Raw genomic sequence first — 57,671 nt, 5'->3', positions numbered from 1 at the left:
GATGAACAAAAAGTAAAACTGTCTTTCCATGAACTAACAAAATTATTCTCTACACCTCAGGATATCATCATGCTGATGAAAGAAGCGATTGCTTTCAATCTCGACGGTATTCTCGACATCATTAAGAACATGGGAAAGGAAAAAACTGACAAGCCACAGCTAAGCTAAGGGATTTTGCTTTCTATGTATAGGAAAACATATCGAATCAGGAAATGGAATTAAGGATGTTCCCATATGAGTTGTACCCGATCACTGTGTGTTTTCTTATTTGCAAATAAATTTGGGACTGATATCTATGAATGGAACAATTGATTTTTTCTCGCCATCAGGCGAAAAGCTTACAAGCGCGGCAGGCATGACAGGGGTAGCCCCTGCTCAAAGTGGAGCGATCCGCTTACCTGTTTCAGCAAGGGATGTCACGGGAGTACAGAAGGAAAATAATACTCTTACTATCCTGTTGAAAGATAATCAGAAAATTGTCATCAAAGACTTTTTCGGCGACAAGAAAAAGAAGCTGGTTTTCGACGATGGCAAGGAGATTTTTGAAGGCGATTATCTCGTAAAAGAACAATTCAACGGTCTGCAATTTAAACCATTACAGAGCATTGATGAAATATTTGAAGGAGCTGAAACGGCCGCAAACGCCAGTGAAGAGTATTTTTGGGTCGTACCTTTAATTGCGGTAGCCGCGGCAAGCGGTCTCGCGATTGCTGTAGTCAATAACAATAACGATAGCAGCAGTCATCATAAGAGTCAGGATACAACCAACGATAACCTTGCTGGCGTCAAAGGCGACGCCAGCAAGGCGATCGACGATATGTCTCACCTGAGCGATGCGCAGAAGGATAACGCCCACAAGGCCGTTGACAATGCGACCGACGTTGCGGCCGTGGAACAGGCCGTTGCCGATGCTGCCAAAGATAACCTTGCGGGCGCCAAAAGTGATGCCAGCAAGGCAATCGACGATATGTCTCACCTGAGCGACGAGCAGAAGGATAACGCCCATAACACTGTTGACAATGCAACTGATGTCGCGGTCGTGGAACAGGCCGTTGCTGATGCTGCCGCGCAGAATCTGGAGAGCGCCAAATCGGAAGCGACTCAGACCGTGAATGACATGGCATACCTGAGCGATGATCAGAAAACTCAGGCGAAGGAAGCCATCCAGGCTGCGACTACCGTTCAGGACGTAGAAAAAACCGTTGCCAATGCTGCCGCGCAGAATATCGAGAGCGCCAAATCGGAAGCAGCTCAGGCCGTGGATGACATGGCCTACCTGAGCGGCGAGCAGAAAACTCAGGCGAAGGAAACCATCCAGGCTGCGACTACCGTTCCGGACGTGGAAAAAACCGTTGCCAATGCTGCCGCGCAGAATCTGGAGAGCACCAAATCGGAAGCGACTCAGGCCGTGGATGACATGGCCTACCTGAGCGATGAGCAAAAGGATAATGTCCAGAAGGCTGTTAACGACGCGACCGATGTGGCGACTGTGGAACAGGCCGTTGCCGGTGCTGCCAACGATAACCTTCAGGCCGCCAAAAACGATGCCGACAAGGCGATCGACGAGATGTCACACCTGAGTGATGAGCAGAAGGACAACGCCCACCAGGCCGTTAATGATGCGACCGACGTGGCGACCGTAGAACAAACTGTTGCCGATGCCGCCGGAGATAGCCTTCAGACTGCCAAAGTCGACGCCGACAAAGCGATCGACGAAATGTCACACCTGAGCGATGAGCAGAAGGATAGCGCCCACCAGGCCGTTAACGATGCGACCGACGCTGGAGGTGTGGAAGAGGCCGTTATCAATGCTGCCGCACAGGATCTGGAAAGCGCCAAATCGGAAGCGCTTCAGGCCGTGGACGACATGGCATACCTGAGCGATGAGCAGAAGACTCAGGCGAAGGAAACCATCCAGACGGCGACTACCGTTCCGGACGTGGAAAAAACCGTTACTGATGCTGTTGCACAGAATCTGGAGAACGCCAAATCGGAAACGAATCAGGCCGTGGATGACATGGCATATCTGAGCAACGAGCAGAAGGATACCGCCCACCAGGCCGTTAACGACGCAACTGACGTGGCGGCCGTGGAACAGGCCGTTGCTAACGCTGTCGGCGATAACCTTCAGGCTGCCAAAGACGGCGCTGGCAAGGCGATCGATGAGATGGCGTATCTGAGCGACGAGCAGAAAGATATCGCCCACCAGACCGTTAACGACGCGACCGACGTGGCGGCCGTGGAACAGGCCGTTGCTAACGCTGTCGGCGATAACCTTCAGGCTGCCAAAGACGGCGCTGGCAAGGCGATCGATGAGATGGCGTATCTGAGCAACGAGCAGAAGGATAGCGCCCACCAGGCCGTTAACAATGCGACCGACGTGGCGGTCGTGGAACAGGTCGTTGCCGGAGCTTCTGGCAATAACCTTCTGGCTGCCAAAGACGGCGCTGGCAAGGCCATCGACGAGATGGCATATCTGAGCGACGAGCAGAAGGATATCGCCCACCAGGCCGTTAACAATGCGACCGACGTGGCGGCCGTAGAGCAGGCCGTTGCTAACGCTGTCGGCGATAACCTTCTGGCTGCCAAAGATGGCGCTGGCAAGGCCATCGATGAGATGGCGTATCTGAGCGACGAACAGAAGGATATCGCCCACCAGGCCGTTAACAATGCGACCGACGTGGCGGCCGTCGAACAGGTCGTTGCCGGAGCTTCTGGCGATAACCTTCTGGCTGCCAAAGATGGCGCTGGTAAGGCCATCGACGAGATGGCGTATCTGAGCGACGAGCAGAAGGATAGCGCTCACCAGGCCGTTAACAATGCGACCGACGTGGCGGCCGTGGAACAGGTCGTTGCTAATGCCGCCAGCGATAACCTTCAGGCTGCCAAAGAGGAAGCTGGCAAGGCGATCGACGAGATGCCTAACCTTAGCGACGAGCAGAAGGATAATGCCCATCAGGCCGTTAACGATGCAACCGACGTAGCGGCCGTGGAAAAAGTACTTGGCGATGCAATCAGCCTCAATGATGAAAACAATCCTACATTCCTGGATTCGTTGTTCAATATGGTTGGGAATATCGTCGGTGGCATATGGGATGTCATTACTGCAATTCCTAAAGGTCTGTTAGAGGCGCTCAAGTCGGTCGTTTCGTCGTTAGGTGATTACCACTTTACGCTCGAGTCAGCACCCGCAGCCCTGACCGGTGCCGCACTGGTCATTTGGGAAGCCGCGGTTGAAATTATCCACGCCCCATTAAGCTTCCTGTCTAATTTGGTTCAGTGGATTACAGGCTTCACCACAGGTGTTCTCGGAGGGATTTGGGGACCGTTAGGTTTAATTCCTCACTTCCTGAATGGCGTGTTAATTATCATAGATGGTGTGTTTAACGCCGCTAAAGCCATCATCGAAAGCATTGGCGTTGGCGTTATTTCCATCCCGGCGATCATTACAGGGTCAATTGCCTGGGCGATTAACCTTGGTAAAGGGCTTTGCGCTGTGTTGAGCGGTGACTCCTCCGCGATGGAAGAGTTCATCAATAACATCTCACAATCGCTTTCCCAAAACCCACTTATTCCATTATTACTGGGTGATTTATTCGTCGCCATAATGCTTATCCCTAAACTGGCCGTAGAGGGCATAGGCGTCGCAGCAGAATGGATACTGGGGATCATTACAGGGATTCTACAGGTTATCCCGGGAATAATTCCTGTCGCGGGTATAGTCTCTGATTTACCACTTGCCATTGATGGTGTTGTTATTGCCATTCATTATGGCGTAAGCAATGTTGTCAACCTGATCACGAAGCTGGGCATGGCGTTGATCATGGGGATCCCAATTGGTATCAGCACGGGGACCTCGCTGGTCACTATTGTTGAATCCTTTATAAAAGGTATGCTGGGGCTTAGCTCAGATGAGGACGTAGCCAGTAATCCGATCAATGATTTTATTGATGATATTATCAACTTTATTGATTCGCCAATCAGCGGAATCGGAGAAATTATATCCTCAATCGTGAGTGGCATTGGGCAATTCATCAGCAACCCGCTCGGCACTATCGGTGATATGATTCAGGGGGTTATTGATCTGATCCTCAGCCCATTCAAGGGTATTATTGATGCCGTTGGATCCTTCGTTGATTTTATCACCAGTCCGTTTGAGGCTGCGGGTGGTTTTATTGGCGATATAATAGAAGGCATCGGCAACATCATTAGTAATCCATTCGGCGCTATCGGCGAGATGGTCCAGAATGTTATTGATCTGATTATCAGCCCGTTCAAGGGTATTATTGATGCAGTGGGTTCCATCATTAACGTTGTTACCCATCCGGTTGATGCAATATTTAACCTGATCGGCGATTCAGTAGGCCTGGCATTCAAATTTATCACTGACCCACTCGGAACAATTACCGAATTGTTCAATAATGTCATTGATACTATCCTGAGCCCGTTTAAGGGAATCATTGATTTTGTAGGATCGATTATTTATGGCATTACTCATCCGCTGGAAACGCTCGCTAATATTTTTAACGATATTGTAGCGAAGATCTTTGGCGGCTCATCCACCGAAACGACTGAAGTTGTTGCCGAATCGTTCAATGCCATTATTGATACTGTTGAAACGGCAGTCGAGGTCGCGACGCCAGCGGCCAAAGCCGTTGATGATCTGCTCGTTCATGCAGAGGCTACTGTTGAGAAAATCCTGAGCGCCCCGGTTGAACTCGTCTTTGGTGAGAACAACGAAAACAGCGTATCTGTCAACGAGCTGGCAGAAATCACGAGTACGCTCAATGAATTAGCGGGATACGCAGATACCAACGTTGTTTCGCTCACCGATATGGCTGAAGCGAAGCCTTCACAGGTAGCGGTTACCCCAGCTGTAAGCGAAGAGCTTACCGCTACCGCTGACGTACAGCCTTCGCAGGAAGCGATTACGCCAGCTGTAAGCGAAGAGCTTACCGCTGTACAGCTCACTTCTCTCCTTGAAGAAAATAGCCCCAGCGAAGTGGATTTGGATTCTCTCATTGGTACAGAAAGCACTCTTACCGTAGCGGAAACTCATATTCCTGAGCAGCAACACAGCGTCGAAGAGACTGGAGGATATAGCGTACTGAATAAAATTATCACTCAGCTACAGTTAAATGAAGATAGTTATCATTTTGCTGCGGCATAATATTAATTAACCCACTTTCCCAACCGCTTTATACCTTAGCGGTTGGGATTGTTCAGCCACTTGTTTTCCAACAATGTGGCTTTTTATCAGCGCTATGAAGTATCTCTTCATTACGGAGACCAAAACTATCAGCATGGAATGTTAACGCGTTATATTATAATTCAGGGAGATATACAGTGAGATTTATTCATAAAACATTATTCTATTTATCCGTTGCCATGGGAAATCTGTTAACGATCGCGGATGCCTTCTGTGAACCAGAAACGTTTTCCGTCTCATTTGTTAATGAGGAAAAATCATCAGTAACGCCAGCTAGTTCAGAATCCCCAAAAGACCGACCTGGTGAGGATCCTGTCGTATACTTCAAGCCCGCTTTGGCAAAGAAACAACCTGTCGTGGAATCCAAATCCACGACAGCGTCTCAACAAAGTCTCCCCTCTTCAAAAGGAAAATATAGCCTGTACAACGCAATGTGGATGGCAGTTAGCTGGCACCCTGAAATTAAACGGGCAAAAGCTGAAATTGAAAGATTAAAGTCTATGGTAGATGAGGTCAGAGCTGGCTATTATCCTAATATAGAGATGGGTATTAATTCCGGACTGGAAAAAGATGATTACACTGACGACAATAATAAAACCAATCAGCTAAACGTCTCAATTGAACAGATGATTTATGATTTTGGCGGCACTGGCGACCGGGTTGAGCTCTCTGAACTCAACGTCGCCAATGCGGGTTATGAAGTTGAAAAACAAATTAACGATATCCTCTATCAAACCATTGGGGCCTATTTGCAGATAGTTCGTTATCATCAACTCAGTGAAGCCGCAAAAGATCGCATTGACGGTTTTTCGAGGATCAGAGACATAACAAAAAAACGCGTCGTTCTGGGGGCCAGCGCAGAATCTGACTACTCTCAGGCCAACCTGAGAGTATCCGAGTCACTCTCGAACTATAATGATTATATCTCTCAGTATGAAAAATGGTCGGCAACGCTGGACTACCTGGTAAATAAAAAAATTTCCGCCGGGATTGTCATGGAAATCCCGGACGAAGTGGAAGAACTCTATAATAATTTATTACGCGATAACCCAACAAATATTGACTCCCCAGCTATCAGGATTGCCCGGGCCAAAATCGATATTGCGAAAAAAGAAATTGATGTACAAAAAAACGGACATTATCCGAAAATAGTATTTGCACCTTACTATGAACATGATTTAACAGCCCAGTCATCCAGTAATGACACTACCAGAAATCGCGATCGTTATGGCGCATTTATAAATGTAAAAGTCCCGCTTTATCAGGGTGGTTCTGTGTCATCTAAGGTACAGCAAGCACAAGAAGCGCTCTCTACCGCACAATTTAACTTCGATGCTGAACAGAATAATGCCAAACAGAAAATAACGGAATTCTCAAGCCAGATGAGAAACACTAAAATTAGTCTGGAAAACAAAATAGAGAAACAAAAAAGCGCCATACGAACCCGCGATCTGTATATGGCACAGTATCTGGAATTAGGCACCCGCTCATTCTCCGATTTGACCAGCGCTGAGGCTGAGATCCACCAGACCAGGACAGACATTATTAACAGTAATTATACGGTATCGAACCTTTCTCTGGAAAGCCTCTACTATGCCGGGAAACTCATAAATTTATTAAAAACCAAAGGATGATATAGTGCAAGATATGGATTTCTTTTCCTTTATGGAAAATGACAATGACGCCAAACAGTACTATCTGGAACAATGGAAAAGTGCGTTAGTAAATATCGCCCACCATTATCGACTCAATGTTTCAGAGCAGAACATTCTGATAACATCTTTATGGCATGACAATGAGTCAACCAGCAAAGTCATAGAAATCATGACGCGTCGAGCCGGGCTTTCTTTTAAAGAAGAATCGGTTGATAGCTCCCGGCTTAACGCCTGGCTATTTCCTCAGGTGCTGGAAATGAAAGATGGCCGTCTGGCTATTATCAAAAGCATTGATGAGGATAAAAACTTTGTTGTCTCGTTTATTGACGATGGCGATCTCATCTCGTTAGTTCAGGAGGAGCAGCTACGTCAAGAAGGACGCCGAATCATCACCCTGAGGCCGGCCAAAAACGTCCCCGATGCCCGCATTGACGATTATATCAAGCCGACGGAAAAGTACTGGGTCTGGCGAATTATTTTTGCGGACATGAAGCCATACTATCTGGTCATACTGGGCTCCCTGTTTGTCAATATTCTCGGCCTGGCCGGCATTACATACTCGATGCAGACTTACGATCGGGTCATTCCTGCACAGTCCTATCCCACAATGTGGGTGCTTTTTATCGGCGTGATTCTGGCGCTGATTTTTGATTTCACCCTACGCTTAATCCGTTATAGCGTAACCGATATTCTCGGAAAACGCGCGGATTTGATTATTTCAGACAGGGTATTTGGCCGGGCCCTGAGGATTAAAAACCCCTACCGTCCGAAATCAACCGGTTCATTTATTTCTCAGCTAAAAGAGCTGGAGCAGGTGCGTGAAATGATGACCTCTTCGACGGTCGTCGCCATTACGGATTTGCCGTTCTTCTTTATGTTCCTGGTGATTATCTATTTTTTGGGTGGGATTGTCTTCCTTGTCCCTCTCGCTGGGGCAATTCTCATGGTGCTCCCTGGCTTAATGAGCCAAAAGAAACTTTTTCGCCTGGCTAATACCGCTATGCGAGAATCCAGCCTGCGTAATGCCATGCTGGTTGAAACAGTTCAGGGGCTGGATGACATCAAATTTTTACAGGCTGAGCATCGCTTTCAACAGCAATGGCTGCATTACATTAAGACGACCGCTGAAAATAGCCTGGAACTAAAGCATCTGACCCATACATTAACCACCTGGTCTTACTTCGTGCAAAGTTCGGTGTTCGTTTGCCTGATCCTGGTGGGGACTCCCTTTGTTATGTCCGGCGATCTCTCTACCGGTGCATTAGTCGCCTCCTCAATTCTCAGTTCAAGAATGATGGCGCCTGTCGCGCAGATCGCCAATATCCTCACCCGCTGGCAACAAACCAAAGTGGCGATGACAGGTCTGGACTCGATTATGCAGTTACCCGTTGACCAGCCGGAACATCAGAGATTGATCCATAAGAAATTTATCGAAGGCAGATATTCGATTAAAAATGCCGCCTTTACGCATCACGCCGATAGTCAAAAAATAGCGGTGAGCATTGATTCGCTGGAGATCAAAGCAGGTGAGCGCATCGCCATTCTTGGGCGCAACGGTTCGGGGAAATCATCGCTGTTAAACGCGCTTGCCGGAATGATGTGCCAGAGGTCCGGTGATGTGATTCTGGATGGTATTAACATCAACGATATCGATCCCGCCGATCTGCGCCGTGATATTGGATATCTGAGCCAGAACTCCCGCCTTTTTTTCGGTTCCATTCGGGAAAATATTACGCTGGGCTCCCCGATGGCGCAGGATAACGATATTATTAATGCCATCAGGCTCACCGGGGCGATTAACTTTATTAACCAGCTGCCATCGGGTTTAGATTATATTATTCAGGAAGGTGGTCACGGTCTTTCAGGCGGGCAGCAGCAAACAATCTTACTGGCAAGACTGGTGCTGCGTAATCCTAATATTGTGATTATGGATGAACCCACCTCCTCTCTTGATGATGTTACGGAAAATGAGTTCGTCAAAAATATGGGCAACTGGATTGCTGGCAAAACAGTTATTATTGCCACTCATCGCAAGAAAATACTGGATCTTGTTAATCGGACCATCGTTTTATCTGGCGGTAAAGTTGTATTAGATAAAAGCAAGAGTGACATTATTGATGATATGTAACCGATACGTTATCAATAACCGCATCCTTATCATTCAGCCCAGTTAATTCAGGTGATAGTCTTTAATGAAAAATTTTTCAAGGAATTTAAAAAAGAAGTTCATACTGGCAAAAGACTTTTGCAAGAATGTATTTCTGACCACGGATAAAGACGCCATCCATCGGGTACGAGAGACTGATGAGTTTACGCTTGCGGATACCCGCGGCGGCGTAAAAACCAGCAGGGCGCTTTATATCCTGCTCAGCGTTATCTTTTTCCTCAGCATATTTTTACTGTGGGCCTCCCTGTTCAGTATTGATGAAGTCTCAAAAGGCGATGGCCGGGTCATCCCCAGTTCGAAAGAGAAAATCATTCAGTCTCTCGATGGCGGCATCCTCGATAAAATCCATGTTACAGAGGGACAGATCGTTCAGGCGGGAGATATTATTGCCAACCTGGATACGATTAGAACCCAGGCGGCGGTGATGGAATCCGAATCAAAATATCGGGCATTGCTGGCCAGCAAGGTTCGATTGCTGGCGGAGATAAGCGATAGCCCTCTGGTCTTCCCCGCCGAGCTGAATGATTTTCCGGAAATCACCGACAGAGAGAGGATTCTCTATCATTCCCGGAAGAATAATTATATCTCGTCGATAAAAGATATCGAAGCCTCAAAGGTGTTATTGAACAAAGAATTAGCGATCAATACGCGACTGATGGAACAGGGAGCATCAAGTAAAGTTGACGTTATCAGGAGCAGAAAACAACTGGTCGATCTGAACATGAAAGAATCTGAACTGCATTACAACTATAAGGTAAAATCTGGAGAGGAGCTATCCCGAATATCCGCGGAAGTTGATTCACTGTATCAAAAGATCGTCGGCCAGCGCGATCTGCTGAAAAAGTCGACCATTACTTCACCGGTCAGAGGAATTGTCAAAAACATCGAGATTAACACCATTGGTGGCGTTATTCCCCCCAATGGAACCATCATGAATATCGTTCCCCTTGACGATCGACTGCTGATTGAAGCAAAGATCTTACCTCGCGATATCGCTTTTATTCATCCCGGGCAGCGGGCAATTGTTAAAATCACCGCCTATGACTACTCCATTTATGGCGGTCTGGATGGCGAAGTAGTAACGATATCTCCGGATACCATTTCCGACCCGCAAAAACCTGACGTTGTTTTTTATCGTGTCTATATCAGAACAACGAAAGACCATTTACAGACCGCGAATAATAAAAAGCACTTTATTTCTCCAGGGATGGTAGCCAGTGTTGATATCAAGACCGGTAAAAAGACCATTCTTCAGTATCTGATTAAACCATTCAATAAGGTTGGTGAAGCATTAAGAGAAAGATAGCAGAAGGCGCCTTCGTTGATTAAGCACGCTATATGACCAACAGGGGTAAAAAGTCTTTTGTAGCCGGGGTGGGTCGCTTTACGTCAGAGGCGAACCGCCCGGCTATCCGGACACCCATTTCTCCAGGGTCGTGACATTCTTCCCCGCAACGTTTTCTACTGTAAAAATATCAACATACAGCAAAATCAGTTTCAGACCTCTGCCGCTTTCAGCCAAAGGATCGGCGTCGAAGAACGTATTATCACGCGCCGCCGCAAGGCGTTCAGCGGGAAAGGTATCGCCAGCGTCCGTTTCTCGCTGTGAGTTTAACTGATGGATGCAACACATTGATTGAACTGCTCTGCAGGTGATTCATAGTCTAGCGTTTTTCTGGGCCTTTCGTTGAGCTGTCTGGCAACACTGTTAAGTCTTTGCTGGCTGTGAACCGATAAGTCAGTTCCTTTTGGAAAATATTGTCTGAGCAATCTGTTCGTATTTTCATTTGAGCCACGTTGCCAGGGAGATTGAGGATCACAAAAATAAATCTGAATATCTGTCGCTACAGTAAATCTTGTGTGCTTGGTCATTTCAGCCCCCATATTACTGTTTTATAAAGCTCAACAGGTAATTCCCGGGCTTGTCTGATGAGGACAGATATAACCGTTATGGTCTTGTTGTCTCTGATTTTGGCCAACATAACAAAGCGGGAATGGCGTTCCGCGAGAGTGACGATATAGGAGTTTTTCGAGCCTTGGATCAGGTTACCTTCCCAGTGACCCGGTATGGCTCTGTCTGCAACTTCAGATGGCCTTTCGCTTATTGGTATCGCATGCTCCTAACCCTTTCCCTTTAAGCGATGACGTTGTGAATCTACGAACCGCTCTTCCGCTTCTGAGGCATTGCTGCAGCTCTTTTTTTTAATACCCCGCGGGTTTGTATAAAAAGCGTTTTATAAATCGTTTCGTGTGACACCTGCATTTCCTGATTATCCGGATAATAGCGTTTCAGCCAACCGGCGATCTGTTCCGGCGACCAGTCCTGAGGCATCTTCTCTGCAATGATTTTACACAATGCGGGACTTTCAATTAGCTTGCAAGGTTTTGGTCTCAGCGCATTTCCCCACGCATCGGCTTTTGCTGCACGGTATTGTTTTGCACCACCATGCCTCTTGATCTCGCGGCTAATCGTTGAGGGTGCTCTTGATAATTTGGCAGCGATGTCCCTGATACTGAGCTTTGCTACCAGTCCTCTGGATATCTCCTCTCTTTCATCAAGCGAAAGCGCTAATCGGTGCCGCTTTCGCACGGGAAGTGGACTGACCCCGCCCCGGTAGACGATCCTGCCCTATAGTTGGACTGACCCCACGCCTGTAGACAAATTCTGTCCTCACGACGAGGCCTGTTCAAAGGCCTCCGGACTGACGCCGCCGAGGTGGCTGTGGCGCCGGGCCCGGTTGTAGAACACTTCAATGTAATCGAAGATATCCGCCCGGGCCAGAGCCCGGGTTTTGTATATTCTCTTCCTGATGCGTTCTTTTTTCAGTGAACTGAAGAACGATTCGGCCACCGCATTATCCCAGCAGTTGCCACGCCGGCTCATGCTCGGTGCCAGGTGATTGGCCCGGCAGAAGCGCTGCCAGTCGTCACTGCCGTACTGACTACCTTGATCGCTATGTACGATGACCTCGCCGTCCGGTTTTCGGCGCCAGACCGCCATCATCAGCGCGTCGAGCGCCAGTTCGCGCGAGAGAGTGGGTTTCATCGACCAGCCGACCACATTACGGGCAAAGAGATCGATAACCACCGCCAGATACAGCCAGCCCTGCCAGGTGCGGATATAAGTAATATCGGTGACCCAGACCTGGTTGGCCCGGACAACGGTGAACTGCCGCTGCACGCGATTAGGAGCAACGATTGAAGGCCTGCCAGCGATACGACGTGGCGCTTTATAGCCGCGCACGGCTTTAATCCGGTTCAGTTGCATGATCCGACCCACCCGGTTTTTACCGCAGGTTTCCCCGATTTCGTTCAGATCGCCATGAACCCGCCGGTAACCGTATACGCCTCCGCTCAGGGAATATGAGTCGCGGATAAGTATCAGCAGGCGCTGGTTATCTTTATCACGCGCCGAGACAGGGTTATGCAGCCACGCATAGAACCCGGCCCGGGCGACATTCAGTACCCGACACATCGTCATCATACCCCATACAGTGCGGTGCTCATTGATAAAGCGGTACTTCAGTCGGGCTCCCTTGCAAAGTACCGCGCGGCCTTTTTCAGGATATCCCGTTCTTCTTCGGTGCGTTTTAGCTGCGCCCGGAGTTTCAGGATCTCGCTTTTCGCTTCCAGTAAATCCCGGGCATGCTGCTCGCTGTTATCAGGTTTGATAGCCCGTAGCCACTTGTAGAGGCTGTGTGCAGAGACGCCCAGACGGTCAGATACTTCGGCGACGGAATAACCGCGTTCCGTTATCTGACGGACGGCTTCTTCCTTAAATTCAGGTGTAAATCGTGGTGTGCCCATACGCTCCTCCTATGCTCAAACTATAGGGCAGGATCGTCTACCGGGGCGGGGTCAGTCCAACTATAGGGCAGGATCGTCTACCGGGGCGGGGTCAGTCCACAGTAAACAGCAAAAGCAAAATCTGCAGTTTTCTTCTGAATGTGAGATCGGGATGTCCACCGAGATTGCATGTTTCAAACGCCAGTTAGCAAAACGGGATAAAGAGCTGACCATCCTCCGAAGCTAAACATTAACAATATATTTTATCATCCCCCCACCGAATATCATTATTAATGTAAATAGTCACCATTTTTTCGCAGAAAAAAACATTAATAACTCATCAATATCAATCAATAACATCATATCAAATAAATCCCAAAAAAAATTAGTTTGTCTGTATTTAAAACCCCAACGACAAATACCTTACACATTATTGACACTATATCATGCTATATGATACTCGTTATCAAGATATTCGTAATTGATGAAACAGAGAGAGCTTTCATGTTAAACGGACTTAATAATAATTCCGCATCTTTAGTTTTAGATGCTACAATTAAAATTAACTCTGATTATAAAAAGCCGTGGAATGAGATGACATGTGCAGAAAAATTGCTAAAAATTCTCACTTTGGGGTTATGGAATCCAAAGTATTCTCAGGATGAAAGACAACAATTTCAAGGGTTGTTAACCGTTTTAGAACCTGTATCTCCCGCTCACAATGAATTAGGCAGAGTATATGCGAAATTTTCAGATGGCTCATCCTTAAGAATTTCCGTCACTAACAGCGAACTCATTGAAGCAGAGATTCACACGCCGAATAATGAAAAGTTTCTTGTACTCCTGGAGGCAAACGAACAAAATCGGCTATTACAATCTTTACCCATCAATCGCCACATGCCATACATTCAGGTTCATCATACCTTACCTCAGGAGGAACTGACTGATCTTCTGTCAATGCACAAACTACTTAGTTTTACTTCCAAATTATCAGCAACTTTGATTCCTCATAATAATCAAACAGATCCGCTTTCTGGACTTACGCCATTCAGCACTGTGTTTATGGATACGTCTCGGGGACTCGGCAATTCAAAGCTTTCACTCAATGGTGTTGATATACCTGCAGATGCACAAAAATTGCTTCGCAATACGCTAGGGCTTAAAGACACAAATTCATCCCCTGATCTAAATGTTATTAGGAATGGTATTCCTCGTCATTATGCAGAACAAATCGTAAAGGAAAGCAGCAGTACCAATGAGCAGAAAGCTGCAGTTGTGGATTTTTTATGTCAGCCCGAAGCGCCAACTGCCATATGCTCGGCTTTCTATCAGTCCTTCAATGTTCCAGCCTTAATGTTGACACATGTAAGGATCTCTCAAGCTAGTGCATATAATGCACAAAGATCGTTAGATATGCCTAATGCTTGTATTAACATAAGCATCACTCAATCATCAGAGGGAAGCATTCACGTTACCAGCCATACTGGAGTTTTAATCATGGCGCCAGAGGACCGTCCCAACCAATTAGGGATGTTGACGAACAGAACCTCTTATGAGGTGCCGCCAGGTGTGAAATGTGAACCTAATGAGATGGCAAGGATGTTAAAAGCAAAATATGCCTCATCTGAAACATATCTGAACAATGCTTAAAATATGAAAATAATAGAGCACCAATCATTTTATTAATAAAAATAGTGGCGCTTGCGCCACTATTTCCAATACAAATTTACCTTTAGCTCCTTTATAAGAAAAAATATCTATCCTACAAACTATTTGAAGCAAATGGAGATAGCATGAAAAGAAATTCATTGATCGTTTTTTTTATTGCAATACTAATTACATCAACCACATTATTCCTCTTTGAATTTAATTTTAGTTACAAAAAATCACCACAAGAATATTCGCTTTCATTTATCAAAAGATTACCAAATACGGTGAATCTGTCATCGCTTACTTATAGTAAGGAGGATAATTTCCTGTATGCGACCCAGAACAGCCCTGCGCAGCTACTCAAAATAACCAAGAGCGGCGATATCATTGACAGGGTCCCGCTGCCTTTTATCTCTGATGCCGAAACAATTGAATACATAAAAGGAAATATTTTTGCAGCAGTAGACGAAAAAACTTCTGAACTATTCTTTTTCACAATTACGAAACATATGAATGTCTCCTTTCGAAACAAAATTCAGTTAGAAAAATTTAATAAGAAAAATAGAGGTTTTGAAGGGCTGGCATGGAAAGCAGACGACCTGATGCTGTTTGCCGCAAAAGAGCGACGCCCTAATGGCATATTTGCATACCAGCTTTCGTCCGATCTGCTGAGTGCAAAGCAAGTAACTATTCCAGAGGCACTAAATGATATACGTGTTAACGATATATCCGGCCTAGACTTTAATAATGAAAGCCTGATGATTCTGTCCGATGAGTCGCGTAAGTTACTTAAGTTTAACCTGATAGAAATGTCTTTTGTTGAAATTATGGACTTAACGAAAGGAAATCATGCTTTAACTAGTGATTTGCCTCAGCCTGAAGGTATTGTAACTATGTCTGATGGAAGTATTTATATTGTCAGTGAACCTGATATCCTCGCTAAATTTATCCCACTCAGGTAAGCCAGTCACAGTCCTTAGTATTGAGCGATCAAATTTGGCAATCTCATAGTATGCAAGAAACACGAATATAGTTCCCCTAGAACAAACAGCATGTAAGATGAAAAGTACATCAGTAAAAGCTTGCTCAGCCTAGTATAATTTTCATGAACGCATATTTAAACAAGCTAACAGAACTACCTGAGCTTGTATTAACATTAGCACTCACTTAAAGCGTACATCCAGACCGGAAATAATGTAAAACCACGACTCCGTCAGATTAAAATAAAAATCCTCTCGACCGCAAATCATTTCCGGAGGAAATAGTTCATGGCTGAGAGGATAAGGAATATTGTGTTAACCGATATTATGAATTGCATTGGCTACTGCATAATTTAACCTTCTTTTTTATTTCCTCTGATAATCTAAAGCATCAGCAGGGATTAATAGATTTCAAATCTTATTTTATCCATTTTTAAATTGCTGATAGGCTGCCAAATGATCTTTTAATGCCTGTGCAATGGGAGGTAAAGACTGGGCTCGTCCGGTGGACTGTCCACTTGTCGGTGGTTGTGGTGCCGGACGAGCTGGCTTAAGGCTTGAGGCCTCTAAACTTTTAGACGCTTCAAAGGCTGCCAAATGGTCTTTTAATGCCTGTGCAATAGGGGGTAAAGACTGAGATCGCCCGGTGGACTGTCCACTTGTCGGTGGTTGTGGTGCCGGACGAGCTGGCTTAAGGCTTGAGGCCTCTAAACTTTTAGACGCTTCAAAAGCTGCCAAATGGTCTTTTAATGCCTGTGCAATGGGGGGTAAAGACTGGGCTCGCCCGGTGGACTGTCCATTTGTCGGTGGTTGTGGTGCCGGACGAGCTGGCTTAAGGTTTGAGGCCTCTAAACTTTTAGACGCTTCAAAAGCTGCCAAATGGTCTTTTAATGCCTGTGCAATGGGGGGTAAAGACTGGGATCGCCCGGTGGACTGTCCATTTGTCGGTGATTGTGGTGCCGGACGAGCTGGCTTAAGGCTTGAGGCCTCTAAACTTTTAGACGCTTCAAAGGCTGCCAAATGGTCTTTTAATGCCTGTGCAATAGGGGGTAAAGACTGGGATCGCCCGGTGGACTGTCCACTTGTCGGCGGTGATGGTGCAGGGCGAGAGGGAGTTAATGACGTTGTAACTCCACTCACATTAAAATTCGTTCTTGCATTGATATGCGACACAGCCGGAGAAAAAGGAGATTGAATTCTAATCGTGGTCAGACGCACTGCCTGAGGGGAAACTGAAAAGCTCGCACCTCCCACAGAGCCCACCCGACTTGCCACATTTGCAAGCTGCCGTCCTAGTGTAGAAACGGCCTGACCAATTCCATTAAGCATAATTAATACCTTTTATATCAAATTAACAGGGGTGATATTAATTTACATTAAGAAAATAACTCACTACTATCCCCTCACATAATAATACAGAAACTTCCATACTTCTGTATTTACTATTCAGATATTATAGCCGCATGAAACATTCTTATAATACATAAAAGTGAAATTGCATTTTGAGTCAATATAAAATTAATCTATCAGAGTCCTCTCTCTCTTGTCTCTTGTTTTCACAGACCAGGCTATACAACAACTGGCTTGTCTGATCATCCATATAGCCCTCAAGAGCCTTTACTGCATCATTTTTTTTATTTAACCCATATAAAATAATGAATTCTAAATGTGCAATATCTTTTTTATCTGATAAGATTTGCGGCAATACATTCAGAATAGATTCTGCATATTTTGGAAGCTTATGATTTGCCGCTGCTACAGCCGCCCATACCATTATCTTATTGGCAGAAATATCATTACCCATAAAAAATTAAAACGTACGGTTGGAAATAGTTGAAATAAGGTCTTTTACCGTTTTTATCATCCCACTTTCCAAGTTAATATAAGAAGAAAATTGATTAATCGAGAACGACAGTTGTAACATCTTCTGGGGGTCATTAACCAGATCTGGGTTACTAAGTAACTTTGGCACAGGCTCAGCCAGCGTATCAGCGATATTCCCCATATCTTCAGTAATTTGAGTCAGATTCATTATATTTTCCTCTAAGATTAATAAAATAAAATATTTCTAATTATTTACTTTCATTACATACCAAATTTCGTTTTCTGTTTCCTGCTGAACGGCCCCCTTTCTAATGAAGTAATTAAATAACTCTTCGCGCTTTTGACGATCTGAAACTGAACCAATCTTAGATTTCATGGCACTGATTTTCTTAATAGCCGAAAAATGGTGGTACAACTCTTCGAGCAAGCGAGTCAGTGATAAAACAGGGCCGTTTAGCCCTGTTTGGTTACGTGCTTCAAAAGAGCACAAAATCAGTTCTTGTTCATCCAGTCTGTACGCTAATGAGAAAAAAGGTGTCTCAATCCGCCATCCGATAAAAAAGGCACTGCCAAAAAGGAATTCCTTTTGTGGTATATATCCTTTTTGTTCAAGATAGCAATTAAGCACTTCGTCATTAAACGTATCGACCATGTTCAATTACCCTGCTAAACGAGCCGATTGCCCCATACGATTAATAAGGTCATTAAGGTCACGAGCAGTCGCTGTCATATCACGCAGGCGGCTGGCGATATCATCCTGCGATCTGCGAACATCCTGTTTGTAGGTTTCTAAATTCGACGCCTGGAGATTTTCTACCGATTTAGCACGCTGCTCATTGATATCATGATTGGACTTGACAGATTCAGATATCGTTGTTGGCAATGTTTTCGTACCTTCAGCAAGGCTGGTAACAACAACAAATGCTGTAGAACCAGAAATTCGTCCGGCAGCAGCAGTAAAGCGACTTAACAGATTTGCCTTCCGTGTTAAATCCTGAGCAGCGTCAGCAGCCTCTTCAGCTACCTGAGAAGCTTTCTGAGCAGAAGTAGTAACATCATCAGCGATACCTGATGTACGATTTGCCGCTTTTGTAGCTGCCGCGATCCCTTGCTGCAATGTGCCAACTGTCTCATCTGCGGCATCCGCAATACTTTCGGAAGCCTTCACCAGTGCTTTAGTTGAAACTTCAGAGGCGGTATTGACAGACTTCGCAGAAGCAGAAGTGGCCTTCTGAACGACATCGCTCGCCCCTTTCGTTGCGCTATTAATGGCAGCAAAAGAGCCTAAAATCCCCAGGACAGATGAGATAGCACCACCAATCAGAGCGGCTGTCGCACCGGCCTTTTTCTCCTCAATAGCTTTATTTTGGCTCTGAAAAATAGCTTGTTGGATGTTATAGCTTTGCGCCAATTGCCTCTGAAGATAATCTTGTAATGTGGTGACCATCTCACGCATCAGTTTTTGAACCTCTAGCAGAAGTTTAGAAATATCCACTTTGCCAGCAGTAAGTAAAGATGAACTGCTTGACGAGGTTAATGTAGTTGTTGAACTGGCGCTGTCAGTCGTGCTACTCACAACTGGATTAACGGCGATTGCTGCATTGTTATAATCGATAGTATTCATAATAACTTCCTCTTTAACAATTAAACTCGACCACTGACAATACGGCTATTCACTCGCGCAGAGTCGGAGATTAGCTGAGAAGCACTCTGCATATAACTAGCCTGGTTTTGCAGTTCGTCTGCGGCTTTATCCAGTTCAGCCTTCGCACTCTGACTTAACTGTTCACTTTGTCGAGTTAAATTTTCCACAACAAAAGCAGAAATCTGTGATAACACATTATGATTCGCTGCATCATTATTAAGCACAGTTGTACCAATAGAGCGCGTAGAAGTAGTTAAACCATTTGCCACAGCCGAAACTTTCGAGGCAATATTTTCAACAAATACGTCGGCCAGTTTAGTGACTGTTTTTACAATGTTTGAACCCACTTTACCAGCCACATCGCCAACTTTAGACATAAGTGAAGACACCCCACCAAGGCCGGCTGTCAGAATACCTGCGGCAAGAGATAGACCGCCAAAAGCTTGTGCTGCTGTTTTTAACGCCTGCGGAGCCTTATCGCCCATAACATCAACAGCAGTTTGCAGTGCCATTGCTGTTGCGCTAATGGCAACAACAGCCCAGAGAGCTGGGTTAAAAAAAGCTGCAATAGCAGTTACCGCAACACCCAACCACCCAAAGACCTGACCAACAATTTTACTTTTTTGTGCTTTCTCTTCAGCTTTCTGTTGTTCTTCAAGCTGTTTTTTAAACTCCAGAGTTTTATTTTCCAGCGCTTGATTTTGCCCAGCCGTGTAGATCTCGTTGGAGTCCTTCATACTCGCAACTTTCTGTGCTGAGGTATTCAGGGATAACTGGGTAACCATCATCATCATTGCCTGAGGGTCAACGTTATTCACCTGAGAAAGATAAGGATAGCCAGAGCTTGTATTTTGTGTGCCGCGCTCTGGTTCTGTCCCAGCAGTGCGATTAATAACATCACCGCTAATGTCACCGAAAAGTTTGCTCAAGACATCCTCAGCAACAGAGGGCGTCACTAATGAGTGGCCTGCTGGTGGCATTGGTAAAGCGGTACTTTCTGCCCAACTTGTTGATGGGGCAAAAGATTTAACAAGTTGTAAGTCCAGCCCGGAAGTCACTTCAGGCTGATTAATACCTGAAATAGCCGTAGCAGCACTGGCCCCAGACCTTATAGACTGGATATTGCTATTTACATTTAGCATAGTTATCTCCGGTTATTTGCCAATGGGTATTGCTGAAACAGTTCTGTATTGTAATGACTGAATATCAGAACGAGCACTCGTTAACAGGTTTAAAGTATTTGTCATCTGCTGTATATCAAGACGGCTATTATCCACCGTCGTTGTCAAATTATTCGCTTTAGCCGAAATAGAAGCCTTCACGGTTTGCAAATCACCGGCGCTTAACTCAGCCGTAAGATCACTAATACCACTTACTGTAATACTATTGCGAGAATCACTTATATAGTCAATAACTTCTTGAGGAAGTTTGGCCTTCGCATTCTTGTCAGAACTACTCTGAACATCGGCAATTTTAGCATCTACAAGATTGGCCATTTTTTGGGCCGTGATTGACGCCTTGGATGCCTCATTCATATCTGCAAACTTTGCAATCGACAGTTCGCTTTGTGCGTGAAACATATACTCAAACATGAGAAGCGCTGCCTGAAATACGCCAACTTTTGCAAAAAGCTCAATAACTTTTTCTTTCGACATGCTTCCTAAATCATAGGTCATCGATGTCGAAGTACTCGCGCTCGCACCAGCAACTGATGTCATAGTTGATGTATCCATGTGTATACCTCTTAACAATTTTTCTTAACAAGAAAAAAACCATTAAAAAATCAATATCACATAACATCCTCCTTATAATCGATTACTTTTCCGATCATTGATAATATATTATCTCTCTGTTCACTATCAGTAAAACAAGCATCTGGTAATGTTGCAAAAAAGTCTTTCAATAAATGGAAATAATAAACATGTTTATCTTCAACTATGGATACCCGAGAAACACTCTCCAGTAGCCAGTCTTCGGTTAGCCATACATGTTCAATAATAGATAGCATTTCATTTAAAATAATATCTTTATTTTTCTTTATAGAGATTGCAATGATATCTGTGTAATTATCAAGGGATAAAAAAATGATAACCCTGTATAAATCGCTAATGATTGAAGATGTTTTTACTTTATCTTCATAAGAGGCCATATGAGACAAATCAAATGATAGCGCCCTTATAATAACTTTTAAGTGTTTCTCTCTCTCAGGAAGATCCTTGATCTCCATAAACCAGTCAAGTAAAGAGGCTCCATTTTCAGAATCCTCATCCTTAGCCTTTTCATAAAGCTTCTTGATCTTCTGGATGCCTTCCTGATTTAACTCCCCCACTCCTAACCAGGCAAGCAGGGCCAACTCCCAATCATCCTCACCTAATAAATCTAATAATAATTTTGCATATTTCTTTTTTAATTCAATCTTAACAAACTTAGATTGCAATAAAGAAGATATTAGAGCAACAATTTCCCCTTTTGGCATATTGCCAAACATCGCCAAAGTAGGATCGTGTTGTTCCAGCAATCCACCATTTTTTAATGAAAGTTCTTTTAACTTATCAGTATCTGTAAGAGTGAGCAGCTCTTGCATATCATTGAGCAACTTCTCTGTTATCGTACCTTCCTCTTCTTTTCTCGCGCTACCTTTGCGATATCCCAGGCTTAACCCTTCAATCGTTTCCGCAAGTGATGAATTAGTAATCATTGCCAATTCATTTTGCAAATTTAATAATGGTGAAGAAGTATTAGAAGTATTTTTTTGTGTTAACTGTTGAGATTCCAATTCAAATTCTAATGAATTAGAATTAAAAACAGATGAGATATTTTGATTAAATTCAATACCATTAGCCATAGGAATCTCACGTCACTATTAATTATGAATATTCCATTAAATAGTACTGTACAACAGCGTCCTTTCTACTCTATCCTTGTAGACGTAGTTCATCATATTTTTTCTCATTGTTCAACCACCAGGATGAATAAAATTTAAAAATGTTATCCTCATATAAAATCAAACTCCTTAATGGTGCGATGCGTAATCGGGAATTACAACTTCCGACAGGAAACCTAACGCTTGGTACGGAAGATAACGATATTGTTTATGTTCCCCTTGAACAAGGCCTCAATCAGTTTTTACTTGATATACGTGAGGAAGGTGTTTTCCTTTTATCTCCAGTTGAATTTTGGATTGATGGGCAGCCCACTCCCTATGAAGCAGATAAACCATTACCAACCGGAAAGGTGATCGATATAGCGGGATGTTGCTTCATCATTGGTGATAATGACCATACCTTACCTTTGTCAGACGTACCAGAACGGTTCTCTGCAAAAAATCAACGCAGAAAGCGTCTTATCCTGGCGAGCGTGATTGGCGCTGCTATTGCTTTGCCTGGTGCTGTCGGCAGTTACATTTGGCTTTCCCCAAAAGTTGAGCTTCCAACGTTTACCAGAGCAGATGTATATAAGCAGCTAAAAGAAAACAAACTCCATGCAATCACCCCGGTATGGCATGGGAAAAACGTCACACTTTATGGACGTTGCGAATCAACTACCGATTTAACACCTTTTTTTAATTACCTAAAAGAAAAAAATATTTTCTATTACAATAACATTATTTGCAACAACCAGATTATTTCTGCGATTAATGACATTTTAACAGAGTACGATTATAAAGATATTATTATAACAAAAGGTAATAAGCCGGGATTCTTCCTGCTATCGGGATACATTCCTCCTTCACCAAAGTGGAGTGAAGTTGAAAACTTATTGCTAAATACGCCAGGCATTGCCGGATGGGAAATACACAACAACAGTAATAATAAGATCAGTGAATTGGTATCTGAGTTTAAAAAGAATAAATTAATAAATTATGTCAATATTTTCAAAAAGAATGATGCCATTATTGTTGCCGGAGAAGTTTCTCAACAGAACGAGAGCAAGATTCTTGCCATCATAAACGCAATAAGCAAAAAGAGTAACGACAAGATACTCTTTCAAAACATTCAGCCATACATTTCAGCAGATATTTTCCCTGGAAAAATACTCAGAATCAGTGGCACGATGAAGAATCCAACAATTGCTCTTGATAACGGTACAAGTCTGGGGATTGGTAGTATTCTGAAAGGAGGCTATGTCATAGATGCGATTGATCCTAAAGATGGTATCAACATCTCCCGCCCAGACGAGTATATACATATACCGCTGTCGTATTAACCTCTTATCATCTTCTACCTCTTCGAAGCTTTTTTATTGTGTAGATGCTATAGATATGTTAAATAAAATATCTATCAACCAGAACATAAAAAAGCTTATAACCGAAATAGAACATGGCTTTTAACACGAAGCATTCATTTAAAGATTAAGTAGGTGTAATAAAAATCCGGCAAATAGAGACTGTAATTTAAATTGTGTAATTGCCTGTTTTTGATATGTTCACTCCAACACCTGAGACAGGCAAATTATGGACGAAAATAAACTCAAAGCACTGGCTGCTGAACTGGCTAAAGGCCTTAAAACCGAAGCTGATCTTAATGCTGACGAAGCTTACCGTCGAAACAGCATTCAATGCTGAGCTGACTGACCATCTCGGACATGAGAAAAATGCGCCCAAAAAGGCTCTAATACCCGTAATAGCTACTCGTCAAAAATCTTGCTTTGCGATGACGGCAAGATTGAACTGAACACGCCGCATGATCGTGAAAATACCTTTTAACCTCAGTTGATTAAGAAGAACCAGATGCGTATTAAGCAGATGAACAGCCAGATTTTATCTCTGTACGCCAAAGGTATGACCACGCGCGAAATCGTCGCCACGTTCAAAGAAATGTACGACACCGATTTATCGCCCACGCTGATATCTAAAATCACCGGCGCCGTAAAAGAGCAGGTCATGGAATGGCAAAACCGACAGCTGGATACGCTGTATCCCATTGTTTATATGGGACTACATTGTCGTCAAAGTCCGTCAGAATGACAGCGTAATCAACAAAGCCTTCTTCCTAGCGCTAGGTATCCACACCGAAGGCCAGAAAGAATTACCAGATATGTGGCTGGCCGAAAATGAAGGCGCAAAGTTCTGGCTGAGTGTGCTGACACAGCTTGAAAATCGTAGTCTTCAGGGACATCCTGATTGCCTTCGAGGACGGTCTGAAGGGCTTCCCGGATTCGATAAACAGCGTCTATCCGCAGACTCACATCCAGCTGTGCGTCATCCATATGCACATTGGGAAAACCTTAATACCTTCTTCGGCTACCCGCCGTATATTCGTAAGGCTATCTACACCACGAACGCGACAGAATCGCTGAACAGCGTGATCCGTGCCGTGATTAAGAAACGCAAAGTGTTCCCGACAGATGACTCGGTGCGGAAGGTTGTATATCTGGCGATCAAGGATGCGTCGAAAAAATGGAGTATGCCGCTCCAGAACTAGCGGCTGTCAATGAGCCGCTTTATTATCAAGTTCGGTGACCGCCGGAGCGATCACCTTTAACGAGTGGGCAGTTACACAGAATTATGGACAGTCCCGGCAAATAAACTTTGTTTATTTGCCGGGTGCCGGGTGCCGGGTGCCGGGTGCCGGGTGCCGGGTGCCGGGTGCCGGGTGCCGGGTGCCGGGTGCCGGGTGCCGGGTGCCGGGTGCCGGGTGCCGGGTGCCGGGTGCCGGGTGCCGGGTGCCGGGTGCCGGGTGCCGGGTGCCGGGTGCCGGGTGCCGGGTGCCGGGTGCCGGGTGCCGGGTTTATATGATTAGACTATTTTACACAAACTGCAAAAGCATTTTTATCTGTTGCTTTAACATTTGTCAAAGAGTTTGTTGTAACTAAATCATATGTATTTGATACACCTGATGCAGAATCAGAAGTAGATTGCTTAATCCAAGCTGTCAATGAATTAGAACTCGAATAATAAGGATATTTATTCGCGGCTCCCCATTTAGAATATATATTTTCCAATACGCTTTTTGACTGTGCTAAATTTGAACTAATTGCTTGACACCTGCTTTCTGCCTCAGAATACGCCATCCGATTAATTTTATCCACCGCTATTATAATATTGTCTGGTGTATTAATTGTATATGTCGCACTCTGATTATCACCCGATACTACAGTAATTGTAGCACTGCCTTTCTCATTTAAAGTTATCACTCCCGAATTATCAACAGAAGCAATTTTAGTATTACTGGATTTCCATGTATATTTCCCGTTGCCTCCTGTTGCCTGTAGCTTAACCTGACCATACTGTAACCAGTTCTTTGGCAAAGAACCAGTGACACCAGTACCAATTACAGTCACTTTATTGCCATCGATACTCAGTGGGGCAAAAAATTCAACAGTGGCGGCCTTAACTTCTGTATTTACCTCACTCACTTTTGCGCTAACTATAGCCTTACCCGGAGTTCCGGATGACAATTTTACAGTAGCATAACCATTCTGATCGGTTGTTGCTTCAGTCTTATTTAGGGTCCCAAAATCCTTAGAGAAGGTCACTTTTTGACCAGAAATAGGATTCCCACCCTTCATCACTTTAACTGTGTATTCAATAGTATCCTTATTGTCTGCCGTCGCTATTGTCTTATCAACCTTAATCTCAGTAATGCTGGCTTTGGTTTGATCAACAAATATAACCGCATTGGCATTAAGTGCTGAAGTCATCTCCGCTGTTTTAGCTGACACAACTACCTGGCCCGGCTTGTCTGATTTCAGCGTTACAGTCGCCTTACCGCTACTATTAGTATTGGCACTCTTGGCACTTAAAGTTGCAGTTCCTGAAACAATATTAAATGAAACAGGGACATTAGCCTGAGCTACCCCATTCTTTTTCACAGTCGCGGTATAAGTAATGGTATCCGCATTATCCGCTTTAGCCGATGTCTTATCCGCCGTAAAGTTCGTTATCCCAACCTTGTCGACTACTTGACCATTCGACAGAACGGTAATAGTAAGCTGTACATTGTTAGAGCTATTTCCATTACGGTCATAGGCGCGAGCGGTCACTTTATAAACATTGCTACCGCCTTGCACATAAGCAGGCAAAATAGCCTGATAATCTTGTGCGCTTTGGCTTCCGCTATGCTGAATCTGACCACCCTGAGTGCGTAATGTACTGTCATCCCATACGATACGCTCAAGACCGTACTTACTCTTAACGATCAATTGGATCTTATGCGTACTGTGTTCAGTACCATTAATATTATGCGGAATATTCATAGAAAGAATATCCTGCTTTTTGTAATCCAGAATAATGTTGTTATTACGCTGTACCAGATCGTAACGGCTGCCTGATAATGTTCTTAACTCGTTAACATACTGTGGCTCAATTTGTTGAGACCATGGTTTATCAAATTGATAATGGAACTGCATTGAGTACAGGAGATCATTTTCATTACCTGTACCATGACGATAATCAATCCCCATCGTCACCAAAGGAATCGGAGTGTAGTTGACACCAACTGTCACCGCACCAGGATTCGAATACAGCTTATCGGCATTAAACAAAGCAACATTATCACCATAATACTGCTCATACATCAGCTTGCCACCTAATGCAGGATATGATGGTAAGTAGCCGTTAAAGCGAATATCGAAACCATTTGCCGGGCGCTCATCATAGTCTTTCTTATTGTATGACTCATGCCAACCGCTCATGCGGAAATAGCCGTTAACGCTACTTTTAAAATAGTCTCGCCAATATTCACCGCCGATTCCTAAGCGGGTATTGTTACCAGAAAAATCCTGATCAATGAAGACGTTATAGCCCAACATATTTTCAGGAAGGAAAAAACGCTGACCAGCCCCTAAGTTTGCCGTAAAGCGAGAGTCAATATAACGCGCTCCAACCTGACCAAATGCCAGCATATTTTCAGTATCATAGAACGGTAATAAGAAGTCCAGTGAACTGCCATCAAAGTTATTACCGCTCTGCAGATTAACCTCTGCCGTTCCATAATGCTGTAACCAAGCCTGCATCTGGGATGAGGCTTGGTTACCAGCCATACTAAGGGCTGTATCTTTCGCATAGTCTCCGTTCAGTGAGCGAGACTGAAGTTGGCTACCGAGGCTCGCGGCCTGTTGTGCTGCATAGTTTAAGGCCTTGTCATCGCTTGTATTGCTTTTGGTCGTATCCTGGGACATTTTTTTCGTGTGACCAGCAACATCAGCTGCAGCAACGACAGGTGCTGTACCTAAAATAGGCAAGGTACTATATTCAGCAGAAAGTTTTTTGAGCGGTAAAATGATCTGCTGACCAGGACTAGCCTTCATCATTTCACTTTCAGAGCTATATAAATGCTTATTCAGCGACCAAATAACCGGCACGCTGATCCCTTGTGATTTAGAAAGCTGAGCAACGCTTTCACCCGTTTTCAAGGTATAAAAAAGACGATCCTGAGCAATATTATTATTTATTAGTTTAGAATCGGCTCTTAACTTAAAGTAATTTTCACCATTTGCAAATGAGTTCTGGTTAACAGAAAAAAACAATCCTAAACCAGCACCAAGCATAATAAATGTTTTTCTTAACTTATGCTTGTGCCGGGTCCCGGTGCAAAAACCATGAATAATCATGTTATAGGCTCCACCACAATGAGTTAGAATGAGTAGTAAATTATATTAATAAATAATTCTTTATCTTCCGGCGTAATAATGTTTATTATCGTTTGAACTAATTTCCTCTATTTTCATATGTTCATTTTCTAATGTTATTCCCTGATTATGTAATACCAGGTACAGGTTTTCCATTGACTTAACGACGACTTCTATTTCATTCTCAAGTTTTTCAGGTGTAACGTCATCGAGAGGGAAACGTAACGCTAACAACAACGATTGTGCTCCTGACTCATAACATAGATATGGTCCACCATTCTCTGCAAACCATAAGTTTGCATTTAAAATCTCAAGAGCGAAGTTAGGATTATCTGTCGGGAATTTCCCGCAGACACCATAGATCATCATATATTCGTCATTAGTGTCAGATAACGAGATATAATAGATTTCATCAATAACAAAAGAACACAATCTGTTTTCATTAAATGAAATAGTTCCAATACCGATTTTTTCTGCAAATCTTTCTAATAAAAGTTCAGATCTTGATGACATTATAATTTCTCTTAATTGGATTTATTCTTACAGAATTTGAAAAGTTGCTTATACTACAACTTGGTTCTCTGAAACATTGACATACTCCCCCTCCCCCCCAACAAAATACCCATTATATATTTAGACGAAACGTTCAACTCCCGGTGTTGTAGCGGCATTCGCAGCGCTCCCTGCGCTCTCACCTCCCCCAGTCAATCCTCCCATACCTAATCGCAATCCACCGCTGCTTGCGAGAAGCGCATAAGTGCTTTGGATACCCTGCCCAGGAGATCCTACTAACCGCCCAGTCACAGGATTATTCCCTGAAAAATGCTGAATAACGCTATAGTTAGGATCCGGAGCGACTTCATCATAAATAGGCTCTTCTGGAGCGAGAAGCGATGGATTATTCCTGGACATCCAACCTTCAGCATACGGATTCACCACATCGCCAGAGGTATCTGACCATTGGGTCGATGCAACACTAGCCTGCGAATCACGTCTAGTCAGAGAAGCGTTTTCCACTCCAGTGGTGTCAGCGCCGCCTTGTGCTCGAGTATTTCCCCCGGTCTGCTGCTGAATAACCGAATGTGTAGTAGCTATTGTCTGTTCTGTCGGCGGATTTCGTCTATGGAGCATAGCCGTAACACCAGCACCAATCCCCCCACCAACAATCAATGCACTACTGAGGCCGTAACCAATACCTGATGAGAGATCCAATTCCTGCTGACGTTTAGCCTGCTGATCATCATGCCGCTGCTGCGCCTGTGCATTGCTTTCAACAGCTTGCTGTCTGGCCTGTTCACCCGCCACTTTAGCCTGATCTGCTATTTGCGCAACAACATCATCTTTTAACTCACCCGACGGAATTGCATTTCCGAGCTCATCAATGTTAACTTTCTGATTATCAGGATTCTGGAACGCCTCCTTCGTTAACTGATCTTTTGTCGCAGCTTCTGCAGCATTTGCGGCTTCATCAGGATCTGTGGTTGTAGGATCATCCGGAGCTGGTGTCAAAGCAACCGCCTGAACAATACCTGTAGCTGCCAGCCCCGCTAAACCAGCAGCAATTGCGCCAACAGAAACCCAGAATTTAGGATCTGAACGAACACTTGAAGTTGTTGTTGAAGTATGAGTTTCGCTAACAACTCCATCTCCCATTCCTGAAGCACTTCCGACACCAACAGAACGTGTATCAATGTCCTTAGGTTGTCTTCCTCCATGGTTGTCTGGATCTAACTTAGCTATTATTTTCTCACGAGCTTGCGAGATATCTGATGCAACAGTGACCATGGCATGCCCACTACCACCACGTCCCCCGGTGAAAACAAATCGACCGTTACCTTCAGTGTCAAGAGATTGCAAGCTTTGCAATTCACTAGAATTTAATGTAACGCTAACCTCTACACCATCTTTTACCCCAATAGCAGCATGGGTACCATCTGGCTGCTGTTCAACACGAAATACAGAGGATCCAATTTTCTGATTTAGAGTATCAAGTGGTCCCTTATCATGAAGAACCTCAAATCCCCCATGCAAACATGTCTCTGATGTCGCAAAACGCAATGGATGTTCAGGAAGCCCTGGAACATCTCTGGAATCAACAGTATCAACGATAGAACTTCTCAGGGGAGAAAATAATAAACGAGATCCCAATGATCCTGTAGAGCTAATAAGACTACTACCATTCCCCCTTGTCGCGCCGTCTGTTTGTGACGGTAGTGGCGGCGCAGGCGGAATTAAATTGTTACTTATATTATTATTACCAAGATTACCAATAGGCATACATATATCCTTTTATTTAATCGGAAATTTTACACTAATCCTTTATATTGTTATGATGCAACGGTATGCAGTCGATAAACGGCTGGACATAAACCAAATAAATCACAGTCTAACTTATGATGCAAGCATAATAATGCACAAGAAATGCATGTTTGTCTTTCCAACTAAAAAATACACTATCAAAAAAAATCAAATAATACATAAACAAAAAATTAACCACATTTATTTTATGTACGAAAATATAATTATAGATTAAAATAATATTTTACTTTAAATATTTATAGCACTCTTTTTGTATCAAGAAAGAACAAATAACAGGCCATTAAGCCCAAAATACCCTCCTACAGCCTGGTATCCTGCACACAATCTGCAATCACACTCTGCGTTATAGCTTTGATATCGCTCACTTTCGTGGAGTTAAAATTCTTTTCAAACAGTTCGCATGAGACATCGTCTATCATCTTAGTCTGAGTGTTAAAACGTGTAATAGGATCCACTCCTTTACCGCACTGCTCATCAACTATCTTATTAAAATATTTATTAGATTGCAAAAAGTGACTGATTGATGATTGTGCACAATTTATATCAAGAGGCTGCTGTATCACGCTTTCAACCGCTTTAAAAATGTGCTGTTTAGTCTCCTTATTAATTGTCGAATTATTATTTATGCAATAGTCATCCACAGTTTTGTTTACCGTTTTGGATATAAAAGTAATCTGCTCCTGCCGGAACCATTGCTGAGTATCACCATTACCAGTTTGTTTGGCCACGGCCTTTAGTAGCTGAGCAGTCAGTTTGTCATGATTAATCATAAGGTTCGACTGCACAGGTACGAACCTCATACCGCTGGCTCCCATGCCCGCTTGTGTTGCAGCCTTTGTTACCACTGGTCTAAGAGTTTGTGTAGCCGCCTGAGCTAACGCTCTACCGACCATTGCCGTTGGATTAAACATACAATAAAACTCTGTAAATCACATAAGGAAAAATAACATTTACCCGCAAACAAATATTAAATGAATAATAAAATAATAATTACTTTATTATTTTTATTTTCCTCCATCGCCATTTATCTATAGGTGGTTGCACTACATTTACCATATGCTATCATGAGTATGCAACACTATTACTTACATATTATATTTTTCTCGCTGTTAATTGTGTACAAAGTCACAAATCAATTACGTTTGAATACATCTGCGTTAAAAATGACAGGACTACAATATGAATGAACAATTTCTCACAGATCTTGCACATACGTTTGGGATAACACTTGAAGAGCCAACGGACGCCCTTGCTTTTCATGACAACGACGGTCATGAGTGGATACTGGAATGCGCACCTCAATCAGAAATTTTGTTTTTTTATTGTTACCTATCAAATACTGAGCCAGAACAAATGAATAAAATATTAGAAATAAATAGCAACCGAGAAATGCTTGGTATGTTTTTTCTATCATTAAAAGAAAATAAAGTGCTTTTAAATATTGCATTTCCCGCAAACAAAATAGACATAACGGAATTTACTAACTTAATGGAAAATGGATATATAATAAAAAAAGAAATAATAAACTCTTTTTTACTATAATTTATTTTTACTTCAGTAAGTTATAATATGAACCGGATAGTAGCATCTGGTTCATATTTCACAAAAACTACGGTTCTCTATCCTTGAACACCTTAAATAATTCTTAAACCATCATGCCTGACAAAGGGTTTAATGTGGCTGACTCAGAAAGGGGGACATTTTCCGTAGATTGTACGCGACGTAACAAAGAGGAAAGCCCTCTTTCAGTTAAGAAGCCTTCTAATGAAGAGCGAGGATACCAGGTTGAAGAAAGTGGAGTAATATGTCTCTCATTTAATTTACACTCCAGGGCCTTCGTAACACCGCCATACAAAAAGCCAAATATCTTTGAGAAACATCCACTTTCCTGAGTCATCTTTTGTACTTTGTATATATAATCATTACTTTTATCATCTTTAATGAAGCGAACAAAATACTCTTTTCCACGAAAATGGATAATTGAACAGTCATCAATCTCTGGAAAAATCCGATGGTGACGCTGTTGAGTACGTGCTTTAAGTTGAACTTCATCAACTATATCAGTATTCGATATATAAAGATTTCTGGTCAACCTGTTCCATGATGCATGATTGTTTGTCAAAAAAGTAGTAAAAGTTATACCTGACAATGATGACGACATGATACATCTCCCTATATAATCCATTCCTATTAATCACATACTACGCTAATATTAAAATAAAAATCCTCATTGATTTTTATAATAGTTCCATATGCTATTATTGTATTATTCCGTATTAACCGCCCCCCACCGAAAAGATGATATCCGACAGAACCTATAGTATCATCTTTTTTTAAATTCCGCAATTTATGTATATCGACATTTATTGTACCAATCGCACAATAAATACGATTCATTACAGTCTCGTTGCTGATAATACATAACGGATCCGCGGCCTGAACATCCGTAACAGACAAATTATTATCACTTAACTTTACGGTTGCCAAAGGGTTATTAATAACAAGCCAACATTTTCTCTCTTGACTATCATCAACATGATAGAGTCTTAAACTATCACCAATACTCAATTTTGTAATTGGATAATCAGTCCATCCAGGTGCGATATAACCATCAAAAAAAAGAGTATTAGAATGCGGAACTAATTGCCAATTATCATTAATCAGATATTGTAAACTTTGTACCGTCGTTTCAAGAATAATTACATTAAGTCTGTTTTTACCATTATTATTTTCTATTACCGGATAAATATCTTTATTTAACGTCGTAAATTGAACATCATCAACTGACGCATCATCTTCTGGTAATGTTGCGTGTATTGCCCATAGGAGCATGAGTTTTATCGTATCTTCGGGAATCAATCTACTATCGCTATACGGGAATAACTCATGGCACCACTGAATAAGCTGCTCTTCTGATACCCAAAAACACCCCTCATAGCCCGAGTATGCCAACGTGAAACGAAAACCATTACCGCTGACCTCACGAAAATATGCATGGCAAGCATGCCCTTCGGACGTAATATAGAGGCGACCGATTCCTATGACAGGTAATAATGGTAAGTAAAAATCATTAATTTTCATATTCGATTGAGAATTCAATGGCTTCATCTGGAAAGAGCTCTTTTAATTTATCAAAAATATACTCTTTTTTATTATATAATAAAATGTGTTTACTGTTATTAGGGTTTACTTTAATAGAAAGATAAATTATTCCCTTACTACATTTAAATGTTACAACAATACCACGTAATCTTCCACATATGATACTAAACGAGTGCTCCTCTTGTTCAAAATATCGCCGCCGTTTGCCAGGGAAGTAAAACAATTTCTTCCATAAAGAAGCCATTCGTATGAACAAAGTATCTGGCGATCTTTTTTTCATACGATTAAGAATATCATTAAAATTTTCTTCTCCTTGTGACCAGTCATCTAATGGCCGAAAAGAAACAGGCTCTATCAAATTTCTTTTTAGAGAAACTCTAGTCAAGGTAATGCTCCTTTAAGGCAAAAGATAATTTTTCTATTGACTTATTAACACGTTGTATATTCTCTTTTATTCTTTTTTGCGATTCAAGCAAGGAGCTTTTTTCTTTAGATATCAAGATTTTTTTCTCATATAATCGCTGTTTTTGTTCATCAAATGCATTATTTTTTATCTGATATTTGTATAAAGATACTTTATCCAAATTCACCAGCGATGCACAATACGCTTGCTTAGCCGCGATCGATTCTTTAATGGCTTGCTCACAGTCATCGAGTTTGCCATCAATTTCTCTTATCTGAGAGTTAATCCTGGCCATCGACTCCCTCAAACGATTCGCTCTATTTCTACGAATAGATAAAATTCTGTCCAACATATTCAGGCAACCACTTTGAATAGATTTTCAATCGTTTTTTCATAACTACTGATATCTTTAGTACTTTGCTGTAAAAAACTCTGGATTGCTTTTCTATTTTTTATAGCCTTATCCGCTTCAGGATCTTGCCCCATCGTGTACTCACCAATACGAATAAGCAGCTCAATATTTTTATAGGTTGCAATAAGCTTTTTGCATTCTGCCGCCGCACGTAAATGTTCCGATTTAACAACGTTATGCATAACACGACTAGCACTTAAACCAATATCAATTGCAGGAAAATGGTTTTCCTCTGCAAGTTCTCGTGTAAGCACTATATGCCCATCAAGAATAGAGCGAACTTCATCACCAATAGGATCATTAACATTGTCGCTTTCTAAAAGCACCGTATAAATCGCAGTTATTGACCCTTTTGGCGCAGGGCCCGCACGCTCTAATAATTTGGGTAACGAAGAAAAAACACTCGGGGGGAATCCTCCCCTTACATCCGGTTCCCCCGATGCAAGCCCAACATCACGTGCTGCTCGGGCATAACGAGTTACGGAGTCCATCATTAATAATACATTTTTCCCCTGATCCCGGAAATACTCAGCAATGGTTGTCGCCGTAAATGCGGCTTTCATTCTTTCCAGAGCAGGACGGTCTGAAGTTGTAACAACCAGTACGCATTTAGAAAGCGTAGATTGGGGTAAAAGCGCAAGAAATTCATTTACTTCACGACCACGCTCACCGATAAGGGCAAGGACAATAATATCCGCTGATGCGCCATTACAAATCATCCCCAGAAGCGTACTTTTACCAACGCCGGAACCAGCGAAAATACCGATGCGCTGCCCAATACCGCAAGTAAGCAAACCATCAATTGCCCTAACCCCAAGCGTAAATGGCTGATCAATAACCTGCCTTAATAAAGGATCTGGTGGTTCCGCATACAGGCTGCGTTTAAACGGAAGATAAAGCGTAGCAATATTGCTCCCCATTGGCCTGCCTATGCCATCAACAAGTCGCCCAAGCAGTTCATCACCAACACGAATCTTGAACTCTTCTCCCTGATAACTTAGCCACTGCCCACAATACATGCCAGAAACATGCTCAAAAGGTAGCAAGAAAACCTCATCCCCATTAATAGCAATCACCTCAGCTAAACGTTGACCGGGTTCTATCTTATAAAAGGCGCCAATACGGGCATTTGGTAAACGAGCCTTGATAATCGTCCCGCCAATATTAGTAATCTTGCCTTCATACTTTGTGGATGAATTGAATAATAATGCCGGCAAGGTGCTATTGATCACTTTCTGGATACGTGGGTATCTTTCCAACATAGAATTATGCTCTGAAATCATTTACCGTTCCTAATACTTTCAGTTCGATATTATTACCAACTTCCTGAAAAGAGAGCACGGGTACTGACGGGAACGAACCTTCAATCATTTTCTTCACATAACGCCTGATATCTAAAGCGGTCAGAATGACGCCGTTACTCGTTGGATTCACGATATTTTTCAAGAAGCCAATTATCTGCTCACTCCGTTCCGGGGAGATATTCAGATACGAACCTGATGACGTTTGTCTAATCGACTCCCGCAGCTCATTTTCAATATCAGAACCTATAAGCCAAACATTCAGAATAGTACCACGAACACTATAGCGGCCTAAAATATGCCGACGGAGAGCAATACGAACGTATTCACATAAGATAACCACATCTTTTTCTTTTGTTGACCAAAAGATAAGTGTCTCAAAGATAGTTCGAAGATCTCTAATTGAGATATTTTCCTCTACAAGCCGCTGAAGAATGTCGACAATTTTGCTCAGACCAAGCTGGCGTTGGAGTTCTTTCACAAGCTCGTTATATTTTCTCTCCATGATGTCCATCAGATAACGAGTTTCTTGTACACCAATAAACTCTTTGGCGTTAGATAATACAAGTTTCTTTAACAAAAATGTTATCTTATCATTTGTTTCTGAATACACATTCATACCTGAAAGATGAGCTAGCTGTTGGTTAGCCTCATTCGTTTTATATACGATAGAGTTAATCGAAATTTTTTCCTGAACAAACTCAAATGATATATCTCCGTGTCCGGCTTCAAAATAAACAGTATCTTTGGTCAGTGTATCTTTGTATATTGACTCTTGATAGAGCAAAAATTCCACTACACTATCATTATTTTTTATCGGATTAACAATAATCTTAGGCAATGGGATTCCACTTTCTTCAAAGAAACCCCAACGTACAACCTCAATTTGCTGTGTAATATCTGCACTATAAATATTATTACTTAAGTTTAAAATTAATGGCTCGGCGCCTGGAGAGACATTTTGGCTATTCGACAAATCGCCTCCCAGCGAATCTTTACTATTGGTAGATCCAAATGCTCTTTTTTTCTGCAATTTCCAGGCAATACCCAGCAAACAAACGGCCAAAAACAAGAAGACCAACGTAGGAAAACCAGGGATAATCGCCATTACAAGCATCAATGCAGCACTGATCAAAAATGGACGACTATTAACAGAAACTTGCTGAATAATATCCCCTGCAAGGTTTTCTTCTTTTTCGCTTTCACCGGGAACACGAGTAACAACCACCCCCGCAGTTACAGAAATAATAAGCGCAGGGATCTGAGCAACCAGGGCATCACCAACCGACAATACAGAAAACAGGCTAAGTGCCTCACTAAATGGCATGTCAAACTGCCACATACCAATGAGAACGCCACCAAACAAGTTAACTAAAACAATGATGATACCAGCGATAGCGTCCCCTTTTACAAACTTCATCGCCCCGTCCATTGAGCCATAGAACTGGCTTTCTTTTTGTACACGGGAACGAAGAACTTTTGCCTCAAGCGGATCGATAACGCCTGCACGCATATCACCATCAATACTCATTTGTTTCCCTGGCATACCATCCAGGGAGAAACGAGCACTCACTTCAGCAACGCGCTCAGCCCCTTTTGTAATAACCATAAATTGTACAATGGTGATAATTGTAAAAATAACCAGGCCAACAACAATGTTACCGCCAACAACAAAGTTACCGAAGGAGTAAATAATGTCACCCGCATCATGATGCAAAAGAATAAGTCTGGTGGTACTGACACTGAGTGACAGGCGCATCAACGTCGTAATCAACAGAATTGTTGGAAAAGAAGTTAGCTCAAGAGGATTTTTTATATAGATTGAGAGCATTAATAAAAGTAAAGCTGTCGAGATATTAATCGCGATAATGATATCCACCACAACTGTTGGCAGTGGAATAATCATCATCATTACAGCCATAAAGAAGAAGAGAGCCAGAATAAGATCGTGATATGACTCTACTTTTTCAAATACATTTAAGAGTTTATTCATGATGTCATCCTGCGAACTCGCTCAATAATCTGCACATGCTGTTGAAAAGTATTCATTAAAGATAACACATCGATATTAGTTAACAAATAACTTAAACATAATTTATTATCGTAGACAAAGATATGTTCAATCACCCCCTGCGTCCGCTCAGGGGCAAGGGCACTGAAGAAAGAAAAAAATGCATTTTCGTTATACTCTAAAGCAAATGTAAAAAAAAGATTACCACCAATTACCTCAATAAAAAAAGAAAAACCATTAAAATCAATTTCAACACGATTATCAAGCAAATAAAAATCATTTCCCAATAATCTTAAAAATTCCTCTACATTTCTTTTAATTAAAAGATTCATCGGCAGACTCTTGAAGTAAGTATATACATGAATATTGTTGCTTGAAAAAGTGTATCAAATAATATATACAGTATATGTACATTGCAACTGTTTAACAATAGTAATAGTTGGCTATAGTTGCCCATGGGATAATTTGGTTATTTATAATAAGGTAAATGTCTAAATTAGATAAAAGGAGAAAAATCAATGGAACCAACAAATTTAAGTCCTTCTGGTGTGGTATTACCGCTGGCGACTGCAATAAATGGAAATGGTCCCGTGGATGAGAATACAGGAGTGATGCAAGCGGAAGGAGGGGCAAGTCGCAATGTCAGAGTTTTTGCTGGAGTCGCACTTGCCGTTTCAGCACTAGCAGCAACAGGTGCGGGAATTGCAGCAATGTGTATCGACAACTCTTCACAAACAGAAAAATTAGGCTTAGGAATCGCTGCTGGTGTTTTAGGTGGTTTGACTTCGGTTGGCGGTGCATTAGCGATGAAATATGCGTAAGCATCGCATAGCATAAATGCGAGAGAGAGGTAATGGATAATTTATATCCTTACCTCTCTCAGAATAAGAGACTAACAGGAAAATAAACAATATGAATCAATCAGAAAAGATTAATATTCAGTTAAATAACACGTCCCAAACAAATTTTGTTGATGAGTATACTCCGTTAGCCCCAACCCCATCTGCGGCCGGAGCGGCTCAGTTTCTTGATCAATTACTCCCTAAAACCGCTGGAGTGTCTTCTCCAGAGCGAGTGTTGATTGAGGAAATTAAAAAGAAACATCTTGCAACAATGGACACTAATCGCCGTTTCGATGCACTATCTGCAGGGGAACTGTCAATAGAAGAGTTGCGTATTTTACAAAAGAAAGTGCTCAACGCAAACGTCAACGTTGATGTCCTCTCCAAGTTCGCAAGCCTCCTTTCAACATCGCTTACAAAATTAATTTCACAGCAATAAATATGAAAAAACGCATTAAAAATACTTTTTTATTGATTGCTATTTGTTTGACAGTTGCATGTAAAGAGCAATTGTATACAGGATTAACGGAAAAAGAAGCCAATCTGATGCAAGCATTGTTGCTATCCAATGATGTTAATGTTTCTAAAGAAATGGATAAAAGTGGAAATGTAACGATTAGTGTGGAAAAAGAGGATTTTGTTCGCGCGATAACTATTTTAAATAACAATGGTTTTCCAAAAAAGAAATTTGCAGATATTGAGGTTATTTTTCCGCCAAGCCAGTTAGTTACATCACCATCACAAGAAAATGCCAAAATCAACTATCTCAAAGAACAAGATATAGAAAGGTTGTTAAGTAAAATCCCAGGTGTTATCGATTGCAGCGTCTCATTAAATGTCAACAATAACGAGAGCCAACCATCCTCAGCAGCTGTTTTAGTCATTAGCTCGCCAGAGGTTAACTTAGCACCATCTGTTATTCAGATAAAAAACTTAATTAAGAATAGTGTAGACGATCTCAAATTAGAAAATATTAGTGTCGTTATCAAGTCATCCTCAGGACATGACGGGTAATATGTATGAACAATAATAATGGTAGCGCTAAGAATGATAGTGGCTGGTTAACGGCTCTTGATTTTGTAAAGGATGTCAAAGGTTCACCAACGCATCTTACTTTTTATATCTACCAAAAAAATGCTTTCTTACACGATTTTGGAAACTATTGGGTTTTATATATCGAGCTTAGTGGTGATTTTCGCCAGGTTCCAACAGATACATTCATCAAACTCTGCAATATTCTGGCGGTTAGTAAAGAATATAAACAAATGGGTATTTTCTTGTCTAATAATAAATGGTATATTTGCCAAATTTTTAATAAAGGTAATAATCATCGAACAAACATGTCAAAAACAATAATGCAACATACATTAGCCTCTTTGCTCGATAAGCATTTTAATAAACTAGAGCAATCATCTTCATCAGATACAACGTTGTCTCCAACACACTTGTTTTCTGATATAGGACGAATTGTGTAATGAAAAAAATAAGCCTTTTTATTTTTACAGCATTATTTTTTTGCAATACTCAGGCGGCCCCATCCTCTCTGGAAAAAAGATTAGGCGAGAGCGAGTATTTTATTATTACAAAAAGTTCTCCAGTAAGCGTGATCCTTAATGACTTTGCCGCTAACTACAGCATTCCTGTTTTCATCAGTAATTCTGTGAATGATGATTTCTCTGGCGAAATAAAAAATGAAAAACCAGTAAAAGTATTGGAGAAACTGTCCAAACTTTATCATCTCACATGGTATTATGATGAAAACATCTTGTATATTTATAAAACAAATGAAATATCAAGAAGCATAATTACACCAACATATCTGGATATTGATTCACTGCTAAAATATTTGCGTGATACGATCTCTGTAAACAAAAGTTCCTGTAATGTGAGAAAAATCACGACGTTTAACTCTATTGAAGTTCGGGGCGTTCCAGAATGTATAAAATATATTACATCTTTATCGGAAAGCCTTGACAAAGAAGCACAATCTAAAGCTAAAAATAAAGATGTCGTTAAAGTCTTTAAATTAAACTATGCTTCAGCGACAGATATAACATACAAATACCGCGACCAAAATGTTGTCGTGCCTGGCGTCGTCTCTATCCTAAAGACAATGGCAAGTAATGGTTCACTTCCCAGTACCGGTAAAGGTGCGGTTGAAAGAAGTGGTAATCTGTTCGATAATAGTGTAAATATTTCTGCTGATCCACGTCTTAATGCTGTTGTTGTTAAAGACCGTGAAATAACCATGGATATATATCAGCAATTAATTTCTGAGCTTGACATTGAACAAAGGCAAATTGAAATTTCCGTTTCAATTATTGATGTTGATGCAAACGATCTTCAACAGCTAGGTGTAAACTGGTCCGGTACATTAAATGCAGGGCAAAGTTCTATTGCCTTTAATAGCTCTGCAGCACAGGCTAATATTAGTTCCTCTGTGATAAGTAACGCTAGTAATTTCATGATTAGAGTGAATGCGTTACAGCAGAACTCGAAAGCCAAAATACTCTCTCAGCCATCAATTATAACCTTAAATAATATGCAGGCGATTCTTGATAAAAACGTCACGTTTTATACAAAAGTTTCTGGTGAAAAGGTGGCATCGCTGGAAAGTATAACCAGTGGGACATTGCTGAGAGTGACACCACGTATACTTGATGACACCTCGAATAGTCTTACCGGGAAACGTCGGGAACGAGTTCGTTTGTTACTTGATATTCAGGATGGCAACCAGTCGGTTAACCAAAGCAATATTCAGAATGCCGGCAGCCTCTTACCCGAAGTCCAAAATTCAGAAATGACAACAGAAGCAACATTAAGCGCAGGAGAAAGTCTGCTACTTGGCGGGTTCATTCAGGATAAAGAAAGTTCAAGTAAAGATGGTATACCGTTGTTAAGCGATATTCCTGTTATTGGTAGCCTGTTCTCCAGTACGGTAAAACAAAAGCATAGTGTTGTTCGACTCTTTTTAATTAAAGCGACCCCGATAAGATCTGCATCTAGCGAATAATAAATGAGGCTTTATGAGCACAAAATTTAGCTCCCTAGAGGAAATCTATGATTTCTACCAGAATGGTGGCACATTAGCGTCATTGACAAATCTGACGCAACAAGATCTCAATGATCTTCATTCTTATGCCTATACAGTATATCAATCTGGTGATATTATAACCGCAAGAAATCTATTCCATTTGCTAACATATCTGGAGCACTGGAATTATGACTACACCTTATCTCTGGGCTTATGTCATCAACGTTTATCAAATCATGAAGATGCACAACTGTGTTTTGCTCGTTGTGCAACCTTAGTTATGCAAGATCCCAGAGCATCTTATTATTCTGGTATCAGCTACTTACTTGTGGGAAATCGAAAAATGGCCAAAAAAGCCTTTAAGGCTTGTCTGATGTGGTGTAATGAACAAGAAAAATATTCTACATATAAAGAAAATATTAAAAAACTATTAGATAATACAGATTAAAAATCACCGTCTGCATACCAATCCCCAGCCCGTCTGGGGATTTTCTAGCGAAAAATTAAAACAGCATAAATGAAGTACTCCCAAATTTAGATACTGGCCTATAGATAGATTCCTCTACAGAGAGGGATCAACTCCATTAATCAAAGCTTTATATGCGTCTGAATAATTTCCATAGTATTAAATGCCATCTCCGTTCATGGAATAATCTGTATATACTCACCATAATTTAAGTTGCAAGTGCTGTATCTGCATTTATTCACCCCAGTCATTTACTCTATAAAACTCTGATAATTTTCTTGTCTGTCAAATTCCTGCCGCTTGAATTATTTATATCTCTCAATATATTGTTGAAAATTCAACCACTGCAATCATATATGGTCCCGAGTATATTTTCTGAGAAATGGCTTTCAAACTTTACACAGGAAAAGGACTATCCTGTTCCTCTCCCCCTGTACAATCCGGAGACATGCCAGACAGGTGTTAGAGAACATGGTGAACACTTTTTAACATTTTTTGCCATGGTGATCGACTTATTCTTCAGGCCGATCACCCCCACTTTTGTACTGTACCACCAGACTTCATACTGACCATCTTCATGCGTCTTCTTCAGTCCCAAAAGTTCATTTCTGAATGCCTTGTCCGCACTCTGACTGACACCTTTCAGTCTTGACGCATCAACCATAACTCCTGTGCCGTTCAGGTTCCGTGAGTATCACCCCACTGAGCACCGTTCTCCATGGTCATCCGGTCCGGCAGTCCATCGTATTCAAATACGCTTGTACGGTCGTCCGTTGTTCATTGGCGCAGTGAGCCAGACACAGGGAAAAACGGGAATGGTCATCAAACAGTGTTAATGGATGGCAGCGTCCACTGCCAAAGGGAAAGTGCCCTTTAAAATCCATCTGCCAGAGCTGCGCTTCATGTTCAAATCGGCCAGTCGCCGGGGCTGCCATAGCCAGACCCAGTAGAAGATCATGACGGGCCATCAGGTTATGAACCGTGCTGAAGGCGGACACGCGATGTTCACGATTTTCCAGCCAGTGTTTATCTTGCATGCTCCCCAGCGTTCATGGTGATCATGCGCATACGTAACAGCGCAATGATGTCGTCGCACGAACGGTTCGGGGAATGATGAGGTGTACGTGGACGGTCCTGAAAACCAGATAAACCTTCGTCGTACCAGCGTTTAAGCCATTTGTAGCTGTGGCAGGAGAAATGCTGTAGTGACGGCAAAGAGAACGGATGTTCGCCCCTTCCTGTGAGGCGAACAGAATAAACTCAGAATCTAGTGACATAATATCTCTTGATTCCCAAGGCATAAGCAGCACCATAAACGGGTTCTTATGCCTTAGTTGTAAGTGTCTACCATGTCTCCGAACAAATGTTCATTATGTCTCCGGACTGTCCCCCCTGAATAGGGATCTTTTTTTTATTATTCTATAAACTTACTAAGAAAGCTACGTCTAACTCTCCTTTTTTCGTCTCATGATCATTTCGTTCCAAATACTCGACTGTCCCACAATACCATTACCAACTCGTAAGGTTTTTCTTTTCGGTCCGGTTGATACATGACTTTCTGTCGGAGCCGCCTCAAGGTTAACATTGTAAATAAAAATCTCAAGGCGCTTATAATGCAAGTTCCCATAACTGACATATCTGACACGAAATGAAATTTTTTCTTTTCTTCTCGATATATAAGTTATAATAAATGACGCTCTCCTCAGGTTTATACCGAATGCTTCGGCAATATCATTTCGAGAAATCCATTTCTCCTGCAATTTACACCAAAGAGAAACCAGGATATACAGAGGCTCACCATTGTAATTCTTTACAGAGTCAGGAATTACATAGTCACTATTTTTAGATTCCATTTTCCATGTTCTTTTTATTTGATAAAAAATTAACACAAAAAAACAATAAAAATATTTAGATAAGCAATTAATTTTTAATAATTAACGGTTCGATAAATCTGACATAAACATCAACAAATAACTTTTCATTTCCTCTTACGTGGCAATGTAATGTAACATTATTATCATTACTTAGTATTTTTTTAGGGATAACTAATTGATAATCTTGTTCAATGCTCAGCACCGAGGGAATTTCATGATTATATCGATGAACATGAAATATGATGTCTTCCTCTTCAGTCAGTCCCCCCTGATACACAGAGGAAATATCTCCACCAGTGATTAAATTTCCATTTTTAATCAGTATGCCTTCCCCACAGGAATCTTCATTACTAATAAAGGTAATACTATAGATGCCATCCTTCATAATTATAACTCATTCGATTTCATGCTAACCTCACTCCATTCCATTTGTTCTATCCATAAGCCGTATAAAGAATAACGGAGATGCTTCATTTTCTCCAAATTACACTGTAATATATCATTAAATATACTCATATTCCAAGTTTTTCTGTGGTTGCCATCTTTAAATCCTAACGCATCACATTGAAGATAAACATGAAAGCAAAAAAAATATTAAGTATCATTCTTATCACTAACTTTTGCTATGCTTCTGATTGTTTTGAAACAACTGGAAAAGCATATAACATTGATCCATTAATATTAAAATCCATTGCATGGAATGAGTCAAGAAACAAAAGTGGAATAAAAAGCAAAATAAATAAAAATGGAACCTATGATATAGGGATAATGCAAATAAACTCATCCCATTTAGACCTATTAAGTAAATTTAACATATCCGAAAATGATTTATTAAATGATGATTGCATAAATATAACTGTCGCTGGTTATATTTTAGCTTCCAACATAAAATCTAGAGGGAATACGTGGGATGCCGTGGGTGCATACAATGCTGGTTATTTTAACACACCAAATGCTGTAGAACTCAGAAGGCAATATGCGATGAAAATATACAACACATATACTAAACTAAAAAATAATGAACCAATAATGGATTAATAATCAATATCCATTGCAATACGGATCAATTGTGCAACAGGTTCAAAAAAGTCTTCTGTTATATATTGCCCTTTATGTATGTTCTTATAGAGGCTTCTTGCCAATGGAATATCTTCAATCACTGGAATATTATATAATTCCGCAAGTTTAATGATTTGTAGTGCTTTGGCATCTTTTGCTGTTTCAATCACTAAAGGTAATGGGGTCTCACCAAGTTTGTAGTACAGACAGACTGCAATATGAGTCGGATTTTTGACAATAACAGTTGATTTTTTGATGTTATTAGCCAGACTTCCACTTTGTATCTCGGAATGAAGACGCCTGCGTTCGCCTTTAATTTCAGGGTTACCATCAGTATCTTTGGCTTCTCGTTTCACCTCATCTTTACTCATTTTCATTTTTTTCAATCCCTCATGTTTCTGGAACCAAAAATCAAACACCGAAAAGAGCAAATATCCGAATAACACACCTTTCCATAAAAGAAAAATAAAAAAAGCGATAATAACAAGAGTCTGATAGGCATTTAGTCTTGTAAAATTAACAAATTCACTCGCATATGTATTTCCCATAAAGTAAAAAATTAGAGAGATAATCACCAACTTAAATACTGATTTAAGTAATTCAAAAATACTCTTCACTGAAAAAATATTTTTTAGGTTGTTTTTTATACTAATCTTCTGAGCTGATGGCTTTATTTTTTCCACCGCAAAGATGAATCCTATTTGTGATACACCGGTCGCAACAGTACCTACAAACACAAAAAGAACAATTGGTAAAACATATAATAAAAATATTTTTAACACAGCTCCTAATATTTCGTGTATGGAATATAAAAATGGTTCATTAAGCGAGTTTATAGTTGTATTAACTACTCCTGCAACCTCAATAAAAAAACTTGCGCCATATAAAGAAAAAAATGAAAATAGGATTAACGACTGCACAGCAGCCATTACCTCTTCACTTTTAGTTACATCGCCCTTCTTTTTTAAATCCCTAATTTTTTTAGGTGTAGGCTTTTCTGTTTTTTCACTCATTAATCATACTCGGTAAGGTTCTGTCAATTATGTCAGAATGAATATTGGCTGTAATAAACTCTGGAAAAATGTGAATAACCAACAACAATATAAAAACTGCTATCAAACTTTTTACTGGTAGCGATAGTGTAAATACGTTTAGCTGAGGAGCGGTTTTGTTGAGAAACCCAAATCCCATATCACATAAGAATATACCGATAACCATGGGGACTGAAAATGACAACATTAGTTTAATAAATGAATCCCATAGTGAAAATAAAAAATCAACCAAAGTATGATTGAATGTTATACCAGATTGTAATGGCAACATCTCGTAGGACAAATATAACTTATCCAGAACGCTTTGTATTCCTCCATGGATGACAAATATTACGGTGACAAATTGGTACAAAATAACGCCAGTAATAGAGGATGAATCGCTTATAGACGGGTTAAAAATTGAAGATATTGTTGAACCTCTTAGGGTATCAATAATTTGTCCAGCCGCATCTATAGCCCAAAAAAGTATAGTAAATGACAAACCAATAAAAAAACCTATGCTTATTTCTTTTAACACGATAGCGATCAACTGAAAAATTCCAGATGGTAATCCTTCTGAAAATTTATAATTCTCGACTATGATTGGTAGTGTAAACGCAACCATAATTGAATTACGTATAAAATTACTCAGCAAAACGCCTGTTGAAAATATTGGAAGAATAATAAACATCCCCAGCGGTCTGAGTATGCAAAAGAATGATGAAACTATGACAGTCATTATTTCATTCATTAACCATTCACCTTTGGAATCATTTCAAATATTATTGATGAGAAGTTTATGATTGTTGTACCCATCCAGTGATAAGTCAGAGCAAGTGTAGCAAATACTGCTATTATTTTCAGCAAAAAAGGCAATGTTTGATCTTGCAATTGCGTTATAGCCTGGATTAAGCTAATAATAATACCAATTACAGAGGCTGCAATGACTGTCGGCAATGACAGGATGAATATAATCCATAGTGTTTGCACACATAATTGAACAAAATATCCAGTACCCATCAATTCACCACCAAAAGAAATTCAAATAATTTTTGCCAACCACCAATAAGAATGAATAGCAAGATCTTAAAAGGTATCGAAATTGTTACTGGCGATACCATCATCATACCCAAGGCCAATAAGATATTGGAAATGATTAAATCTATAGCGATAAAGGGTAAGTAAAGTAAAAATCCTATCTTAAATGCGGCTTCAAGCTGTCCCATAGTGAAAGCCGGTAACAGTATAAAAAGTGAGTCTTTTTTTAAAGAAGTTTCATTACCCAATTTTTTCTTGGCAACATTTTCAAAAAAATCAATATTTTCTTTATTAGTGTTATTTTCTAAAAAAATACGGTATGGTGATATTATTTTCCCATCAACTTTTTGATAAAAATCAGAGTCAGTATAGTTTATCGGCTCCTGAGATATATTATCATTAATCTGTAATATTATTGGAGACATAATAAATATAGTAAGTATCAGAGATACTGATGTTAATGCCATGTTTGGTGGTACTTGTTGAATACCTAATGCGTTCTTCAGTATCCCTAATACAATCGAAATTTTCAGAAATGAAGTTCCAATAACAACAAATATTGGCAGTAATGAAAAAAAGAAAAAAACAACAATTAAAAATATTGGCTGTGAGCCAATGGTCATTAACTGAGTCATATCATTATTCCTGAATAATACTCAAATAACTCTCTTTAAATGAATTTAATAAGATATTAATTTGCTCTAACGGATCTAAAGTTATTCTTATATATTCATTTTCTATTATTATCTGATTAACTGGTATATTTAAATCATCAATAAACTCTAAATTCTTACCCTCACCGAGGTCAATATTAACGTCTGGGTTTTTAGTGATCTTAATAGCCCCTACAATATTATTATGAGAAATCGCCTCTCTTACGACTTCATTAAGTAAGGCATCCCAATTAATTCTTGATGATGTATCTAAAGAATGCAATGCATCAGTTAGTGTCAAATGAATTTTATTCATTATATCTTGTATTAAAACCAACTCGATATCCTGGATATCTTTAACCCATTTCACCGAATTATTAATCTCTTTTTCTAATTTTATTTTTTTGTATTTGCGTTCTCTTTCTCTCATTGATAACATTTTTTTTGCAATTTTTTTTCTTGATTCTATCTTTAACTGTTTCGTTTTCCTCCTAATCCTCAGTAAATGTTCGCATGTTCTTTTTCGAGTCAGTTTGATAATGTTATCAGTTTGGAAAATTTCCTGCAGCTTACTTTCAGCTACAACATCTTCCGTAAGCACTAAGTCAATAATTTTTATATTTTTATATTCATAAAGTTTCATAAGGCAGTAAAATTTTATTAAGTTTATTAAGAAATATACCATTAATATGAACTGGCTTTATTTCTCCGCTTTTCGGTAAAAGATATTTAACTATTGCCCATAATGGATTATCAGAGAATAACCATTCCAGATTTCCTGCACCATATTTTATTAGCTCCGAACAGAACCGATCTTCGCCATATTCTGGTTTACATTGTCCTCCCTGCCAATAGAATGATAACTGTTTCACATTTTGATATCCTATCTCTTCAATCAGATTCTCTCTATATACTCGTGAAAAAATATAATCAGGACATTGAATTTCAAATAATGCACTACTTAAAGCAAGCAATCTTATTTTACCAATTGACTGATATAGAAAACTATCCTTATTTATATTTGATAATTCTGCACCAGCTATTTTACTTTGAATATCCTGACGTATAATCCTATTTAGTTGATTACGTGTAGAACTATTTTCTCTTAGACGTCGAAAACAGCCCTGATTGACACCGGTTAAATCACCTAGCCATTCATCATGAATCATCATGAGAGGATAGTTAATTAATTTATAGTAGCTATAGTCTATTTTATTCAAAATTGTCATACTATTTTTCTATTGTTTTTATTACGCTGATTCTTTGTTAATTGACTTCCAGATCTTGTAGGTTTCATTGTCTCTATTAATTTCTCTATCTTACTTAAAGCGGAATCATATAATCTTCTCTCTTCACCATATGTATATCCTTCAATTAATTTGTTTAAAGTTTCCGCAGCTTGAGGGGATGTTTTTGCCTTTTCACTTAATATATTAACGTTTTCTTTTATAACATCAAATTCAGCAATTATTTTTTTTATTGTCTCAATCTCTGATCTTATTTTTTTATCTAATAACTCTTTGTTTTTTGTTTGCTTCACAATATTCATCCTCTATTCAATCTGATTACCATTATCTCAATGACCTTAATTGCCGCATCGCATGCAATGAGCAGTTCCTTTGCTTCATTGTAAGTGACCTTATCCAAAGGTTTTTTCATTTTTTCGTGGATTTCATTTTTTTTATCATTTATTTTTTCAATAAAAATATTTGCTGATTTTTTATTTTTTATTATTTCATCTTCCAGTTCAGTTATCGTTATCATTTAATTATTTCATGTTAAATGTTATTCAGAGATGTTACTTCTTCTTCTGTGTCCTTCACAAGAAAATCTTCTTTCTTTCTTCCATTCAATAATGCTTCTTTAAGCCAACGTGGTTGTCGACCCACTCCAGACCAAGTCTGTCCGTCTTCATTACGGTAGTATACCCCTTTTGATGAGCTCCGGCGAGCAAGAGCACCATCAGGTATATTAGTATACCCCAGTTCTTGTAAGGTTATATTGTAATAAGTAATCTGTTTTTGAATTGACTCAATTACAGTTTGAATCTCCTGCTCACGCAGCCGCTTTGCTTCTTGCTGTAGCACAGCAATCTGCTCAATCAGCTGAATGTATGGGCTTGTTGTGGGCGAATTAGTTTCCATATTCATAATAAATAATCTCCTCATACTTTTATATATTAAGATATTAACAAGCTCATCCTTACATGGATGGGTCAACAATTAATAGAATGTTATAAATTATGTAAGATAACGTCTTATCTATCACATTAGAAAAATCTACTTCATCATACAAAACCCCTATAAAAGCTATTAACCCCTGATACATAATGTGTAAAATATATTATCCTTAAATGTCAACAAAAAAATTATACCAATTAAAAAATCATTAAAAAATCAATAAATTATAAAGATTTAGCTAGTTGGCAAAGCGGCATTAATTATTGTTTCTCCATTAATTAATATTTTTTAGAGTAAGCGGCTCGCCAGAACCGTATTGATATTTACTGAGAGCTCAGATCAACTTTCCAGGGCAACAGATCGCGTACCCGATTTGCCGGCCAGTCCTGGATATGCTCAATGACGTAACGCAGCCATTTTTCTGGCTCCACATTGTTCAGACGGCATGTGCCGATCAGCGAGTACAACACCGCCGCATGTTCGCCACCGCTGTCAGAACCCGCGAACAGCCAGTTTTTCCGGCCTACGGCCACTCCCCTTAAGGCGTTCTCTGCGATGTTGTTGTCGATTTCCACCCAGCCATTACTGCAGTACACGTTCAGGCTATCCCACTGTTTCAGCAGGTATGCGAACGCTTTTGCCGTATCCGAGTGACGCGACAGTGTTTTCATCTGAGTCTGTATCCAGTCATACAGTGACTGCATCAGTGACGCAGCTCTGGCTTTTCTTGCCGCCAGACGCTGTTCTGCTGAACATCCCCGGACTTCTGCTTCGATGGCATACAGTTCACCGATACGCTGCAGGGCTTCCGTGGTGATATCGGTTGGCGCTCTTGCATGCACATCGTGGATTTTTCTCCGGGCATGGGCCATACACGCGGCTTCCGTTATTCTGCCGGATTCGTATAACGCCCGGTAGCCACCGTAAGCATCGGCCTGAAGCACTCCGCTGTAACCGGACAGGTGATTCTGTGGATGTATGCCTTTCCGGTCCGGGCTGTACGCGAACCAGACCGCCGGGGGCATCTGTGAACCGGCGTTACGGTCATCACGGACGTAGACCCACAGCCGGGCTGTCCGGGTTTTACCGCTGCCCGGCTCCTGGACCGGGACGGGGATATCATCAGCATGGACTTTACCGGGCATCAGCACATACTGGCGCAGGACGTCATACAGCGGCTCCAGCAGTTCAGCAACAGCACCTGTCCAGCGCCCCAGTGTGGCACGGCTCAGCTCCACTCCCTGACGACGGTATATTTCTGACTGGCGGTATAACGGCAGATGGTCTGCATATTTCCCGGTGACAACATGGGCCAGAAGCCCCGCTCCGGCATAACTGCGTGCAATGGGTTTTGAAGGTACTGGTGCCTGCACGATATGGTCGCACCGGCAACAGGCCAGTTTCGGACGTTGTGTTTCGATAACCTTAAAGGCGCTGCTGATAAGCTCCAGTTGCTCTGACACATCACATCCCAGAGAACTGAGTTCACCACCACAGGCAGGACAGCATTCCTCTTCCGGCCGGATAACCCGGGTTTCACGGGGAAGTGAGGCCGGTAACGGTTTACGGGCTGAAGACTGGCGCAGGGCGGATGGCAGTGCCGGGTCATATTGCTCACCCAGCGTTTCAGCCATTTCTTCCTGAAGTGCGCTGATTCTCTCCTGTGCATCCTGTATCTGCCGTTCGGTTTTTGCGCGAAGTTTTTCTGAGCTTTTACCGAACTGCATACGTTGCAGTTTCGCAACCAGCGCCTTCAGCCGGTTGATTTCGGAAGCATAAGCCGCCACCCGCTGTGAGAGCAGGCGGTTGTATTCGGCCATCTGGCGGATGGTGTCCTGTTGCGTCTGCAACAGTGCCCGCAGGCGGGCGTTCTCATGAGCAAGTGAGGTGTCCATATCCTCACTTTACAACGGGTTATATGCGGATTCCAGCGCGTTCCGTTCGTTTCGGGTGCTTCCAGTTGATACCTTCAAGAAGCATGGATAACTGAGCCGGAGTAAGGTGCACCTTGCCGTCACGGGTGACTGGCCAGATGAAGCGGCCCCGCTCCAGGCGTTTGGTGAAGAGGCACAGTCCGTCACTGTCAGCCCACAACACTTTTATCTGGTCACCCCGGCGTCCGCGGAAGATGAACAGGTGTCCGGAGAACGGGTCATCCTTCAGGACGTTCTGAACTTTTGATGCCAGGCCGTTAAAGCCATTTCGCATATCGGTGATACCTGCAACCAGCCAGATACGCGAACCTGCAGGGAGAGATATCATCAGTGGCTGCTCCCTTTTATTTCGCGGATAAGTGTCTGTAATAACGCCGGCGTCAGTTTACCTTTAAGCCTGAGAGTTCCGGCCGGCAGAACCAGCTCACAACACAGACTGTCGGACGGTGTATTTATCTGCTCTGGTTCCTGTGCGGGGGCCGGGATTTTATTATCCGGCTCCGGCGTTAACGTCACGGGAAGCAGTGCCGGCATATTTTTTCCGGAAGGCAGCAGGCCACCTTTCCGGTATTGATGGCGCCAGTTGAAGAGCAGGTTATCGTTGATTCCGTTTTCCCGGGCGATCTGCGCCACACAGGCTCCGGGCTGCAGTGACTGCTCCACTAAGGCGATTTTAAACTCATAAGGGAAGTTGGGCCGCCGGGGACGTTTTTTTACCACGGGGGTTTCGGATATAACGGTGCTTTCAGGACGTACGACTGGTACCGTGGAAAATTGTCCGTAAAGGCAGGCATCAAGTTCCTGCTCCGACATGCCTGCGGGCAAAGGCCACGAAAGGCCAGCTCTCCGAAAGCGCACGAACATACTACAAACTGTTGATTTTGGTACACCCAGGCGACGTCCGGCCACAACCCGAGGTAAATGTTCTTCGAAGTGAAGGCGTAAAGCTTCAGTAATCCAGGTCCGGTATTCCATACGATAGTGTCCACTAAAAATGATGGACATTATTTTTGTGGAGCCGGAGGAAACAGACCAGACGGTTTAAATGAGACGCTTACGTACTTGCTTCTTTTGATAATGAAAGAGCGTCAGGCATACCTGGACCTTACCGTGGGGGACCATTGCTGGCTTGCGCCGTCCGTAGATGTTTAAAAAGGGGGGAAGGGAGCGAGTTTTTGGCGCGTTAACGTTTTTCTGCGGAAAGTTACAGCCCGCCGTGACGCGGGCTGGCGGTGGAGATCAGAGAAACCACTGCGGCTTGATGCCGAACCGCTCCGAAAGCGCCTTGATGTGTGAGATCGTCAGGGAGCGCTGGCCGGAAAGGATCTGGCTCACCAGCGATTTGGATCCAATCTCATTCTTCAGGTCGGAGTAGGAGAGCTGATGCTGGTCAATCAGGGTGCGCAGTAGCGCGACGCCAACCGGAATCTCTGCAATGCGTTTGTTGAACTCCGCAAACTGTTCGCTGTTGTCCTCGTAATCCGCAATCTTGGCTGCCAGGAAGTCGATCAGCGGGTTCTCGTCGTCGTGGTCGATCAGGTACTCCACCAGCTCCAGCGCGTCGCGGTAGTCTTTCTCTGAGGTGCTGCCCCCCAGCAGAGGGACGGCAGCTACCAGTTGCTTCGTTGCTTCGATAGCTTTAGTGGTGTCGGCGATCATTCTTTGTTCTCCCGATAGTAGCGAGTCAGCTTATCGTATTCAGCGTGGGTGGCGATGTGCTTCACGTAGAAGCGTTTATTCACAAAGTTGATGTAGGCGATAACTCGCAAATTATGACCACCCACATCTAAAACCCACCATTTGTTCCGGTACTTAAAATTGTCGAGACTCGGCACGGCGGTGCGCAACTCATCGGGCGATTTGAAGTCTGTTTCGCTTACCAGGCGATACAGCGCCCTAATGGCCATGGCGTCGTTTGGAAATAACCGCGCCGCTTGCTCAAATGGCTCTTTGGAGATGATGTGCACTGAGAGATTCCCTTCACGTGTTCACATTATGTAAACACTATAACGCACTGTTGTCCTGGTGGCAATACGGCTCAAGATGCTGGTAAGGGGCTTCAATGCCATGTCCGGATAGCTGGTTGGCAGCCGGTAGATCGTCATTGAATCCTCGCGCATCCCCAATGATTTTGTGTATCTCTCAGTGGCAGTGGTATCCTTCGCGGCAGATTTTTCTTCACTAAGGTGACTTTCATGACCACGCATGATCGTGTACGTCAGCAGCTTCATGCTCTTGAAGCGCTGCTGCGTGAACATCAACACTGGCGGATGGATGAACCCGACGCCCACCTGTTTACCAGTACCCAGCCGTTTTGCATGGATACAATGGAGCCGCTCGAGTGGCTGCAATGGGTATTGATACCGCGGATGCATGCCCTGCTGGACAGCCAGCAGCCGCTGCCCGACGCCTTTGCCGTCGCGCCGTATTATGAAGTGGCGCTGAGTGCCGATCATCCTCAGCGCGGGGTACTGCTCGATGCGCTGCAGGCGTTGGATGCGCTGTTCGCGCAAGATAAGTCCTGATGCTGGAGATACTGTATCAGGATGAATGGCTGGTGGCGGTCAACAAGCCCTCCGGCTGGCTGGTTCATCGCAGCTGGCTGGATCGCGACGAAAAAGTTGTGGTGATGCAAACCGTGCGCGATCAGATAGGGCAGCACGTGTTTACCGCGCACCGCCTCGACAGGCCGACCTCCGGGGTACTGCTGATGGGCCTGTCCAGCGAAGCCGGGCGATTGCTGGCGCAGCAGTTTGAGCAGCACCAGATGCAAAAGCGCTACCACGCCATCGTGCGCGGTTGGCTGATGGACTAAGCGGTGCTGGATTACCCGCTGGTGGAAGAGCTGGATAAAATCGCCGATAAGTTTGCCAGAGAAAATAAAGAACCGCAGCCGGCGGTCACCCACTATCGTGGTCTGGCGACAGTGGAGATGCCGGTGGCGACCGGGCGCTATCCCACCACCCGCTACGGCCTGGTAGAGTTAGATCCGCAAACGGGCCGCAAGCATCAGCTGCGACGCCATCTGGCGCATCTGCGCCATCCGATTATCGGCGACAGTAAACATGGCGACCTGCGGCAAAACCGCAGCGCGGCGGAACATTTTGGTTGTTCGCGACTGATGCTGCACGCCAGCCAGCTTTCGCTCACCCATCCGTTTACCGGCGAGCCGCTGACTCTTCGCGCCGGACTGGATGCGGTCTGGATGCAGGCGCTGTCACAGTTTGGCTGGCGAGGTCTTCTCCCCGAAAATGAAAGGGTTGAGTTCAGTGTGCCGGCAGGTCAGGATGAAGGCGTAAATTCGTAATTCACGGAGTTTTAAGCATGGCGGAAGTGGGTATTTTTGTCGGGACAATGTACGGAAACGCGCTGTTGGTTGCCGAAGAGGCTGAAGCGATCCTGACGGCGCAGGGGCATAACGCAACCGTTTTTGAGGACCCTGAACTGAGCGACTGGCAGCGCTACCAGGATAAAGTCGCGCTGGTGGTGACCTCAACTACCGGGCAGGGCGATTTACCTGACAGCATCGCGCCGCTGTTCCAGGGTATTAAGGATCAGCTCGGGTTTCAGCCAAATCTGCGCTACGGGGTGATTGCGCTGGGAGACAGCAGCTATACGCATTTTTGTAACGGCGGCAAGCAGTTTGACGCTCTGTTGCAGGAACAAAGCGCCCGACGCGTGGGTGAAATGTTATTGATTGACGCCAGCGAACATCCTGAACCGGAAAGCGAATCCAATCCCTGGGTGGAACACTGGGGAACACTTCTCTCCTGAGGAGAGTCATCCCTCCCCCTACCGGGAGGGGAACTCCTGCTTGCGCCAGTAAGCAGGGGAATAACCTGTCTGCAGTATAGTTAACACTGAATCGTGTTAGCATCGGGCATATGCCTAAAAACCTTTCGCATGAAAGGGCTTTTACTGGCGTTTTCATAGGGTCAAGCGACCTGATTCACACTCCTGTCCTTTTGCACGTCGCCTCACGCCATTTTGGTTATGGGTTTTCATTTCCGTGAAGTGGCTTCCATTGTCCTGGGCTTTTGCCAAAAACATACGCGTTATGTCGTTGAAATGTTGTGTCGTTGCACGGTGAGCAAGACCCAGGCGCTTTTTATACTTTTCCTGCCAGTGACAACAACACAGTACGCAAGGCGAATAACCTCTAATAAAGCTGCCATGTAAGAAACGTCATCTCTGATTCCCTACCGGTTGTGCAGTTCAGAGTGAGCGTGACTAACGCGATAATTCAGGAGTGCAACAATGAGTTCATTAAGTCAGGCTGCGAGCAGTGCGGAAAAACGCACCAACGCCCGCTACTGGATAGTGGTGATGCTGTTTATCGTCACCTCCTTCAACTACGGCGACCGCGCGACGTTATCGATCGCGGGTTCAGAAATGGCCAAAGACATCGGCCTGGATCCGGTAGGTATGGGGTACGTTTTCTCTGCGTTCTCATGGGCCTATGTTATCGGCCAGATCCCGGGCGGCTGGCTGCTCGACCGTTTTGGTTCCAAACGCGTCTACTTCTGGTCCATCTTTGTCTGGTCGATGTTTACCCTCCTGCAGGGCTTCGTCGATATCTTTAGCGGCTTCGGCATTATCGTCGCGCTGTTTACGCTGCGTTTCCTCGTCGGTCTGGCGGAAGCGCCTTCCTTCCCCGGCAACAGCCGTATTGTCGCGGCGTGGTTCCCGGCGCAGGAAAGGGGAACTGCGGTGGCGATTTTTAACTCCGCGCAGTATTTCGCGACCGTTATCTTCGCCCCGATCATGGGCTGGCTGACTCACGAAGTGGGCTGGTCGCATGTGTTCTTCTTTATGGGCGGTCTGGGGATCGTGATTAGCTTTATCTGGCTGAAAGTGATCCATGAGCCGAACCAGCATCCGGGTGTTAACCAGAAAGAGCTGGAGTACATTGCGGAAGGCGGCGCGCTGATCAACATGGATCAGAAAAACAACAAGGTGAAAGTGCCGTTCAGCGTCAAATGGGGGCAGATTAAACAGCTGCTGGGTTCCCGTATGATGATCGGTGTTTATATCGGCCAGTACTGCATCAACGCCCTGACTTACTTCTTCATTACCTGGTTCCCGGTCTATCTGGTGCAGGCGCGCGGCATGTCGATTCTGAAAGCAGGTTTCGTGGCCTCCGTTCCGGCTATCTGCGGCTTTGTCGGCGGCGTGCTGGGCGGCATTATCTCTGACTGGTTGATGCGTCGTACCGGATCGCTGAATATTGCCCGTAAGACGCCGATCGTGATGGGGATGCTGCTGTCGATGGTGATGGTGTTCTGTAACTACGTCAACGTCGAGTGGATGATCATCGGCTTTATGGCGCTGGCGTTCTTCGGCAAAGGCATTGGCGCGCTGGGCTGGGCGGTAATGGCCGATACCGCGCCGAAAGAGATCAGCGGTCTGAGCGGCGGTCTGTTCAATATGTTCGGTAACATCTCCGGCATTGTGACGCCTATCGCTATCGGCTATATCGTCGGCAGTACCGGCTCCTTTAACGGCGCGCTGATTTACGTGGGGGTCCATGCGCTGGTCGCGGTGCTGAGCTACCTGGTGCTGGTCGGCGATATTAAACGTATTGAACTGAAACCTGTCGCGGGGCAATGAAGATGACAACGCAATCGAGTCCGGTTATTACCGATATGAAGGTCATTCCGGTGGCCGGGCATGACAGTATGCTGCTTAACATTGGCGGCGCCCATAACGCGTATTTCACCCGCAATATCGTGGTGCTCACCGACAACGCCGGGAATACCGGCGTTGGCGAAGCGCCGGGTGGCGAGGTGATCTACCAGACGCTGGTCGATGCCATTCCGATGGTGCTCGGTCAGGAAGTGGCGCGGCTGAACAAAGTGGTGCAGCAGGTACATAAAGGCAACCAGGCGGCCGATTTCGATACATTCGGTAAAGGCGCATGGACGTTTGAACTGCGGGTGAACGCGGTCGCCGCGCTGGAAGCGGCGCTGCTCGACCTTCTGGGTAAAGCGCTCAACGTACCGGTCTGCGAACTGCTGGGGCCGGGCAAACAGCGCGATGCGGTCACCGTGTTGGGCTACCTGTTCTATATCGGTGATCGCGCCAAAACCGATCTGCCGTATCTGGAAACCACGCCGGGCAATCATGACTGGTATCACCTGCGCCACCAGGAAGCACTGAACAGCGACGCGGTGGTGCGGCTGGCGGAAGCCTCTCAGGATCGCTACGGCTTTAAGGATTTCAAACTGAAAGGGGGCGTGCTGCCGGGCGAGCAGGAGATTGAAACGGCCCGCGCGCTGAAAAAACGCTTCCCTGACGCGCGTATTACCGTTGACCCTAACGGCGCCTGGCTGCTGGATGAAGCCATCGCGTTGTGCAAAGGGCTCAACGATGTGCTCACCTACGCGGAAGATCCCTGCGGCGCGGAACAGGGCTTCTCCGGTCGCGAAGTGATGGCGGAGTTCCGTCGGGCGACCGGGCTGCCGGTGGCGACCAATATGATCGCCACCAACTGGCGTGAAATGGGCCATGCGGTGATGCTCAACG

General features: G+C 42.9%; 56 protein-coding genes and 5 pseudogenes (2 of these 61 running past the window's edge). 22 read left to right on the top strand and 39 right to left on the bottom strand.

What is annotated here, in order from left to right; all coding sequences use genetic code 11:
• The 5 genes from K7R23_RS11715 to K7R23_RS11695 all read left to right on the top strand — a co-directional run.
• On the top strand, window positions 1-168 hold the 3' end of the coding sequence (locus K7R23_RS11715) for a phage tail assembly chaperone (RefSeq protein WP_024132842.1). It extends 291 nt beyond the left edge of the window; only the last 168 of its 459 coding nucleotides appear in the window; its start codon lies off the left edge, out of view; the stop codon is at window positions 166-168.
• 127 nt (window positions 169-295) lie between these two features.
• Window positions 296-5,170: a BapA/Bap/LapF family prefix-like domain-containing protein gene (locus K7R23_RS11710; RefSeq protein ID WP_081442316.1), complete on the top strand. Its 4,875-nt coding sequence runs from the start codon at window positions 296-298 to the stop codon at window positions 5,168-5,170.
• Between the two features lie 176 nt (window positions 5,171-5,346).
• Window positions 5,347-6,843: a TolC family protein gene (locus K7R23_RS11705; RefSeq protein WP_012907096.1), complete on the top strand. Its 1,497-nt coding sequence runs from the start codon at window positions 5,347-5,349 to the stop codon at window positions 6,841-6,843.
• 13 nt (window positions 6,844-6,856) lie between these two features.
• The gene (locus K7R23_RS11700; protein WP_012907097.1) at window positions 6,857-8,992 is read left to right on the top strand and encodes a type I secretion system permease/ATPase; all 2,136 of its coding nucleotides are present in this window, start codon (window positions 6,857-6,859) and stop codon (window positions 8,990-8,992) included.
• 64 nt (window positions 8,993-9,056) lie between these two features.
• Window positions 9,057-10,337 (top strand): beta-barrel domain-containing protein, encoded by a 1,281-nt coding sequence (locus tag K7R23_RS11695; protein ID WP_012907098.1) that lies wholly within the window; start codon window positions 9,057-9,059, stop codon window positions 10,335-10,337.
• 102 nt (window positions 10,338-10,439) lie between these two features.
• On the opposite strand, the pseudogene K7R23_RS11690 reads toward K7R23_RS11695, so the two are convergent.
• The 3 genes and pseudogenes from K7R23_RS11690 to K7R23_RS11680 all read right to left on the bottom strand — a co-directional run.
• Window positions 10,440-10,634: pseudogene (locus K7R23_RS11690) on the bottom strand (ATP-binding protein); the annotation flags it as partial.
• Between the two features lie 8 nt (window positions 10,635-10,642).
• Window positions 10,643-11,642 (bottom strand): annotated as a pseudogene (locus K7R23_RS11685) (IS30 family transposase); the annotation flags it as partial.
• Window positions 11,643-11,702: 60 nt separating this feature from the next.
• Window positions 11,703-12,838 (bottom strand): IS3 family transposase gene (locus K7R23_RS11680; RefSeq protein ID WP_231851567.1). Its coding sequence is split into 2 segments (ribosomal slippage): window positions 11,703-12,592 and window positions 12,592-12,838, totalling 1,137 coding nucleotides; the frame shifts between segments, so codons are not numbered across the junction.
• Between the two features lie 483 nt (window positions 12,839-13,321).
• On the opposite strand from K7R23_RS11680, the gene K7R23_RS11675 reads away from it, so the two are divergent.
• A complete protein-coding gene (locus K7R23_RS11675; protein ID WP_148222142.1) occupies window positions 13,322-14,467 on the top strand; it encodes an EspG domain-containing protein in 1,146 nt (381 codons plus the stop codon).
• 143 nt (window positions 14,468-14,610) lie between these two features.
• Entirely contained in the window at window positions 14,611-15,429 is an 819-nt protein-coding gene (locus tag K7R23_RS11670) for an SdiA-regulated domain-containing protein (protein WP_012907100.1), read from the top strand.
• 441 nt (window positions 15,430-15,870) lie between these two features.
• Here K7R23_RS11670 and espF read toward each other — a convergent pair whose 3' ends face one another.
• The 8 genes from espF to K7R23_RS11630 form a co-directional block, all read right to left on the bottom strand.
• Window positions 15,871-16,776 carry a type III secretion system LEE effector EspF gene (gene espF / locus K7R23_RS11665; protein ID WP_012907101.1) on the bottom strand — a complete coding sequence of 302 codons (906 nt, stop codon included), beginning with the start codon at window positions 16,774-16,776 and terminating at the stop codon, window positions 15,871-15,873.
• Window positions 16,777-16,954: 178 nt separating this feature from the next.
• Window positions 16,955-17,251, bottom strand: a complete 297-nt coding sequence (locus K7R23_RS11660) for an EscG/YscG/SsaH family type III secretion system needle protein co-chaperone (RefSeq protein ID WP_012907102.1) — start codon at window positions 17,249-17,251, stop codon at window positions 16,955-16,957.
• Between the two features lie 6 nt (window positions 17,252-17,257).
• The gene (gene sctF, locus K7R23_RS11655; protein ID WP_012907103.1) at window positions 17,258-17,479 is read right to left on the bottom strand and encodes a type III secretion system needle filament subunit SctF; all 222 of its coding nucleotides are present in this window, start codon (window positions 17,477-17,479) and stop codon (window positions 17,258-17,260) included.
• A gap of 36 nt (window positions 17,480-17,515) precedes the next feature.
• The gene (sseE, locus tag K7R23_RS11650) at window positions 17,516-17,923 is read right to left on the bottom strand and encodes a type III secretion system effector protein SseE (protein ID WP_012907104.1); all 408 of its coding nucleotides are present in this window, start codon (window positions 17,921-17,923) and stop codon (window positions 17,516-17,518) included.
• 6 nt (window positions 17,924-17,929) lie between these two features.
• A complete protein-coding gene (gene espB / locus K7R23_RS11645; protein ID WP_012907105.1) occupies window positions 17,930-18,895 on the bottom strand; it encodes a type III secretion system LEE translocon pore-forming subunit EspB in 966 nt (321 codons plus the stop codon).
• 20 nt (window positions 18,896-18,915) lie between these two features.
• Entirely contained in the window at window positions 18,916-20,058 is a 1,143-nt protein-coding gene (gene sctE / locus K7R23_RS11640; RefSeq protein WP_012907106.1) for a type III secretion system translocon subunit SseC family protein, read from the bottom strand.
• Window positions 20,059-20,070: 12 nt separating this feature from the next.
• Window positions 20,071-20,649, bottom strand: a complete 579-nt coding sequence (gene espA / locus K7R23_RS11635) for a type III secretion system LEE translocon filament protein EspA (RefSeq protein WP_012907107.1) — start codon at window positions 20,647-20,649, stop codon at window positions 20,071-20,073.
• A 56-nt stretch (window positions 20,650-20,705) separates the two neighbouring features.
• Complete coding sequence (locus tag K7R23_RS11630) at window positions 20,706-21,761, bottom strand: TyeA family type III secretion system gatekeeper subunit (RefSeq protein WP_012907108.1); 1,056 nt, start codon at window positions 21,759-21,761, stop codon at window positions 20,706-20,708.
• Between the two features lie 140 nt (window positions 21,762-21,901).
• On the opposite strand from K7R23_RS11630, the gene sctD reads away from it, so the two are divergent.
• Window positions 21,902-23,122 (top strand): type III secretion system inner membrane ring subunit SctD, encoded by a 1,221-nt coding sequence (sctD, locus tag K7R23_RS11625; protein WP_012907109.1) that lies wholly within the window; start codon window positions 21,902-21,904, stop codon window positions 23,120-23,122.
• A 247-nt stretch (window positions 23,123-23,369) separates the two neighbouring features.
• Window positions 23,370-24,339: pseudogene (locus K7R23_RS25840) on the top strand (IS256 family transposase).
• Window positions 24,340-24,658: 319 nt separating this feature from the next.
• Here the strand turns inward: K7R23_RS25840 and eae are convergent.
• The 4 genes from eae to K7R23_RS11590 form a co-directional block, all read right to left on the bottom strand.
• On the bottom strand, window positions 24,659-27,469 hold the full coding sequence (gene eae, locus K7R23_RS11605; protein WP_012907110.1) for an intimin: 2,811 nt from the start codon (window positions 27,467-27,469) through the stop codon (window positions 24,659-24,661).
• A gap of 60 nt (window positions 27,470-27,529) precedes the next feature.
• The gene (gene cesT / locus K7R23_RS11600) at window positions 27,530-28,000 is read right to left on the bottom strand and encodes a type III secretion system LEE chaperone CesT (protein WP_012907111.1); all 471 of its coding nucleotides are present in this window, start codon (window positions 27,998-28,000) and stop codon (window positions 27,530-27,532) included.
• A 120-nt stretch (window positions 28,001-28,120) separates the two neighbouring features.
• On the bottom strand, window positions 28,121-29,764 hold the full coding sequence (gene tir, locus K7R23_RS11595) for a type III secretion system LEE translocated intimin receptor Tir (RefSeq protein ID WP_012907112.1): 1,644 nt from the start codon (window positions 29,762-29,764) through the stop codon (window positions 28,121-28,123).
• 341 nt (window positions 29,765-30,105) lie between these two features.
• Window positions 30,106-30,717 carry a type III secrection system effector, WxxxE family gene (locus K7R23_RS11590; protein WP_012907113.1) on the bottom strand — a complete coding sequence of 204 codons (612 nt, stop codon included), beginning with the start codon at window positions 30,715-30,717 and terminating at the stop codon, window positions 30,106-30,108.
• A gap of 268 nt (window positions 30,718-30,985) precedes the next feature.
• On the opposite strand from K7R23_RS11590, the gene K7R23_RS11585 reads away from it, so the two are divergent.
• Window positions 30,986-31,348, top strand: coding sequence for a type III secretion system chaperone (locus K7R23_RS11585; protein ID WP_012907114.1), 363 nt, complete (start codon window positions 30,986-30,988; stop codon window positions 31,346-31,348).
• Window positions 31,349-31,451: 103 nt separating this feature from the next.
• Here the strand turns inward: K7R23_RS11585 and K7R23_RS11580 are convergent, their stop codons facing one another.
• The 7 genes from K7R23_RS11580 to K7R23_RS11550 are packed head-to-tail and all read right to left on the bottom strand — an operon-like array spanning window position 31,452 to window position 37,367.
• On the bottom strand, window positions 31,452-31,967 hold the full coding sequence (locus K7R23_RS11580) for a hypothetical protein (protein WP_024132848.1): 516 nt from the start codon (window positions 31,965-31,967) through the stop codon (window positions 31,452-31,454).
• Between the two features lie 29 nt (window positions 31,968-31,996).
• Entirely contained in the window at window positions 31,997-32,914 is a 918-nt protein-coding gene (locus tag K7R23_RS11575) for a type III secretion system protein SepQ (RefSeq protein WP_012907116.1), read from the bottom strand.
• Window positions 32,877-33,293, bottom strand: a complete 417-nt coding sequence (locus K7R23_RS11570; protein WP_012907117.1) for a DUF1106 domain-containing protein — start codon at window positions 33,291-33,293, stop codon at window positions 32,877-32,879. The genes K7R23_RS11575 and K7R23_RS11570 overlap by 38 nt, the downstream gene beginning before the upstream one ends.
• Window positions 33,286-33,606, bottom strand: a complete 321-nt coding sequence (locus K7R23_RS11565) for a hypothetical protein (protein WP_024132849.1) — start codon at window positions 33,604-33,606, stop codon at window positions 33,286-33,288. The genes K7R23_RS11570 and K7R23_RS11565 overlap by 8 nt, the downstream gene beginning before the upstream one ends.
• Before the next feature lie 59 nt (window positions 33,607-33,665).
• Entirely contained in the window at window positions 33,666-35,006 is a 1,341-nt protein-coding gene (gene escN / locus K7R23_RS11560) for a type III secretion system LEE ATPase EscN (RefSeq protein WP_012907119.1), read from the bottom strand.
• Window positions 34,990-37,017 (bottom strand): type III secretion system LEE export apparatus protein EscV, encoded by a 2,028-nt coding sequence (gene escV / locus K7R23_RS11555; protein WP_012907120.1) that lies wholly within the window; start codon window positions 37,015-37,017, stop codon window positions 34,990-34,992. Before escV ends, escN begins: the two co-directional genes overlap by 17 nt.
• Window positions 37,014-37,367, bottom strand: coding sequence for a hypothetical protein (locus K7R23_RS11550; RefSeq protein ID WP_012907121.1), 354 nt, complete (start codon window positions 37,365-37,367; stop codon window positions 37,014-37,016). Before K7R23_RS11550 ends, escV begins: the two co-directional genes overlap by 4 nt.
• Window positions 37,368-37,553: 186 nt before the next feature.
• On the opposite strand from K7R23_RS11550, the gene K7R23_RS11545 reads away from it, so the two are divergent.
• The 6 genes from K7R23_RS11545 (at window position 37,554) to K7R23_RS11520 (ending at window position 41,359) form a co-directional block, all read left to right on the top strand.
• Window positions 37,554-37,856 carry a SepZ/EspZ family type III secretion system protein gene (locus tag K7R23_RS11545; RefSeq protein WP_012907122.1) on the top strand — a complete coding sequence of 101 codons (303 nt, stop codon included), beginning with the start codon at window positions 37,554-37,556 and terminating at the stop codon, window positions 37,854-37,856.
• Between the two features lie 82 nt (window positions 37,857-37,938).
• Complete coding sequence (gene sctI, locus K7R23_RS11540; protein ID WP_024132850.1) at window positions 37,939-38,316, top strand: type III secretion system inner rod subunit SctI; 378 nt, start codon at window positions 37,939-37,941, stop codon at window positions 38,314-38,316.
• A gap of 2 nt (window positions 38,317-38,318) precedes the next feature.
• The gene (gene escJ, locus K7R23_RS11535; RefSeq protein ID WP_012907124.1) at window positions 38,319-38,891 is read left to right on the top strand and encodes a type III secretion system LEE inner membrane ring protein EscJ; all 573 of its coding nucleotides are present in this window, start codon (window positions 38,319-38,321) and stop codon (window positions 38,889-38,891) included.
• Between the two features lie 5 nt (window positions 38,892-38,896).
• Window positions 38,897-39,352 carry a hypothetical protein gene (locus tag K7R23_RS11530; RefSeq protein ID WP_012907125.1) on the top strand — a complete coding sequence of 152 codons (456 nt, stop codon included), beginning with the start codon at window positions 38,897-38,899 and terminating at the stop codon, window positions 39,350-39,352.
• Window positions 39,352-40,890: a type III secretion system LEE outer membrane ring protein EscC gene (escC, locus tag K7R23_RS11525; protein ID WP_012907126.1), complete on the top strand. Its 1,539-nt coding sequence runs from the start codon at window positions 39,352-39,354 to the stop codon at window positions 40,888-40,890. Before K7R23_RS11530 ends, escC begins: the two co-directional genes overlap by 1 nt.
• A gap of 13 nt (window positions 40,891-40,903) precedes the next feature.
• Complete coding sequence (locus K7R23_RS11520; RefSeq protein WP_012907127.1) at window positions 40,904-41,359, top strand: SycD/LcrH family type III secretion system chaperone; 456 nt, start codon at window positions 40,904-40,906, stop codon at window positions 41,357-41,359.
• Between the two features lie 505 nt (window positions 41,360-41,864).
• On the opposite strand, the pseudogene K7R23_RS11515 reads toward K7R23_RS11520, so the two are convergent.
• The 3 genes and pseudogenes from K7R23_RS11515 to K7R23_RS11505 all read right to left on the bottom strand — a co-directional run.
• A pseudogene (locus tag K7R23_RS11515) lies at window positions 41,865-42,678 on the bottom strand (helix-turn-helix domain-containing protein); the annotation flags it as partial.
• A 144-nt stretch (window positions 42,679-42,822) separates the two neighbouring features.
• Window positions 42,823-43,230 carry a CaiF/GrlA family transcriptional regulator gene (locus K7R23_RS11510; protein WP_012907128.1) on the bottom strand — a complete coding sequence of 136 codons (408 nt, stop codon included), beginning with the start codon at window positions 43,228-43,230 and terminating at the stop codon, window positions 42,823-42,825.
• A 67-nt stretch (window positions 43,231-43,297) separates the two neighbouring features.
• Window positions 43,298-43,642 carry a negative regulator GrlR gene (locus K7R23_RS11505; protein WP_024132851.1) on the bottom strand — a complete coding sequence of 115 codons (345 nt, stop codon included), beginning with the start codon at window positions 43,640-43,642 and terminating at the stop codon, window positions 43,298-43,300.
• 185 nt (window positions 43,643-43,827) lie between these two features.
• On the opposite strand from K7R23_RS11505, the gene K7R23_RS11500 reads away from it, so the two are divergent.
• Window positions 43,828-44,289: a lytic transglycosylase domain-containing protein gene (locus K7R23_RS11500; RefSeq protein WP_012907130.1), complete on the top strand. Its 462-nt coding sequence runs from the start codon at window positions 43,828-43,830 to the stop codon at window positions 44,287-44,289.
• Here the strand turns inward: K7R23_RS11500 and K7R23_RS11495 are convergent.
• The 14 genes from K7R23_RS11495 to K7R23_RS11430 all read right to left on the bottom strand — a co-directional run bounded on the left by K7R23_RS11495 (window position 44,286) and on the right by K7R23_RS11430 (window position 53,113).
• Entirely contained in the window at window positions 44,286-45,323 is a 1,038-nt protein-coding gene (locus K7R23_RS11495; RefSeq protein ID WP_012907131.1) for an EscU/YscU/HrcU family type III secretion system export apparatus switch protein, read from the bottom strand. The two genes, K7R23_RS11500 and K7R23_RS11495, sit on opposite strands and share 4 nt — an antisense overlap.
• Window positions 45,316-46,092 carry a type III secretion system export apparatus subunit SctT gene (gene sctT, locus K7R23_RS11490; RefSeq protein WP_012907132.1) on the bottom strand — a complete coding sequence of 259 codons (777 nt, stop codon included), beginning with the start codon at window positions 46,090-46,092 and terminating at the stop codon, window positions 45,316-45,318. Before sctT ends, K7R23_RS11495 begins: the two co-directional genes overlap by 8 nt.
• Window positions 46,092-46,361 (bottom strand): type III secretion system LEE export apparatus protein EscS, encoded by a 270-nt coding sequence (escS, locus tag K7R23_RS11485; protein ID WP_012907133.1) that lies wholly within the window; start codon window positions 46,359-46,361, stop codon window positions 46,092-46,094. The genes sctT and escS overlap by 1 nt, the downstream gene beginning before the upstream one ends.
• On the bottom strand, window positions 46,361-47,014 hold the full coding sequence (sctR, locus tag K7R23_RS11480) for a type III secretion system export apparatus subunit SctR (protein WP_012907134.1): 654 nt from the start codon (window positions 47,012-47,014) through the stop codon (window positions 46,361-46,363). The genes escS and sctR overlap by 1 nt, the downstream gene beginning before the upstream one ends.
• A 4-nt stretch (window positions 47,015-47,018) precedes the next feature.
• Entirely contained in the window at window positions 47,019-47,675 is a 657-nt protein-coding gene (locus K7R23_RS11475) for a hypothetical protein (RefSeq protein ID WP_024132852.1), read from the bottom strand.
• Window positions 47,662-48,261 (bottom strand): type III secretion system domain-containing protein, encoded by a 600-nt coding sequence (locus tag K7R23_RS11470; RefSeq protein WP_012907136.1) that lies wholly within the window; start codon window positions 48,259-48,261, stop codon window positions 47,662-47,664. Before K7R23_RS11470 ends, K7R23_RS11475 begins: the two co-directional genes overlap by 14 nt.
• Window positions 48,258-48,572: a type III secretion system filament chaperone gene (locus tag K7R23_RS11465; protein WP_024132853.1), complete on the bottom strand. Its 315-nt coding sequence runs from the start codon at window positions 48,570-48,572 to the stop codon at window positions 48,258-48,260. Before K7R23_RS11465 ends, K7R23_RS11470 begins: the two co-directional genes overlap by 4 nt.
• 5 nt (window positions 48,573-48,577) lie before the next feature.
• Window positions 48,578-48,796, bottom strand: coding sequence for an EscE/YscE/SsaE family type III secretion system needle protein co-chaperone (locus tag K7R23_RS11460; protein ID WP_012907138.1), 219 nt, complete (start codon window positions 48,794-48,796; stop codon window positions 48,578-48,580).
• A 14-nt stretch (window positions 48,797-48,810) separates the two neighbouring features.
• On the bottom strand, window positions 48,811-49,182 hold the full coding sequence (locus K7R23_RS11455; protein ID WP_024132854.1) for an H-NS histone family protein: 372 nt from the start codon (window positions 49,180-49,182) through the stop codon (window positions 48,811-48,813).
• 353 nt (window positions 49,183-49,535) lie between these two features.
• Window positions 49,536-51,107, bottom strand: coding sequence for an IS66-like element ISCro1 family transposase (locus K7R23_RS11450; protein WP_012904571.1), 1,572 nt, complete (start codon window positions 51,105-51,107; stop codon window positions 49,536-49,538).
• Window positions 51,108-51,126: 19 nt separating this feature from the next.
• On the bottom strand, window positions 51,127-51,474 hold the full coding sequence (gene tnpB / locus K7R23_RS11445; RefSeq protein WP_012904570.1) for an IS66 family insertion sequence element accessory protein TnpB: 348 nt from the start codon (window positions 51,472-51,474) through the stop codon (window positions 51,127-51,129).
• A complete protein-coding gene (gene tnpA, locus K7R23_RS11440) occupies window positions 51,474-52,151 on the bottom strand; it encodes an IS66-like element accessory protein TnpA (RefSeq protein WP_012904569.1) in 678 nt (225 codons plus the stop codon). Before tnpA ends, tnpB begins: the two co-directional genes overlap by 1 nt.
• 234 nt (window positions 52,152-52,385) lie before the next feature.
• Window positions 52,386-52,805 (bottom strand): helix-turn-helix domain-containing protein, encoded by a 420-nt coding sequence (locus K7R23_RS11435; RefSeq protein ID WP_012907140.1) that lies wholly within the window; start codon window positions 52,803-52,805, stop codon window positions 52,386-52,388.
• The gene (locus K7R23_RS11430) at window positions 52,802-53,113 is read right to left on the bottom strand and encodes a type II toxin-antitoxin system HigB family toxin (protein ID WP_012907141.1); all 312 of its coding nucleotides are present in this window, start codon (window positions 53,111-53,113) and stop codon (window positions 52,802-52,804) included. Before K7R23_RS11430 ends, K7R23_RS11435 begins: the two co-directional genes overlap by 4 nt.
• A 228-nt stretch (window positions 53,114-53,341) precedes the next feature.
• On the opposite strand from K7R23_RS11430, the gene K7R23_RS11425 reads away from it, so the two are divergent.
• From K7R23_RS11425 to K7R23_RS11405, 5 genes and pseudogenes are all read left to right on the top strand, one after another.
• A complete protein-coding gene (locus K7R23_RS11425) occupies window positions 53,342-53,671 on the top strand; it encodes a YqcC family protein (protein WP_012907142.1) in 330 nt (109 codons plus the stop codon).
• Window positions 53,671-54,453, top strand: a pseudogene (gene truC, locus K7R23_RS11420) (tRNA pseudouridine(65) synthase TruC). Before K7R23_RS11425 ends, truC begins: the two are co-directional and overlap by 1 nt.
• 17 nt (window positions 54,454-54,470) lie before the next feature.
• Window positions 54,471-54,920, top strand: coding sequence for a flavodoxin (locus K7R23_RS11415; protein ID WP_012907143.1), 450 nt, complete (start codon window positions 54,471-54,473; stop codon window positions 54,918-54,920).
• 483 nt (window positions 54,921-55,403) lie between these two features.
• The gene (gene gudP, locus K7R23_RS11410; RefSeq protein WP_012907145.1) at window positions 55,404-56,756 is read left to right on the top strand and encodes a galactarate/glucarate/glycerate transporter GudP; all 1,353 of its coding nucleotides are present in this window, start codon (window positions 55,404-55,406) and stop codon (window positions 56,754-56,756) included.
• Window positions 56,757-56,758: 2 nt separating this feature from the next.
• Window positions 56,759-57,671, top strand: the 5' portion of a protein-coding gene (locus K7R23_RS11405) for an enolase C-terminal domain-like protein (RefSeq protein WP_012907146.1). The gene runs 428 nt beyond the window's last position; 913 of the gene's 1,341 nt are visible here — the first part of the coding sequence; its start codon is at window positions 56,759-56,761; the stop codon falls past the right edge of the window.

The organism is Citrobacter rodentium NBRC 105723 = DSM 16636 (assembly GCF_021278985.1).
Classification (GTDB): Bacteria; Pseudomonadota; Gammaproteobacteria; order Enterobacterales; family Enterobacteriaceae; genus Citrobacter_A; species Citrobacter_A rodentium.
The sequence above is the reverse complement of the archived record's forward strand: the minus strand, read 5'-3'. Positions and strand labels throughout refer to the sequence as shown.

What these genes read in the sequence shown, in the direction of transcription:
- K7R23_RS11710 (WP_081442316.1), top strand. Translation starts at nt 296, where the DNA reads ATGAATGGAACAATTGATTTTTTCTCGCCATCAGGCGAAAAGCTTACA.
- K7R23_RS11700 (WP_012907097.1), top strand. Translation starts at nt 6,857, where the DNA reads ATGGATTTCTTTTCCTTTATGGAAAATGACAATGACGCCAAACAGTAC.
- K7R23_RS11695 (WP_012907098.1), top strand. Translation starts at nt 9,057, where the DNA reads ATGAAAAATTTTTCAAGGAATTTAAAAAAGAAGTTCATACTGGCAAAA.
- K7R23_RS11675 (WP_148222142.1), top strand. Translation starts at nt 13,322, where the DNA reads ATGTTAAACGGACTTAATAATAATTCCGCATCTTTAGTTTTAGATGCT.
- K7R23_RS11670 (WP_012907100.1), top strand. Translation starts at nt 14,611, where the DNA reads ATGAAAAGAAATTCATTGATCGTTTTTTTTATTGCAATACTAATTACA.
- espF (WP_012907101.1), bottom strand. Translation starts at nt 16,776, where the DNA reads ATGCTTAATGGAATTGGTCAGGCCGTTTCTACACTAGGACGGCAGCTT.
- K7R23_RS11660 (WP_012907102.1), bottom strand. Translation starts at nt 17,251, where the DNA reads ATGGGTAATGATATTTCTGCCAATAAGATAATGGTATGGGCGGCTGTA.
- sctF (WP_012907103.1), bottom strand. Translation starts at nt 17,479, where the DNA reads ATGAATCTGACTCAAATTACTGAAGATATGGGGAATATCGCTGATACG.
- sseE (WP_012907104.1), bottom strand. Translation starts at nt 17,923, where the DNA reads ATGGTCGATACGTTTAATGACGAAGTGCTTAATTGCTATCTTGAACAA.
- espB (WP_012907105.1), bottom strand. Translation starts at nt 18,895, where the DNA reads ATGAATACTATCGATTATAACAATGCAGCAATCGCCGTTAATCCAGTT.
- sctE (WP_012907106.1), bottom strand. Translation starts at nt 20,058, where the DNA reads ATGCTAAATGTAAATAGCAATATCCAGTCTATAAGGTCTGGGGCCAGT.
- espA (WP_012907107.1), bottom strand. Translation starts at nt 20,649, where the DNA reads ATGGATACATCAACTATGACATCAGTTGCTGGTGCGAGCGCGAGTACT.
- K7R23_RS11630 (WP_012907108.1), bottom strand. Translation starts at nt 21,761, where the DNA reads ATGGCTAATGGTATTGAATTTAATCAAAATATCTCATCTGTTTTTAAT.
- sctD (WP_012907109.1), top strand. Translation starts at nt 21,902, where the DNA reads ATGTTATCCTCATATAAAATCAAACTCCTTAATGGTGCGATGCGTAAT.
- eae (WP_012907110.1), bottom strand. Translation starts at nt 27,469, where the DNA reads ATGATTATTCATGGTTTTTGCACCGGGACCCGGCACAAGCATAAGTTA.
- cesT (WP_012907111.1), bottom strand. Translation starts at nt 28,000, where the DNA reads ATGTCATCAAGATCTGAACTTTTATTAGAAAGATTTGCAGAAAAAATC.
- tir (WP_012907112.1), bottom strand. Translation starts at nt 29,764, where the DNA reads ATGCCTATTGGTAATCTTGGTAATAATAATATAAGTAACAATTTAATT.
- K7R23_RS11590 (WP_012907113.1), bottom strand. Translation starts at nt 30,717, where the DNA reads ATGTTTAATCCAACGGCAATGGTCGGTAGAGCGTTAGCTCAGGCGGCT.
- K7R23_RS11585 (WP_012907114.1), top strand. Translation starts at nt 30,986, where the DNA reads ATGAATGAACAATTTCTCACAGATCTTGCACATACGTTTGGGATAACA.
- K7R23_RS11580 (WP_024132848.1), bottom strand. Translation starts at nt 31,967, where the DNA reads ATGTCGTCATCATTGTCAGGTATAACTTTTACTACTTTTTTGACAAAC.
- K7R23_RS11575 (WP_012907116.1), bottom strand. Translation starts at nt 32,914, where the DNA reads ATGAAGCCATTGAATTCTCAATCGAATATGAAAATTAATGATTTTTAC.
- K7R23_RS11565 (WP_024132849.1), bottom strand. Translation starts at nt 33,606, where the DNA reads ATGGCCAGGATTAACTCTCAGATAAGAGAAATTGATGGCAAACTCGAT.
- escN (WP_012907119.1), bottom strand. Translation starts at nt 35,006, where the DNA reads ATGATTTCAGAGCATAATTCTATGTTGGAAAGATACCCACGTATCCAG.
- escV (WP_012907120.1), bottom strand. Translation starts at nt 37,017, where the DNA reads ATGAATAAACTCTTAAATGTATTTGAAAAAGTAGAGTCATATCACGAT.
- K7R23_RS11550 (WP_012907121.1), bottom strand. Translation starts at nt 37,367, where the DNA reads ATGAATCTTTTAATTAAAAGAAATGTAGAGGAATTTTTAAGATTATTG.
- K7R23_RS11545 (WP_012907122.1), top strand. Translation starts at nt 37,554, where the DNA reads ATGGAACCAACAAATTTAAGTCCTTCTGGTGTGGTATTACCGCTGGCG.
- escJ (WP_012907124.1), top strand. Translation starts at nt 38,319, where the DNA reads ATGAAAAAACGCATTAAAAATACTTTTTTATTGATTGCTATTTGTTTG.
- K7R23_RS11530 (WP_012907125.1), top strand. Translation starts at nt 38,897, where the DNA reads ATGAACAATAATAATGGTAGCGCTAAGAATGATAGTGGCTGGTTAACG.
- escC (WP_012907126.1), top strand. Translation starts at nt 39,352, where the DNA reads ATGAAAAAAATAAGCCTTTTTATTTTTACAGCATTATTTTTTTGCAAT.
- K7R23_RS11520 (WP_012907127.1), top strand. Translation starts at nt 40,904, where the DNA reads ATGAGCACAAAATTTAGCTCCCTAGAGGAAATCTATGATTTCTACCAG.
- K7R23_RS11510 (WP_012907128.1), bottom strand. Translation starts at nt 43,230, where the DNA reads ATGGAATCTAAAAATAGTGACTATGTAATTCCTGACTCTGTAAAGAAT.
- K7R23_RS11500 (WP_012907130.1), top strand. Translation starts at nt 43,828, where the DNA reads ATGAAAGCAAAAAAAATATTAAGTATCATTCTTATCACTAACTTTTGC.
- K7R23_RS11495 (WP_012907131.1), bottom strand. Translation starts at nt 45,323, where the DNA reads ATGAGTGAAAAAACAGAAAAGCCTACACCTAAAAAAATTAGGGATTTA.
- sctT (WP_012907132.1), bottom strand. Translation starts at nt 46,092, where the DNA reads ATGAATGAAATAATGACTGTCATAGTTTCATCATTCTTTTGCATACTC.
- escS (WP_012907133.1), bottom strand. Translation starts at nt 46,361, where the DNA reads ATGGGTACTGGATATTTTGTTCAATTATGTGTGCAAACACTATGGATT.
- sctR (WP_012907134.1), bottom strand. Translation starts at nt 47,014, where the DNA reads ATGACTCAGTTAATGACCATTGGCTCACAGCCAATATTTTTAATTGTT.
- K7R23_RS11475 (WP_024132852.1), bottom strand. Translation starts at nt 47,675, where the DNA reads ATGAAACTTTATGAATATAAAAATATAAAAATTATTGACTTAGTGCTT.
- K7R23_RS11470 (WP_012907136.1), bottom strand. Translation starts at nt 48,261, where the DNA reads ATGACAATTTTGAATAAAATAGACTATAGCTACTATAAATTAATTAAC.
- K7R23_RS11460 (WP_012907138.1), bottom strand. Translation starts at nt 48,796, where the DNA reads ATGATAACGATAACTGAACTGGAAGATGAAATAATAAAAAATAAAAAA.
- K7R23_RS11455 (WP_024132854.1), bottom strand. Translation starts at nt 49,182, where the DNA reads ATGAATATGGAAACTAATTCGCCCACAACAAGCCCATACATTCAGCTG.
- K7R23_RS11450 (WP_012904571.1), bottom strand. Translation starts at nt 51,107, where the DNA reads ATGGACACCTCACTTGCTCATGAGAACGCCCGCCTGCGGGCACTGTTG.
- tnpB (WP_012904570.1), bottom strand. Translation starts at nt 51,474, where the DNA reads ATGATATCTCTCCCTGCAGGTTCGCGTATCTGGCTGGTTGCAGGTATC.
- tnpA (WP_012904569.1), bottom strand. Translation starts at nt 52,151, where the DNA reads ATGTCCATCATTTTTAGTGGACACTATCGTATGGAATACCGGACCTGG.
- K7R23_RS11435 (WP_012907140.1), bottom strand. Translation starts at nt 52,805, where the DNA reads ATGATCGCCGACACCACTAAAGCTATCGAAGCAACGAAGCAACTGGTA.
- K7R23_RS11425 (WP_012907142.1), top strand. Translation starts at nt 53,342, where the DNA reads ATGACCACGCATGATCGTGTACGTCAGCAGCTTCATGCTCTTGAAGCG.
- K7R23_RS11415 (WP_012907143.1), top strand. Translation starts at nt 54,471, where the DNA reads ATGGCGGAAGTGGGTATTTTTGTCGGGACAATGTACGGAAACGCGCTG.
- gudP (WP_012907145.1), top strand. Translation starts at nt 55,404, where the DNA reads ATGAGTTCATTAAGTCAGGCTGCGAGCAGTGCGGAAAAACGCACCAAC.